The organism is Nocardioides exalbidus, from assembly GCF_900105585.1.
GTDB classification, from domain to species: Bacteria; Actinomycetota; Actinomycetes; order Propionibacteriales; family Nocardioidaceae; genus Nocardioides; species Nocardioides exalbidus.
In genome coordinates this window covers 3,842,756-3,900,215 of record NZ_FNRT01000002.1, presented here as the reverse complement: position 1 = coordinate 3,900,215, position 57,460 = coordinate 3,842,756, and the positions used below count along the sequence as shown (strand labels likewise).

The following is a 57,460-nucleotide window of genomic DNA, read 5'->3' as shown; positions in this document are numbered from 1 at the left end:
GCCGGGGAGGTCGTCGACGGCATCGACGCCGCGCGAGTACGACGACCCGGGAGCTCCGACCGCGACCTCGCGCGAGGCCCTGCGCGGTTGTGCCAGGCGCTCGGAATCGACCTGTCGGCCAACGGCGCCGCGCCGACCCTGGTCGCGGGGGAGTCACCGGCGGACATCTCGACTGGTCCACGGGTCGGTCTGCGGCACGCCGCCGACCGGCCGTGGCGCTTCTGGATCACCGGCGATCCGACGGTCAGCGTCTACCGACCAGCCGCCCCGCGGCCACGCGCAGGTCGCTGACCTGCGGTTTTGTCGAGGAGGCACCCCCGGTTTTGCATGCCCGCCGGGGTGTGGTTAATGTTCTCTCTGTCGCCGCAAGCGGCGCCGCTCCCCGGCCAGAAGGCTGGATGGAACGGAGACCAGCTGCGACCACCACCGAGCGTCAGACTCCGAGTTTGACTCAGGACAACGCGCCCGGTAAGTTTCTGCAGGTTGCCCCGCGACCGGACCAGCACAGCTGGCGAGGATCGGGTGCGTCTGATTTTTGAGAACTCAACAGTGTGTTTGATTAGTCGACGAATTAGTTTGTTATGCCCCGTTGACATCATGTTTGCTCTGGCCTTTTTGGGTTGGGGTGTGGTGTCGCGGTTTCTTTGACAATGATTCTGGCTGATGCCTTGACCTTTTGGTTGGGGTGTCTTTCGCTAGTTTTGTTCAGTCATGGATGTGGCTCTTATTGATAGTCGCCTTGTCTGTTCTGCCTTTTTGGGTGGGTGGGTGGGGTTGATGGTTTTCGATGGAGAGTTTGATCCTGGCTCAGGACGAACGCTGGCGGCGTGCTTAACACATGCAAGTCGAGCGGAAAGGCCACTTCGGTGGTACTCGAGCGGCGAACGGGTGAGTAACACGTGAGTAATCTGCCCCTGGCTTTGGGATAGCCACCGGAAACGGTGATTAATACCGGATATGACCGACTTCCGCATGGTTGTTGGTGGAAAGTTTTTCGGCCAGGGATGTGCTCGCGGCCTATCAGCTTGATGGTGAGGTAATGGCTCACCATGGCTTCGACGGGTAGCCGGCCTGAGAGGGTGACCGGTCACACTGGGACTGAGACACGGCCCAGACTCCTACGGGAGGCAGCAGTGGGGAATATTGGACAATGGGCGGAAGCCTGATCCAGCAACGCCGCGTGAGGGATGACGGCCTTCGGGTTGTAAACCTCTTTCGCCTGTGACGAAGCGCAAGTGACGGTAACAGGTAAAGAAGCACCGGCCAACTACGTGCCAGCAGCCGCGGTAATACGTAGGGTGCGAGCGTTGTCCGGAATTATTGGGCGTAAAGGGCTCGTAGGCGGTTTGTCGCGTCGGGAGTGAAAACGCCGTGCTTAACACGGCGCTTGCTTTCGATACGGGCAGACTAGAGGTATTCAGGGGAGAACGGAATTCCTGGTGTAGCGGTGAAATGCGCAGATATCAGGAGGAACACCGGTGGCGAAGGCGGTTCTCTGGGAATGACCTGACGCTGAGGAGCGAAAGTGTGGGGAGCGAACAGGATTAGATACCCTGGTAGTCCACACCGTAAACGTTGGGCGCTAGGTGTGGGGTCCATTCCACGGATTCCGTGCCGCAGCTAACGCATTAAGCGCCCCGCCTGGGGAGTACGGCCGCAAGGCTAAAACTCAAAGGAATTGACGGGGGCCCGCACAAGCGGCGGAGCATGCGGATTAATTCGATGCAACGCGAAGAACCTTACCTGGGTTTGACATACACCCTGCCGCTCCAGAGATGGGGCTTCTTTTGGGGGTGTACAGGTGGTGCATGGCTGTCGTCAGCTCGTGTCGTGAGATGTTGGGTTAAGTCCCGCAACGAGCGCAACCCTCGTTCTATGTTGCCAGCACGTAATGGTGGGGACTCATAGGAGACTGCCGGGGTCAACTCGGAGGAAGGTGGGGATGACGTCAAGTCATCATGCCCCTTATGTCCAGGGCTTCACGCATGCTACAATGGCCGGTACAAAGGGCTGCGATCCCGTGAGGGGGAGCGAATCCCAAAAAGCCGGTCTCAGTTCGGATTGGGGTCTGCAACTCGACCCCATGAAGTCGGAGTCGCTAGTAATCGCAGATCAGCAACGCTGCGGTGAATACGTTCCCGGGCCTTGTACACACCGCCCGTCACGTCACGAAAGTCGGCAACACCCGAAGCCGGTGGCCCAACCCTTGTGGAGGGAGCCGTCGAAGGTGGGGCTGGCGATTGGGACGAAGTCGTAACAAGGTAGCCGTACCGGAAGGTGCGGCTGGATCACCTCCTTTCTAAGGAGCACACGCCCCGACCATCAGCTAGCTGGCCACAAGGTCCAGTGATGTCTGGTGGCGCATGGTGGTGTCTCACTAGTGGAACGTCGACTGTCAGGTCCTCGATCATGCTGCAGCTCACTGCTGTGGTGTGGTGGTGGTCGCCTGGTCATGGGTCCCACGTTGGTGGGGACGTGGTTGAACACACTGTTGGGTCCTGAAGAATCAGCCGTCATCGGTTGGTGCTTCTGGATGTCCTTCTTCGTCTGAGGGTGCGCGTTGCGTGTCTGAGGGGGTTGGTGGGGTTGTTGTTTGAGATCTGCATAGTGGACGCGAGCATCTTTCGCGATTGACGGTCCTGGCCGGTTTTGGCTGGTCTGGGGCGTGTTGGTCGTGATGTATGTGTGTTGCCACCGGTTCCTCCTTGTCTTGAGGGAGCTGGTGGTGTTGCTGGTCTGCTCCTTGATTGTGGGGTGGGCCGGTTGTTGTCTTTTGTGTTTGTCGACGTGTGCACGGCGCCATGGCGCAGTTTTCTTGTGTTGTGTTGTTGTGACGTTGTTGAGACAAGCTATGAAGGGCACATGGTGGATGCCTTGGCATCAAGAGCCGATGAAGGACGTTGGAGCCTGCGATAAGCCCTGGGGAGTTGGCAACCAAGCTGTGATCCGGGGGTGTCCGAATGGGGAAACCCAGCACGAGTCATGTCGTGTTACCTGCACCTGAACACATAGGGTGTGTGGAGGGAACGTCGGGAAGTGAAACATCTCAGTACCGACAGGAAGAGAAAACAACAGTGATTCCGAGAGTAGTGGCGAGCGAAATCGGATGAGGCTAAACCGTGTCTGTGTGATACCCGGCAGGGGTTGCAGGTACGGGGTCGTGGGACCGCTCGATTGAGTCTGCCGGCTCAGTACAGAGTAAGAAACCAGTGTGGAAGTCGAAGTCGGTTGGAAAGCCGTACCGTAGAGGGTGATAGGCCCGTAGACGTAAGGCACTGGCTCTGGAGCGTGTTCCCAAGTAACACGGAACCCCTGAAATTCCGTGTGAATCTGGCGGGACCACCCGTTAAGCCTAAATACTCCTTGATGACCGATAGCGGACAAGTACCGTGAGGGAAAGGTGAAAAGTACCCCTGGCGGGGAGTGAAATAGTACCTGAAACCGTGTGCCTACAATCCGTCGGAGCTTCTCCTTGTGGGGGGTGACGGCGTGCCTTTTGAAGAATGAGCCTGCGAGTTTGCGGTGTGTTGCGAGGTTAACCCGTGTGGGGTAGCCGTAGCGAAAGCGAGTCCGAATAGGGCGATTCAGTAGCGCGCTCAAGACCCGAAGCGAAGTGATCTATCCATGGGCAGGTTGAAGCGTCGGTAAGACGACGTGGAGGACCGAACCCACTTAGGTTGAAAACTGAGGGGATGACCTGTGGATAGGGGTGAAAGGCCAATCAAACTTCGTGATAGCTGGTTCTCCCCGAAATGCATTTAGGTGCAGCGTTGCGTGTTTCTTGCCGGAGGTAGAGCACTGGATAGCCGATGGGCCCTACAAGGTTACTGACGTTAGCCAAACTCCGAATGCCGGTAAGTGAGAGCGCAGCAGTGAGACTGCGGGGGATAAGCTCCGTAGTCGAGAGGGAAACAGCCCAGACCATCAGCTAAGGCCCCTAAGCGGTGACTAAGTGGAAAAGGATGTGGAGTCGCATTGACAACCAGGAGGTTGGCTTGGAAGCAGCCACCCTTGAAAGAGTGCGTAATAGCTCACTGGTCAAGTGATTCCGCGCCGACAATGTAGCGGGGCTCAAGTCATCCGCCGAAGCTATGGCATTCAAAGAATACGCAAGCCGCCCTTGAGGTTGGTTCAGTGCTTTGGATGGGTAGGGGAGCGTCGTGTGGGCAGTGAAGCGTCGGAGTGATCCAGGCGTGGAGGCCACACGAGTGAGAATGCAGGCATGAGTAGCGAATCACGGGTGAGAAACCCGTGCGCCGAATGATCAAGGGTTCCAGGGTCAAGCTAATCTGCCCTGGGTAAGTCGGGACCTAAGGCGAGGCCGACAGGCGTAGTCGATGGACAACGGGTTGATATTCCCGTACCGGCGAAGTTTCGCCCATGACGAACCTGGTGATGCTAACCACCCGAAACCTATCGGACCGGACCCTTCGGGGCGAGGCTGGTGGGCGGAGCGTGGGACCCGAGCTGGTAGTAGTCAAGCGATGGGGTGACGCAGGAAGGTAGCCCAGCCACAGCGATGGTTGTCTGTGGGCAAGCGTGTAGGGAGTGGTGTAGGCAAATCCGCACCACACATGTCCTGAGACGTGACGCGGAGCCACTTTTGGTGAAGTGGGTGATCCTATGCTGCCGAGAAAAACCTCTAGCGAGAAACTAGCCGCCCGTACCCCAAACCGACTCAGGTGATCAAGTAGAGAATACTAAGGCGATCGAGACAACCATGGTTAAGGAACTCGGCAAAATGCCCCCGTAACTTCGGGAGAAGGGGGGCCGGATCCGTGAACCCACTTGCTGGGGGAAGCGGTGATGGCCGCAGAGACCAGGGGAAAGCGACTGTTTACTAAAAACACAGGTCCGTGCGAAGTTGTAAGACGATGTATACGGACTGACTCCTGCCCGGTGCTGGAAGGTTAAGAGGACCGGTTAGACCCTTCGGGGTCGAAGCTGAGAATTTAAGCCCCAGTAAACGGCGGTGGTAACTATAACCATCCTAAGGTAGCGAAATTCCTTGTCGGGTAAGTTCCGACCTGCACGAATGGAGTAACGACTTTCCCACTGTCTCAACCATGGACTCGGCGAAATTGCACTACGAGTAAAGATGCTCGTTACGCGCGGCAGGACGGAAAGACCCCGGGACCTTTACTATAGTTTGGTATTGGTGTTTGGTACGGCTTGTGTAGGATAGGTGGGAGACTGTGAAACCTCGACGCCAGTTGGGGTGGAGTCAACGTTGAAATACCACTCTGGTCGTACTAGATGTCTAACCTAGGTCCGTTATCCGGATCAGGGACAGTGCCTGATGGGTAGTTTAACTGGGGCGGTTGCCTCCTAAAATGTAACGGAGGCGCTCAAAGGTTCCCTCAGCCTGGTTGGCAATCAGGTGGCGAGTGTAAGTGCACAAGGGAGCTTGACTGTGAGACAGACATGTCGAGCAGGGACGAAAGTCGGAACTAGTGATCTGGCCACGGCATGTGGAAGCGTGGTCACTCAACGGATAAAAGGTACCCCGGGGATAACAGGCTGATCTTCCCCAAGAGTCCATATCGACGGGATGGTTTGGCACCTCGATGTCGGCTCGTCGCATCCTGGGGCTGGAGTAGGTCCCAAGGGTTGGGCTGTTCGCCCATTAAAGCGGCACGCGAGCTGGGTTTAGAACGTCGTGAGACAGTTCGGTCCCTATCCGCCGCGCGCGCAGGAAACTTGAGAAAGGCTGTCCCTAGTACGAGAGGACCGGGATGGACGAACCTCTGGTGTGCCAGTTGTTCCGCCAGGAGCACGGCTGGTTGGCTACGTTCGGAAGTGATAACCGCTGAATGCATCTAAGCGGGAAGCACGTTTCAAGATGAGGTTTCCCACCACGTAAGTGGGTAAGGCCCCCCACAGAACATGGGGTTGATAGGCCGGAGGTGTACAGCAGTAATGCCCAGCCGACCGGTACTAATAGGCCGAGGGCTTGTCCCAACCACGTACACAACACCACAAAACAATCTGTGGCAGACGTACACACGTAAGACACCCGCGCACAAGACGAACACACATGTTCGCGTCCACTAGGCAGTTCCCAACCAACACACCCACACCCACACACATGTGTGGGAGAGGGCGTTGAGTTGAAAGAGTTACGGCGGCCATAGCGAAACGGGAAACACCCGGTCCCATACCGAACCCGGAAGTTAAGCCTTTCAGCGCCGATGGTACTGCAACCGAGAGGTTGTGGGAGAGTAGGACGCCGCCGGACATACATTGTGAAAGTGGAGTCACCTTCGGGTGGCTCCACTTTTGCATTTCCGGACCTTCGCTCCCCCTACGGCTTCGCGTTGGCGGGCCAGATTGCGTCCACAGGCAGTGCTCGAGGCGCGTTCTCCACAGGGTGGCCCCCACTTCCGCCGTTGCTGTCGGTCGCCGGCTGCAGGGTTCGGTCCAGGAGGTGCACAGTGACCAAGGCACGAATGATGGAAGAGAGCGACGCCGAGCTCGTCGCGAACGACGTACGACTGGTGGGCCGGCTGAGTGCCGCACCTGCAGCGGTGGAGCTGCCAAGCGGAGACACGCTGATGACGTTCAGGATCTCGATCGAACGGGGCGCTGCGCCCAGGTCGACATCGGCGAAGGGGAGTGCCCAGCGGGTCGACTCCGTGCCGTGCACGGCGTGGGCGCCGCGGTTGCGTCGCAGCGTCGCGACGTGGCGGCCCGGCGACGTCGTCGAGGTGGAGGGTGCGGTGAGGTGCCGGTTCTACCAGGCAGGGGGTGCAACTCGGTCGCGTGTCGAGGTCGAGGCGTCCTCCGGACGGATCATCCGTCGGTCACCGGTCGCATGAGGACCCCGAGGCTGGGCTTCGGCTGGAACGACGTGGCCTTCTCGGGGAGGAGGCCACCGGCCTCGACGAGCGCCCGTACCTGGTCGAAGTCCGGGCTCGGCAGGAGGACGGCCGGCGAGGTCGTCCCCGCCGCGGCGAGTGCGTCCTCGACGTTGTGGTGGTAGGCGATGGTGCCGGCCGCTGGGGTGAGCCGGGTCAGCACCCGGTCGTGGAGCCACGACACCGCCGCTTCCCGCTCGAGCCCGCGCGGTTCGACCGTGTGCCACGTGCTGCCGTCGGTGAGGACGAGGTGCGTGCTGTCGAGGGCGCTGAGCGCATGACGTCGTCCCTGCTCGACGACGTCGGCGCCGACCTCGCGGGCCGCCTGCGCCAGCGCGGCGAGCGTCGTGCCTGCGAGCGTGCGGTGGATCGCCCCGAGGAACAGCGGGGTGTCGAGCTGGTCGACGAGCATGGCCAGGCCCGTGTCCCACGGGGTGCCGGGGCGGTTCTCCTGCAGTCGGAGGTAGGCGGCGTACCGGTGGTGCCCGTCGGCGATCAGGCAGCGCGCCTCGGAGAGATGGCTCGCGATCTCGGCCAGGACCTCGTCGTCCCGGATCGCCCAGATGCGCTGACGCTGGCCGGTGCGGTCGAGGTAGCGCCAGTCGGGGCGGGAGCGGGCGACCTGGGAGATCAGCTCGCGGAGCGACGCGGCTCCGTGGTGCACGAGCAGGATCGGCGCCGGGTTGAGGTCCATCTGCAGCATGCGGTCGGCGAGCTCACCGGCCTGCTCGGGATGAATGGCCTCGTGCGGCCAGACGGCGCGGTCGGCGAGCGACTCGGCCCGGTGCGAGACGTCGAGCGCCCCGACGAGTCCACGGACGGTGAGGCCGTTCGAGGTGTACTCGTGCAGGTAGATCGCGGGGCCGGTGTCGGTGGAGGCTCGCCGTTGGTCGATCCACCGGGTCAGCCGGGCGGCGACGTCGCGGTAGGGTCGCGCGAGGGCTCGAGCCGATGCCGGGTCTCCGACTCGGCCCGGGGCCAGCATCACTGCGGTGAACGGCAGGAGCGTGAGGGGCTTCGCGACGTACGGCGGCGCTACGACCGTCTCGAAGTCCATCGGAGCATCGTAGGGGGACGACCGTCACTGACCAGTAAGGGGTGGAGCATGCTTGCGGAGTCGACAGCGCCGATCGTGGAGGCGCACGACCTGGTCATGTTCGACCTGGACGGAGTCGTCTACGTCGGATCCGAGGCCATCGAGGGTGTCGCCGGGCGCGTGGAGCGGATCCGGACGTCTGGACGGCACGTGGCCTTCGTGACCAACAACGCCTCGCGGACGCCCGCCCAGGTGGCCGAGAAGCTGGTCGGCGTCGGCGTGTCGGCGACCGAGGCCGACGTGGTGACGTCGGCGCAGGCGGCGGCCCGACTCCTGGCGGAGGCCCACGGGCCGGACGCGAAGATCCTGTTGCTGGGGGGCGAGGGGCTGCGCGTGGCGCTGCTCGAAGCGGGCCTCGAGCCGGTGACCGACCCGGAGGGGGCGGTCGCCGTGGCGAGTGGCTACGGACCCGACGTCCGGTGGCGCGACATCATGCGCGTCTCGACGCTGGTCAGGGACGGCCTGCCCTACGTCGCGAGCAACACCGACATGACGATCCCGACGCCCTACGGACTGGCACCGGGCCACGGCGTGCTGGTGCAGACGATCTCAGGGTTCGCCGGCGTCACGCCGACCGTGGCCGGGAAGCCGGAGAAGCCGCTGATGGAGGAGACCGTGCTGCGCGTCGGCGGTGACCGGCCGATCATGGTCGGGGACCGTCTCGACACCGACATCGAGGGGGCGCACGCGATCGACGTACCGTCCCTGCTCGTCCTCACCGGGGTGACCTGGCTGGAGGACTTGGTGGCGGCGACGCCGGAGCTGAGGCCGTCGTACATCCACCCGACGCTGGAAGGTCTGTTCGAGCCGCATCCCATTCCTCACGTGACGGAACAGCGAGTCGAGCTCGGCGGCTGGGTCGCGACGGTGGAGGACGGCCGGTTGAAGGTCAGCGGAGCGGGTGGTGACGCTGACTGGTGGCGCACCGTGGCGACGGCGTGCTGGCTCCACCTCGACGAGTCCGGGAGCGTCGCAGACATCTCCGACACGGTCCCGCCCGGCCCGGTCCGACGCCTCGGCGCCGAGTAGGCTCGCGGCCATGGATCAGGTTTCCGAGGACACCTCGTCCGACCAGCCTGCTCGCCCTCCGATGGACTACGAGCCCACAGGGGTGGAGGCGGTCGACCGCGTCCTGGAGGACGTCGCGTCGGTCATGGACGCGCCCGTGGGGGACCACGTCGCGGTGTTCGAGCGGGCGCACGAACAGCTGCGCCGGGCCCTCGACGCCCAGCCGGTGCCCGGCGACGACCCACAGAGTTCCTGACGCACCGTGCCACCACGACGACTACGCCTCGACCAGGAGCTCGTGCGGCGCGGCCTCGCCAGGTCGCGCGAGCACGCCAGCGAGCTGGTGGCCGCCGGCCGGGTGACCGTGTCGGGCGCCCCGGCGATGAAGCCAGCGACCGGCGTGACGACTGACGTCGCCATCGTCGTCCGCGAGGACCCGACCTCGGTCGACTACGTGTCCCGCGGGGGACACAAGCTCGCCGGCGCGCTGGCCGCCTTCGCGGACCACGGCTTGGTCGTCGAGGGCAAGCGGTGCCTGGACGCGGGAGCGTCCACCGGCGGGTTCACCGACGTCCTGCTTCGCGCCGGCGCCCGGGAGGTGGTCGCGGTCGACGTCGGCTACGGCCAGCTCGCGTGGTCGCTGCAGAGCGACGACCGGGTCCAGGTCCACGACCGGACCAACATCCGCGAGCTGACCCTCGAGATCGTCGGCGAGCCCGTCGACCTGGTGGTCGGCGACCTGTCGTTCATCTCGCTTGCCCTCGTGCTCGACCCGCTGCTGGCGGTCACGCGCGAGGACGGCGAGCTCGCGCTGATGGTGAAGCCGCAGTTCGAGGTGGGCAAGGAGCGCGTGGGCAAGGGCGGCGTCGTACGTGACCTGGCGCTCCGTGCCGAGGCCGTGACCACCATCGCCGACCTGGCTGCCGCGCGCGGCTGGGGTGCGGTGGCCGTGACGGTCAGCCCGCTCCCCGGTCCGTCGGGCAACGTCGAGTTCTTCCTGCTCCTGCGCCACGGTCCTGCGGAGATCGACGCGGACGACATCGCTGCCGAGGTCGAGCGCGCAGGCTCGATGGGGGTGGCGGGTGAGAGGGTGGATCCGTGACTGACGTGAGGCCCCGCCGCCGCGTGCTCGTGCTGGCCCACACCGGCCGGGCGGATGCGCGCGAGGTCGCGCGCGCCTGCGTCCGGAGCCTCACCGGGCACGACATCGCCGTGCGCCTGCTGTCCGACGAGGCGGCCGACCTGGGCCTCGGGCAGTCCGACGGGCTCGTCGAGACGACCTCGCCCCACGACGTACCCGGGGAGGGGTGCGAGCTCGTCCTGGTGATCGGCGGCGACGGGTCGATCCTTCGTGCCGCCGAGCTGACCCGGGAGACGACCACGCCGCTGCTGGGCGTGAACCTGGGGCACGTCGGGTTCCTCGCCGAGGCCGAGCAGGACGACATCGAGTCCACGATCCGCGCCATCGTCGAGCGGCGCTACACCGCCGAGGACCGCCTGACGCTCGACGTCCGGGTGCTGCTGGGCAAGGACGTGCTGTTCTCCACGTTCGCGCTCAACGAGGCCAGCGTCGAGAAGGCCGCGCGCGAGCGGATGCTCGAGGTCGTCGTCGAGGTCGATGGCCGACCCCTGTCGCGGTGGGGCTGCGACGGCGTCGTGTGTGCGACGCCGACGGGCTCGACCGCCTACAACTTCAGCGCCGGTGGCCCGGTGGTGTGGCCCGAGGTCGAGGCCCTGCTGATGGTGCCGCTGAGCGCACATGCGCTCTTCGCGCGGCCGATGGTCGTGGCGCCGAGCTCGGTCCTGGCCATCGAGGTGCTGTCCACCACCGACGAGCCCGGCGTGCTGTGGTGCGACGGGCGCCGCACGGTCGCGCTGCCGACCGGTGCGCGGATCGAGATCCGCCGAGGAGCCCACCCCGTGCGCCTGGTCCGGCTCCACGAGGCGCCGTTCACCGACCGGCTCGTGGCCAAGTTCGACCTGCCGGTCGAGGGCTGGCGCGGGGCCGCTGAGCGGCGCCGGCGCGAGGGAGGGGACGCCGATGCTTGAGGAGCTGCGGATCAGCCAGCTCGGAGTCATCGATTCCTCGACGCTGGAGCTCGGCCCGGGTCTCACGGTCATCACCGGAGAGACCGGTGCCGGCAAGACGATGGTGGTGACCGCGCTCGGGCTGCTGCTGGGCGGTCGCGCCGACTCGGGCGCCGTCCGGTCCGGTGCCAGGCAGGCACGGGTCGAGGGCGTGGTGGCCACGAAGGCGCTCGACGGCTTCCGCGCCGCCGTCGAGGACGTCGGTGGCGAGGTCGAGGACGACCAGGTCGTGCTCGCCCGCAACGTGGCCGCCCAGGGCCGGTCCCGGGCGTGGGTCGGCGGTGCGTCCGTGCCGGTGACCACGCTGGCCGAGGTCGCCGAGCCGCTCGTCGCGGTGCACGGTCAGTCCGACCAGCACCGACTGCTCCAGGCGAGCGCACAGCGCTCGTCGCTCGACCGGTTCGGTGGCGCGGCGCTGGCGTCGACGGCAGCGTCGTACGCCTCCCTGTGGGCCGAGCTGGCTGCGACCGAGCGGACCCTCGCCGAGGTCGTCGGGTCCGCTCGTCAGCGTGCCCGCGAGGCCGACCAGCTCCGCTTCGGGCTCGGCGAGGTCGAGGAGATCGACCCGAAGCCGGGCGAGGACGCCGAGCTCGCGGCCGAGGAGACGCGGCTCGGCTTCGCAGACACCCTGCGCACGGCCGCCGAGACGGCCCGCGAGGCGTTGTCGAGCGAGGAGGGCGCCACCGACGCGCTCGCGACCACGAGCGCGGCCCGGCAGGCGCTCGCCGGGGTCCGCGACCACGACGCCGAGGCCGGCGAGCTCGCCGACCGGATCGCCGAGGTGAGCCATCTCCTCGTCGACGTGGCAGGCGACGTCGCGTCCTACGCCGCCAGCCTCGAGACCGACCCCGCACGCCTGGCCGCCGTCTCCGAGCGACGGGCGGCGCTGACCGCGTTGACGCGGAAGTACGGCGAGACCATCGACGAGGTGCTCGCGTGGGCCGAGGACGGCGCGAAGCGACTGCTCGACCTCGAGGACACCGACGGACAGATCTCCGAGCTCGAGTCGCGGCGCGACCGGATCCGCGCTGAGCTGGGCGCCTTGGCGGCCAAGCTGACCAAGCAGCGCGTCACGGCGGCGAAGAAGCTGGGCTCGGCGGTGAGTGACGAGCTGACGTCACTGGCGATGCCGCACGCCCAGGTGTCGATCGCGGTCACCCAGAACGAGACCCCGACCCCCGAGACGCCTGCCGGCCCCCAGCTCGAGGTCGGCGGACGGTGGCTGCGCGCCACCTCGCACGGCGTCGACGACGTCGAGTTCCTGCTGGCCGCCAACACGGGCGCCGAGCCCAGGCCACTGCACAAGGGAGCGTCCGGTGGCGAGCTGTCGCGGGTGATGCTCGCGCTCGAGGTGTCGCTGGCCGAGACCGGGTCGGTGCCGACCTTCGTCTTCGACGAGGTGGACGCCGGCGTCGGCGGCAAGGCCGCCATCGAGGTCGGCCGCCGGCTGGCAGCGCTCGCCCGCACGTCGCAGGTCCTGGTGGTGACCCACCTGCCGCAGGTGGCGGCCTACGCGGACCGCCACGTCGTCGTCCACAAGTCGAGCGACGGATCGGTCACCACGTCGGGGCTGGTCTCGCTCAGCGAGGACGACCGCGAGCGTGAGCTCTCGCGGATGCTGGCCGGCGTGGAGGACTCCGACAGCGCCCGTGCCCACGCCCGGGAGCTCCTCGACACCGCCGCGCCCGAGCGGGCGTGCCTCCCCGAAGGGCAGGGTCGCGGCTGACACCATGGCGCGGTCATGAAGTTCGCAGTCCGCACCCGCCCAGCCCCCGCCCTCCCCGGCGTGCACGGCACTGCCCGTGTCCACCGCCGCACGGCCAGCCTCATCGGTCGCCTGACCGAAGGTGACATCGCCGTCCTCGACCACGTCGACATGGATCGCGACACCGCGCAGTCGATCGTCGACGCCGGCGTCGTGGCCGTCGTCAACGCCAGCCCGATGATCTCCGGCCGCTACGCCAACCTCGGTCCCGAGCGCCTCGTCGAGGCCGGTGTGCTCGTCGTCGACGGCGCTGGACCGGAGGTGCTCGACCGGGTCAAGGACGGCACCGTGCTCCGGATCGAGGGGGGAGTGGTGCACGCGGGGGACACGCTCCTCGCCACGGCACGTGAGCTGACGCCCGACGTCGTGCGCACCGAGATGGGCCTGGCCCGCAACGGGCTCACCGCCCAGCTGGAGAGCTTCACCCACAACAGCACCGAGTTCCTCCGCCGCGAGCAGGACCTGCTCCTGCACGGCCGGGGCGTGCCGCGCACGGCGACGGAGATCGCCGGGCGGCCGGTCGTGGTCGCCGTACGCTCCCACGGCTGGGAGGGCGAGCTGGCCGGCATCAAGCCGTTCGTGCGTGAGCAGAAGCCCGTCCTGATCGCCGTGGACCGTGCCGCCGACGCGCTCACCGAGTCCCGCCACAAGCCCGACATCGTGGTGGTGACCGCCGCGAGCGACGACCTGCCGAGTGCTGCCGTACTCCGCAAGGCCACGGACGTGGTCGTCCTGGTGGAGCCGGGCGCACCGCGCAGCGTGACCGAGTCGTTCGAGCGGCTCGGCGTGAGGCCGTTGCGCTTCGAGACCACCGCCACCACCGAGGACGCGGCCCTGCTGCTCGCCTCGGCCCGGGAGGCGTCACTGATCGTCGGGGTCGGCATGCACGCCACGCTCGACGAGTTCCTCGACCGGCGACGCTCCGGGCTCGCGAGCACGTTCCTGACCCGCCTCAAGCTGGGTCCTGACCTCGTCGACGCAGCCGCGCTGCCGAAGCTCTACGACGGTGCCGTGCGGCCACGACACCTCGCCGGCGCCCTCATCGCCGGGCTCGTCGCGGTGGCCGCGGCCATCAGCGTCACCCCGGTGGGCCAGCAGTGGGTCGACGACCTCTCCCCACGCGTCACGAGCGCCACGTCCCACCTGATCGACAACGTAGAGGGAATGCTCCCGTGATCACGCTCCGCCACCACCTGCTCACCATCGTCGCGGTGTTCCTCGCCCTGGCCGCCGGCATCGTCCTCGGCGGCGGTCCGCTGTCGGACGTCGGGCCGACCGTCGCCACGGCCGGCACGGAGGACGCGCCGGCCCCGGCTGCGGACCAGGCGCAAGCCGACTACACCGCGGCCTTCGTCGACTCGCTCGCCGCGCCCGTGGTCGCCGGGCGGCTCGCCGACAGCTCGGTCGCGGTCGTGACGCTGCCCGGCGCCGACGAGCAGCTCGTCACCGCCCTGGCGACCCAGGTGGGCGCGGCCGGCGGCACCATCAGCGGCCGCTACACGGTCGGCAACGACCTCGTGGACCCCGGTCAGAAGTCGCTGGTCGACACCCTCGGCAGCCAGCTGCTCACCCAGCAGGCCGAGGGGTCGGTGGCACCGGAGGCGTCGACGTACGACCGCATCGGCCAGCTCCTCGGGCTCGCCGTGTCGACCAAGGAGGCCGGCGGTGAGGACGCCACCGGCAAGACGCGCGCCATCGCCGACGCGATCAGTGGCGCCGGGCTGCTCACGCTGCCCGAGAAGGCGGGACGGCGGGCACCCCTCGTCCTGCTCGTGCTCGGCACGGACGCCGACGACGAGGGCTCCGACGCGATCCTCGCCGGTCTCGCCCAGGGGCTGGCAGCCCAGGCGACCGGAGTCGTCGTGGCGGGCACGACCGCCGACGGCACCGGACAGCTCGGCCGGCTGCGCGGTGACCCGGCTTCAGCAGCCGTCGCGAGCGTCGACGGCATCGACACGAAGGCCGGTCAGGTCGCGACGGTCTTCACCCTGGGTCGCTCGCTCACCACACCCGGCGGCGCGTTCGGTGCGTCGGGTGCCGACGGACCCGTCCCTCTCGGGTAGGATCGAAGCCCGTGAAGAGCCGCACGCCGACCAAGCACGTATTCGTCACCGGAGGCGTCGCCTCCTCGCTCGGCAAGGGCCTCACGGCTTCGAGCCTCGGGCAGCTGCTGAAGTCGCGTGGCCTCCGCGTGACGATGCAGAAGCTGGACCCGTACCTCAACGTGGACCCGGGCACGATGAACCCGTTCCAGCACGGTGAGGTCTTCGTGACCAACGACGGTGCCGAGACCGACCTCGACATCGGCCACTACGAGCGGTTCCTCGACACCGACCTCAACCAGATCGCCAACGTGACGACCGGGCAGGTCTACTCGACGGTGATCGCCAAGGAGCGTCGAGGGGACTACCTCGGCGACACGGTGCAGGTGATCCCGCACATCACCAACGAGATCAAGGACCGCATCCTGGCGATGGGGGGCTCGGACATCGACGTGGTGATCACCGAGATCGGTGGCACCGTCGGTGACATCGAGTCCCTGCCCTTCCTCGAGGCCGCGCGCCAGACGCGCCACGAGATCGGCCGCGACAACTGCTTCTTCATCCACGTCTCGCTCGTGCCCTACATCGGCCCGTCCGGCGAGCTGAAGACCAAGCCCACCCAGCACTCGGTGGCCGCGCTGCGATCGATCGGCATCCAGCCCGACGCGATCGTCTGCCGCGCCGACCGCGAGCTCCCCGACGGGATCAAGCGCAAGATCGCGCTGATGTGCGACGTCGACGACGACGCCGTCGTCACCGCGGCCGACGCGCCGTCGATCTACGACATCCCGAAGGTGCTGCACCGCGAGGGCCTCGACGCCTACATCGTGCGCCGCCTCGACCTGCCGTTCCGCGACGTCGACTGGACGACGTGGGACGACCTGCTCCGCCGCGTGCACCACCCCGAGGAGGAGGTGACGATCGCGCTGGTCGGCAAGTACATCGACCTGCCCGACGCCTACCTCTCGCCTGCCGAGGCGCTGCGCGCCGGCGGGTTCGCGCACTCGGCCAAGGTCAACATCCGCTGGGTCGCCTCCGACCTGTGCGAGACCGAGGCGGGCGCTGCCAAGCAGCTCTCCGACGTCGACGCCGTGCTCGTGCCCGGTGGCTTCGGGGTGCGCGGTATCGAGGGCAAGCTCGGTGCGCTGAGCTACACCCGCACGCACGGCATCCCGACGCTCGGGCTGTGCCTGGGCCTGCAGTGCATGGTGATCGAGTACGCCCGCAACGTCGCCGGGCTCACCAAGGCCGGGTCGACCGAGTTCGACCCCGACACCGTGGAGCCGGTCATCTCGACCATCGAGGAGCAGAAGAAGTTCGTCGAGGGCGCAGGCGACCTCGGCGGCACCATGCGCCTCGGCCTCCAGAAGGCCGACCTCCTCCCGGGCAGCGTCGTGCGGACGGCGTACGGCAGCGACACGATCGAGGAGCGGCACCGCCACCGCTACGAGTTCAATGACACCTACCGCGAGACGCTGGCCGAGGCCGGACTGGTCTTCTCCGGCATCAACCCCGAGCTCGGCCTCGTCGAGTTCGTCGAGCTGCCGGCAGAGGTGCACCCCTACTACGTCGCCACCCAGGCCCACCCCGAGCTGCGCTCGCGGCCGACGCGTCCGCACCCGCTCTTCGCGGGACTCGTGGGTGCGGCGATCGAGCGGCAGCGCTCGGAGCGGTTCCCGATCGACGAGTCCGGCCTGCGCCGCAAGGACGACGTCGTCGACGACTGACCCGGACGGGGACGGAGTGCCCTGTCACCGTCGGGGACGGGGACGAAGTGCCCGGTCGGCGTCCGGGACGGGGACGAACTGCCCGGTCGGCGTGCGGGACGGGGACGAAGCGCCCGGTCAGAGCTGGCGGGCCTGCAGGATCCGGCCGAGCACGAAGGAGTTCGCGCGAAGCTGGTTGCGGGCGTACGCGAAGAGGTCCGGGTCCTCGGCCGTCGCCTGCGCGGCGGCGAGGAAGGACGCGTCGCCGGCGCCGAGCGGGTACATGGCCCGGACGGTGAGGCCCTGGTTGAGCAGCCCGCCCTTGAGCGTGTGCAGCTCCTCGAGGTAGCGGTGGGTGAAGGGCGCGAGCAGCTCGGCCTGCCCGGGGCGCCAGAAGGTGGAGCCCAGGACGAGGGTGTCGCGGCTGGCCGGGACCGAGTAGTCGACGAAGAACGCGCGCCACACCTCCTCCTTGGCCTCGACGCTCGGGTGGGCGGCGAGGACCGCGAGGCGGCGCATCCCGGCGTCGGGATCGGGGTCGGACTCGAGGAGCCGCGCGACCCGCTCGGCGTCGTAGTCACCGAGCTCGGAGCGGCGCACGGCCATCCGCCAGGCCAGGTCGAGGTCGGTCGCCTGCGCTGCCGCGTCCTCGAGCACCGCCCAGTGGGCGTCGGTCGACGCGGAGGCGGCCAGGGTGCGCAGGGCTGCCTGACGCGCGTCGGGCAGCCCGACCAGCCCGGAGGCGGCGTCGGCGAGCGCGCTCAGGAGCACGGGGGACTCGGCGGCCGGCGCCCAGCGGTCGGCCACCTGCAGGGCCTGGCCGAGGAAGGGCTCGATCAGCGACAGGCTGGTCTCCGTCGAGAGGGCGCGGGACAGCGCGGCTGCGACGTCCCGTGGTGCGACGTCGCCGAGGAGCAGGAGCTGGCCGGCGGTCGCCGCGACGAGGGCGCGGTCGAGCGGGTCGTCGAGCTGCTGGATCCGCTCGAGCATGAGGCCGAGCGACGTGGCGTCGGGCTTGACGGCGGCGAAGGTGAGGTCGCCGGCGTTGACCAGCCGCAGGTCGCCGGCCGGCAGGTCGACGGGCGTCCGCCCACCCGTGATCTCGTGCGACGACCGACCGACGGCGACGAGGTCGTCGCCCGAGGCGTCGAAGACGGCGATGTCGAGTCGGTGGGGGCGCGGGTCCTGGTCGTCCGTGGTCTCGACGACGAGCTCGCCGTCGACGAGGGACACGACATCGGTCCCGGCCTCGTCGAGCCACGCCTTCGTCCACGCCGACAGGTCCCGGCCGGAGGCGCGGGAGTAGCAGTCCATCAGGTCGTCGAGGGTGGTGTTGGAGTAGGCGTAGCGGCTGAAGTAGTCGCGGAGCCCGGCCACGAACGCGTCCTCACCGATGTAGGCGACGAGCTGGTGCAGGACGCTCTGGCCCTTGACGTAGGTGATCGCGTCGAAGTTGGACATCGCCGCGGACACGCTGGGGACCTCGCTGCGGATGGGGTGCCGGGCCGGGCTCATGTCCATCTCGTAGGCGGTGCGCTTGGACGCGGCGAGGAACGTCGCCCACTGCTCGGAGAACTCGCTGGCGCGGGCCATGCCCCAGTTGGCCGCCCAGGACGCGAAGGCCTCGTTGAGCCAGAGGTCGTCCCACCACTGCATGGTCACGAGGTCGCCGAACCACATGTGCGCCATCTCGTGGAAGATGAACTCCGCGCGGACCCCGCGCTGGGCGTGGGTCGGGGGAGTGCGGAAGAGCTGACCGTCGCCGTAGGTCACGCAACCCCAGTTCTCCATCGCCCCACCGAGGTTCGGCACGAAGACCTGGTCGTAGCGCGACTGCGGGAAGGGAAAGGCGAACCGCTCGCCGAAGAACGCGAGGCCCTGGCGGGTCAGCGTGACCAGCTCGTCGAGGTCGCGCTCGAGGATCGGCCGGAGCGACTGGCGGCAGTAGAAGCCGAGGTCGTACCCGTCGTGCTGCTGGCGCACCTCGTGGAACGGGCCGGCGTTGATCACGACGACGTAGGTCGACAGCCGGGGCGTGTCGGGATAGGTCCAGACCCGGGCGTCGACAGCCAGGTCGGGGTCGGCGTCGACGACCGACTCGGGTGCGCCGTTGGAGGTGACGACCCACGACGACGGCGCGGTCACGACGAACCTGTGCGGCGCCTTGAGGTCGGGCTGGTCGAAGCACGCCCAGATCCGGCGGGCCTCGTCGGGCTCGAGGCTGGTCCAGACGTAGACGAGCTTGTCGGTGGGGTCGACGGTGCGGAGGATGCCCTCGCCGGCAGCGGTGTTGGCGGTGCTCGCCTCGACGACGAGGACGTTGTCGGCCGCCAGCGGGGGCAGGGGAAGCCGCCCGTCGGCGGCGGCTGACACGTCGACCGGCTCGCCGTTGAGGGTCGCGGCGTGGACGTCCATCGAGACGTCCACGAAGGTCGTCGCGCCGGGCTCGGCGCACGTGAAGGTGATCGTGCTGACCGACCTCCAGACCTCACCCTCGAGCAGCCCGGTCAGGTCGACCGCGATGTCGTAGCGCTGCACCTCCAGGAGCGCGGAGCGCGCGGCGGCAGCGGATGAGGTGAGCGTCGACAGCGTCATGGAGGCGAACCTACTCATCTCGGCCCGTCGCGCTAGCGTCTGGGCCATGCCTGAGCCCGAGCCGCTGGCCGACCGCCCGACGTCCTGGCCCGTGGTCGCCACCCGCGACCTCCACCGCGACGCCTGGATCGTCGCGCTGCGCGAGGACACCATCACCCGCCCGGGGCACCCGGAGGAGTTCACCCGGATCAGCCTCGAGCACCCCGGCGCGGTCGTCGTGCTGGCCGTGGACGAGGACGAGCAGGCGGTGCTCCTGCGGCAGTACCGCCACACCAGCGGCCACGAGTTCGTCGAGCTCCCCGCAGGACTGCGCGACGCCGGCGACGAGCCGCCTGTCGAGACGGCCAGGCGGGAGCTGCGCGAGGAGGCCGAGCTGGAGGCGTCGGAGTGGCGACTGCTGCTCAGCACCTACGCCAGCGCGGGCATCTCGGACGAGGTCCACGAGATCTTCCTGGCGCGCGGGCTCAGCCACGCTCCGCGCGGCGACTTCGAGATGCGCCACGAGGAGGCGGAGATGGAGCTGTTCCGCGCGCCGGTGTCGGACCTGCTCGAGGCGGTGCTCGACGGCAGGGTCCGGCAGGGTCCGCTGGCGCAGGCCGTGCTGGCGTACACCGTGCTGAAGCAACGCGGGGACCTGGGCGGCGACCTCGGCCCACTGTGAGGGTCGTCCCGGAGTAGTGTCGCTCCCGCTGTGAGGCGGCCCACATCGTGGTGGGTCCTCAGAACCCGAGGAGCAAGGAATGAAGGTCGGCGTACCCAAGGAAGTCAAGAACCGCGAGTACCGCGTGGCATTGACCCCCATCGGCGTGCACGAGCTGGTCCAGCACGGCCACGAGGTCGTCATCGAGAAGTCCGCGGGCCAGGGCTCGCAGATCACCGACGAGGAGTACGTCGCAGCCGGCGCGACGATGCTGGAGTCGGCCGACGACGTGTGGGGCTCGGCCGAGATGATCCTCAAGGTCAAGGAGCCGATCGCGGAGGAGTACGGCCGGATGCGGGAGGGCCAGACCCTCTTCACCTACCTCCACCTCGCCGCCGACAAGCCGCTGACCGAGGAGCTGATGGCCCGCAAGGTCACCGGCATCGCCTACGAGACCGTCCAGCTGCCCTCGGGCGGCCTCCCGCTGCTCTACCCGATGTCGGAGGTCGCGGGCTGCCTCGCGCCCCAGGTCGGGGCGTACTCGCTGATGAAGGCCAACGGCGGTCGCGGGGTCCTGATGGGCGGTGTCGGCGGCGTGGCGAACGCGAAGGTCGTGATCATCGGCGCCGGTGTCTCGGGCCAGAACGCGGCCAACATCGCGCTCGGCATGGGCGCGGACGTGACGCTGCTCGACACCGACCTGGACAAGCTGCGGATGTCGTTCTGGCGCTACGACAACCGGGTCCACGGCCTGGCGTCGTCGAAGCTCGCGATCGAGCAGCAGGTGATGGAGGCCGACATGGTGATCGGCGCGGTGCTGATCCCCGGTGCGGCTGCTCCGAAGCTGGTGACCAACGACCTCGTCTCGCGGATGAAGCCCGGATCGGTGCTCGTCGACATCGCGATCGACCAGGGCGGCTGCTTCGAGGACTCCCACGCCACCACGCACGACGACCCGACCTACGAGGTGCACAACTCGGTCTTCTACTGCGTGGCCAACATGCCCGGTGCGGTGCCGAACACCTCGACCTACGCGCTGACCAACGCGACGCTGCCGTACGCCGTCGCGCTGGCCGACAAGGGCTGGCAGCAGGCGCTGCGCGACGACCGCAGCCTCGCGCTGGGCCTCAACACCCACGCGGGCCAGCTGACCAACGCTCCCGTGGGCGCTGCCGTCGGCATCGAGTCGGCGGCTCTCGATACCGTTCTTGCGTGACGCTGAGCCGGGCCCTCCGCACCTACCTCGACCACCTCGCGGTCGAGCGCGGCCTGGCGGCGAACACGCTCAGCTCCTACACCCGTGACCTGGGCCGCTACGACGAGTTCCTGGCGGCCCAGGGCATCGACGACCTGGACGCGGTCACCGAGGTGACGGTGGCCGCGTTCCTGGTCAGCCTGCGCGAGGGCAGCGAGGCACACCCGCCGCTGAGCGCGACGTCGGCTGCCCGGACGGTGGTGGCGGTGCGCGGCTTCCACAAGTTCGCGGTGTCCGACGGGCTGGCCGTGGCCGATCCTGCCGCCGCGGTGAAGCCGCCGACGCCCGCCAAGCGGCTGCCGAAGGCGCTGCCGCTCTCCGACGTCGAGGCGATCCTCGACGCGGCCGGGGCGCCCGACACCGTGCTGTCGCTGCGCGACCGGGCACTGCTCGAGCTCCTCTACGGCACCGGCGCGCGGATCTCCGAGGCCGTCGGCCTCGACGTCGACGACCTCGACCAGGTCGACGGCACCGTGCTGCTGCGCGGCAAGGGCGGCAAGGAGCGGATCGTCCCGGTCGGCGGCTACGCCCGCGAGGCCGTGGCCGCCTACGTCTCCCGCGCCCGGCCCGACCTGGTCGGCAGCGGTTCCGGCGGCCCGGCGATGTTCCTCAACTCCCGCGGCGGCCGGCTCTCGCGCCAGAGCGCGTGGGCCGTGCTGGTCAAGGCGGCCGAACGGGCCGGGGTCACCGCCTCGGTCTCCCCGCACACCCTGCGGCACTCCTTCGCGACGCACCTCCTCGACGGCGGCGCCGACGTGCGCGTGGTGCAGGAGCTCCTCGGCCACGCCTCGGTGACCACCACGCAGGTCTACACCCTCGTGACGGTCGACAACCTGCGCGAGGTCTTCGCCACGGCGCACCCGCGGGCGCGCGAATGACGATCCGGCTGCGCCTGCTCGGCGCCCCGTCGTGGGACGGCGCGCCCCTCGTGGGCGGGCGCCCGCACGCGCTGCTGGCGGCGCTCGTGCTCGAGCCGCGGGGCCTGACGGTCGCGCAGCTGGTGGACCAGGTCTGGGAGGACGATCCGCCGGCGACACCCGGCAAGGCGCTGCAGGTGCTCGTGTCGCGGGTGCGGTCGAGCACCGCGCCGGGAGTCGTCGACCTCACCGAGAACGGGTACCGGCTCGGGCTGGACTCCGACGAGGTGGACGTGCTCGCGCTCGGGCTCCAGGTCGCCGACGCCCGTGAGGCGCTGCGGGACGGGGACGCGTTGCGGGCCGCGGACCTCGCCGAGGCCGCGCGCTCGTGCCCCGAGCCGGCTGTCGGCGACACGAGCGGGCCCCTCGCGCACCTGCGTGCGCTGGCGACGAGGACCCTCGAGGCGGCCGACGACCTGCTGGGGCGCGCGCTCTCCCGGCAGGGTCGGCACGCCGAGGCGCTGCCCCTGCTGGAAGCGGCTGCCGAGCGATGGGTCGACGACGCCGGGGTGCTGTCCGACCTCCTGCGGAGCATGGCCGCCGTGGGCGGGCCCGCGGTCGCCCTCGGCCGCTACGAGTCCTATCGGGAGGACCTCGCCGACCGGCTCGGGGTGGACCCGGCTCCCGAGCTGCAGCGGCTCCACCGCGAGCTCCTGGCCGCGGACGACCCGGTGCGCACCGGAGTGACCTACGACGACGGCGGCGGCCTGCTCGGCCGCGAGCAGGACCTGGCCCGGCTCCGCAGCGCGATGGCGTCGTCGCGGCTGGTGACGGTGCTCGGTCCGGGAGGCATCGGCAAGACGAGCATCGCCCAGGTGCTGGCTCGCGAGTCGCGGCTGCCGCACGTCCACGTGGTCGAGCTCGTCGGCGTCGGCGCGGGTGACGACGTCGTGGCCGCGGTCGGCGCGGCCCTCGGCGTGCGCGGGTCGATGGCGACCAGGTTGACGCTGTCGCCGGCCCAGCAGGCCGACGTACGCTCCCGGATCGCGCAGGAGCTCGACACCGGCCCGACCCTGCTGGTGCTCGACAACTGCGAGCACGTGCTGGAGCCGGTGGCCTCGCTGGTCGCGTTCCTGCTCGCCACGACCCGTGACCTGCAGGTGCTGGCGACGAGCCGGGCACCGCTGCGGCTGGGCGCCGAGCGCGCCGTGCCCCTGAGCCAGCTGAGCGGCGACGACGCGGTCGAGCTGTTCGTGCGACGGGCGACGGCGACCCGACCCGATGCGGTGCTCGACGCCGAGGCCGTGCGCGGCGTGGTCGAGCGGCTCGACGGCCTGCCGCTCGCGGTCGAGCTGGCGGCGGCACGTGTGCGGACGATGACGGTGGCCGAGGTCGGGGCCGCGCTGGACGACCGGTTCGCCGCGTTGCGCACCCGGGACCGGAGCACGCCCGACCGGCACCGCACGCTCGAGGCGGTGATCGCGTGGTCGTGGGACCTGCTCGCGCCCGACGAGCAGCGAGCGCTGGCGTGGTTGTCGGTCTTCCAGGACGGGTTCGACCGGGCGACCGCGGTCGCGATGCTCGGACCCGACGGCCCGGACCTCGTCGACGTGCTCGTGGAGCAGTCGCTGCTGGTCATGGGGGAGGACGGTGGCCGGACCCGGTTCCGCGCGCTGGAGACCATCCGCGAGTACGCCGCCGCGCAGCTCGACCGGACCGGCGGGCTCGCGGACGCCACCGCGGCCCAGCACGCCTGGGCCCTGTCGCTCGCGGACGCCTACGGCGACCTCGTGGTCGCCGAGGGGCAGGCCGAGGCCGTCGACGACCTGGTCCGCGACCAGAACAACCTCACCGACGTGCTGCGCCACGGCCTGGCGTCGGGAGACCGCCCCCTGGTCGCGCGCATGGTGGCGCTGCTCGGCAGCCTCTGGACCATCACCGGCGACCAGCCCCGGCTGTTCGCGGTCTGCGACGCCGCGACGGAGCTCCTCAACGGATGGGACGTCCCCGACGGGCTGCACGAGGACGCGCAGGCCGCGGCCGGGGTGCTGATGGTGCACCTGAGCTGGATGCCCGGTGTGGACCTGACCGGGCTGCGGGGGCTGCTCGTCCAGGGCCCGGAGCCCCGGGGCACGTGGGGCCTCATCGGACGCACCATCCACGTCGACGCCGAGCCCGTCGAGGCCGCGGACCGGCTGGCCGCGGTCGCGGCGGCGTCCGCCGGCGACCGGCCGGCCGTGGCGGGCGGCCTCCTGCTGTGGGCGGCCCTGGTCGCGGAGAACATCGGTGACGTCGCGGTGGCCTACGCGTACGCCGAGCAGGCCCTCGCGCTCGGCCCGCTGCCGCCCTACATCGCGGCCTCCCTGCACGCCGAGCTGAGCCAGCTCGCGATGTCGGTGGGCGACCACCACGCTGCGGCGCGCCATGCCGCGGCCGCGTGGCCGCTGCTGGAGCGGGTGCACTCCCTGACCGACGCCTACAGCCTGAAGGTCGCCACGGCGATCGCGCCGCTCATGGACGGGCGGGTCGACGAGGCCGAGGCGATGCTGGAGGCCTTCGGGATGCCCGACGGCGACACCGCGCAGATGGGGGCGCGGCTCACCTGGCAGGCCGCCCAGGCCGAGCTGGCCATCGCCCGCGGACAGCACGAGCTGGCGATCCAGCGCTACGACGAGATCGTCGACATGGTGATCGACGCCGACCCGGGCGGCGGGATCAACCCGTGGCTGATGCTGGCGGCGTCCGCGGCGCTGGTGAGCCGCGTCCGCTACGGCGACGGCACCGACGGCGAGCGCGCTGCCCAGCTCCGCGACCTCCTCGTCGGAGCGGGACCGGGACTCACGGCGGAGCGGCTGTGGTTCACCGACCTGCCGCTCAACGGGGTGCTCCTGGTCTCGCTGGCCGCGTGGGTGCTGCGCTACGGCGGGGCCGAGCAGCGTGCGGACGGCGTCCTCCTCCTCGCCGTCGCGCACCGCTGGTCCTACAACCGCAGCGTCCCCGTCATGGCCTGGGAGCCGATGGCGGAGCTGGCGGAGACGCTCGAGCCGGGGCTGGTCGGCCGGCTCGTCTCTGAGCTGGCCGACCGCCCCGGGCCGGAGCTGCTGCCCGAGGCAGCTGCGGTGCTGGACCGCGTGCGGCGCGGCTGGGTCACATCTTCCGGTTGAACGCCCGCACCGAGAGCGGCGCGAAGATCGCGATGACCACGGCGCAGCCCACGAAGGCCCAGCCGACGTTGGCGGTGACCGCCCCGTCGTTGGCGAGGTCGCGGATCGCGCTGATCACCAGGGAGACCGGGTTGACGTCGGCGAAGGCGCGCAGGGGAGCGGGCATCGTCTCGGTCGGGACGAAGGCGTTCGACAGGAACGTCAGCGGGAACATCACGAGCAGCGAGATGCCCTGCACGCCCTGGGCGTTGCGGCCGAGGATCCCGAAGAGCGTGAAGATCCAGGCGAGCGACCAGCCGGCGACCATCGCGAGGAGCACCGCGCCGGCGACACCGAGGACGCCGCCGCCGGGGCGGTAGCCGATGGCGATGCCGACGGTGAAGGTGAGCACCGAGGCGATGAAGTAGCGCAGCAGGTCGGCCACCATCGGCCCGGCGAGCGGTGCGATGCGCGAGATCGGCAGCACCTTGAAGCGGTCGAAGACGCCGGTGTCCATGTCGGTGCGGAGCTGGACGCCGGTGGCGACGCACGCGGTGAGCACCGTCTGGCCGATCAGGCCGGGGATGATCAGCGGCAGGTAGCTGCCGACGTCGCCCGAGATCGCGCCGCCGAAGATGTAGGCGAACATCGCGGTGAAGATCAGCGGCTGGATGGTGACGTCGAACATCACCTCGAGGCTGCGGCGCATCTTCATGGTGGCGCGCCACGCCAGGGTCATGGTCTGGCTCAGCGTGTCGGCGAGGCTGACGTGCTCGCCCGCCGCGGCGATCTCGGCGGGGTCGGTGACGGTGATGGCGCTCATCGGGCGGCCTCCATCTGGTGGTCGGTCTGCTGGTCGGGGTGGTCGGGGTGATCGGGGTGGTCGGGGTGGTCGGGGTCGGCGGCACCCTGGGTGGTGTCGCCATCGGTCGTGTCGTGGCCGGTCAGGGCGAGGAACACCTCGTCGAGCGAGGGCTTCTGGACCGTCACCGACTCGATCGTGATGCCGCGGTCGCGGAGCGCCACGAGGATGTCGACGGCCTGGTCGGTGCGGGTCAGCGGGACGTTGACGCGGCGGGCCTCGGGGGTGAGGACGGCCTCCTCACGGACGAGGCGGCGCGCCTCGTCGGCCACGACCGCGAGGTCGGCCGGGTCGGCGAGCTGGAGCTGGAGCGTGGACTGCCCGACCGACGACTTGAGCTCGTCGGCGGTGCCCTCGGCGACCTTCACGCCGCGGTCGATCACGGCGATCCGGTCGGCGAGCTGGTCGGCCTCGTCGAGGTACTGGGTGGTGAGCAGCACGGTGCAGCCGGTGCGGACCAGGTCGCGGATGGTGTCCCACATCTGCCCGCGGGTGCGGGGGTCGAGGCCGGTGGTCGGCTCGTCGAGGAAGATGAGCGGCGGACGGGTGAGCAGGCTGGCGGCGAGGTCGAGGCGCCTGCGCATGCCTCCGGAGAACGCGGAGATCGGCTTCTTCGCCGCCTCGGTCAGGTCGAACTGCTCCAGCAGCTCGGCGCCGCGGGTGCGGGCCTCGGTGCGGCCGACACCCTGGAGCCGGGCGAAGAGCCACAGGTTCTCGGTGGCCGTGAGGTTCTCGTCGACGGAGGCGTACTGGCCGGTGACGCCGAGGAGGCGACGTACGGCGTGGGGCTCGGTGCGGACGTCGCGGCCGAAGATCGTGGCCTCGCCCTCGTCGATGTGGAGGAGGGTGGCGAGCATCCGGAGCATGGTGGTCTTGCCGGCGCCGTTGGGGCCGAGCACGCCGAAGACCTCGCCCTGGTGGACCTCGAGGTCGATGCCGTCGACGGCGCGCTGGTCGCCGAACTTCTTCACGAGTCCCGCGGCGCGCACCGCGAGGTCAGGAGTGGTCGTTGTCATGCCGGGAAGCCTGCGCCCTCGCGGTTTCACGGCGGTTGCACGGCGACTCCATGGGGGTGGTGGGGGCGAAACCGCGGGGTGGAAGGATTGCGGCATGCCGGACCCTGCGCGCCTCGACACCCGCGTGCCGACCGGCGCCGACCCTGATGCGGTCTACGACTCCTTCACCGGCTGGGCGGACGACCGTGGGCTCGGTCTCTACCCGCACCAGGACGAGGCCGTGATCGAGCTGCTCGGCGGCAACCACGTCATCCTCGCCACGCCCACCGGCTCCGGGAAGTCCCTCGTCGCGATCGGCGCCCACCTCGCGGCGCTCGCGCGCGACGAGGTGAGCTTCTACACCGCGCCGATCAAGGCGCTGGTGAGCGAGAAGTTCTTCGCCCTGATCGAGGTGTTCGGGGCGGACAACGTCGGGATGCTGACCGGCGACGCCGCGGTGAACCCCGACGCGCCGATCATCTGCTGCACCGCCGAGGTGCTCGCCAACATCGCCCTGCGCGAGGGCCGCGGCGCCGATGTCGGGCTCGTGGTGATGGACGAGTTCCACTTCTACGCCGAGCACGACCGCGGGTGGGCGTGGCAGGTGCCGCTGCTCGAGCTCGTCGACGCCCAGTTCCTGCTGATGTCGGCGACCCTGGGCGACGTCTCCTTCTTCGTCGATGACCTGAAGAGGCGCACGGGTCGTGACACCGCGGTGGTCGACGACGCCGAACGGCCCGTGCCGCTCAGCTTCCGCTGGTCGATGGAGCCGCTCGACGACACCCTCGAGGAGCTCGTCTCGACCGGCCAGGACCCGGTGTACGTCGTCCACTTCACGCAGGCGGCAGCGGTCGAGCACGCCACGAACCTGCTCCGTCACCCACCGAAGAAGGTCGACAAGGACGCGATCGCCGCACGGATCGGCGCCTTCCGCTTCGGCGCGGGCTTCGGCAAGACCCTGTCGCGGCTCGTCCGCAACGGGATCGGCGTGCACCACGCGGGCATGCTGCCGAAGTACCGCCGGCTGGTGGAGACGCTGGCGCAGGACGGGCTGCTGCGGATCATCTGCGGCACCGACACCCTCGGGGTCGGGATCAACGTGCCGATCCGGACGGTGCTGTTCACGGGCCTGGCGAAGTTCGACGGCAACCGGCAGCGGGTGCTCCGGACACGGGAGTTCCAGCAGATCGCCGGCCGCGCCGGCCGCGCCGGCTACGACACGGCCGGTTACGTGGTCGTCCAGGCCCCGGAGCACGTGATCGAGAACGAGCAGGCGAAGGCGAAGATCGCCGCGCGGGTGGCCGCCGGCAAGAAGAAGTCGAAGGCGCAGCTCAAGAAGGCGCCCGAGGGCACGGTGGTGTGGACCGAGCAGACCTTCGACAAGCTGGTCGCCGGCGTGCCGGAGAAGCTGACCAGCCGGATGAAGGTCGACAACGCGATGCTGGTCAACGTCGTCTCCCGCGAGGAGGACGCGTTCGGCGTGCTGAGACGGCTGCTGACCGACAACCACGAGGAGCGGCGCGCGCAGCTCCGTCTCGCGCGTCGTGCGCTGCGGCTGTCGCGGTCGCTGCTGCGCACCGGGATCGTCACCCGCTTGGCTGAGTTGGACACCTTCGGCCGCCGCTACGTGATCAGCGCGGGCGTACCCGACGACTTCGCGCTCAACCAGCCGCTCGCGCACTTCGCGCTGGCCGCCTTCGACGTGCTCGACCCGGAGTCGGAGACCTACAGCCTCGACGTGATCTCGATCGTCGAGGCGGTGCTGGAGGCGCCGCGGCAGATCCTGACGGCCCAGCAGCACGCGGCCCGCGGTGAGGCGATCGGCGAGATGAAGGCCGACGGCCTGGAGTACGACGAGCGGATGGCCCTGCTCGAGGAGATCACCTGGCCACAGCCGCTGCGCGAGCTCCTCGAGGCCCTCTTCGAGACCTACCGCCAGACCCATCCCTGGCTCCCCGACGAGGCGCTCGGCCCGAAGTCGGTCGTGCGGGAGATGTGGGAGAACGGGATGGGGTTCACCGACTTCGTCGGGCGCTACCAGCTCGCCCGGTCCGAGGGCCTCGTCCTTCGCTACCTCACCGATGCCTACCGCACCCTGCGTCAGACCGTCCCGGAGACGCACCGGGCCCCGGAGGTGGAGGACGTCATCGAGTGGCTGGGGGAGACGGTGCGACAGACAGACTCCTCGCTGCTCGACGAGTGGGAGGCGCTCTCGGACCCGGACCATGCCTCGTCCTCGGTGTCGCACCACGAGCCGCCGCCCCCGCCGCGACCGCTCTCGAAGCAGGAGCGGCCGTTCCGCGTGATGCTCCGCAACGCCATGTGGGCACGCGTCGACGCGGTGTCGCGCGACGACCTCGACACGCTGGTGCGCCTCGAGCGCAACGCCGCCGACCGGACCGAGCCGCCGCGCCAGGTCGTCGTCGGCCGGTCCGTGTGGGACGGCGCGCTGGAGGACTACTACGACGAGCACGACTCGGTCCTGACCGACGGTGACGCCCGCGGGCCGGACCTGCTGGTGGTCGGCCCCGAGCGCGCGGGTGAGCCGGTCGGCGCCGAGGAGGGTACGACGTCGCGCGTGCGCGACGTGCGCCAGACCATCCACGACCCCGAGGGCCACCACGACTGGGTGATCGAGGCGGTCGTGGACTGCGACGCGACCGACGAGGCCGGCGAGCTGGTGCTCGCGACGGTCGCGATGCGGCGCCTCTGAGCCGGTGGTCCGGGGAGTGCACAGCTTGTCCACAGGCGGTCCTCGCCTGTGCAGCTGACCGGGGGTCCGTGCACAGATTCCGTCCGGTGCCTGTGGGACCGGGGGTCGGTGTTGTCGGCCGTTCGGGTCGGGTCCTACAGTCGCGCGACACCGTTTGCGGAACTGTCGACGTGTCGACAAAATCCGGGGCGCTCGTCGTGGTCCAATCGAAGCCTCAACCGATGCGTGAAGGAGCCGGCATGAGTGGTGCGGGATATTCCGGTCCGACTGGCAGCAGTGCCTCCGAGATGCCGCCGATGGTCCGACCACCGCAGCCCCCCGCCGCAGACTCCCCGCTGACCTTCCCCCGAGACGAGCAGACCGTGACCGAGCCGATCCCCTTCGAACGACCCGTCGAGAGCGCACCCGTCGGTGCCGCTCCCGCCACCGGGGAGCTCGGCCCGACGGGACGACCGATGCCCGTCTTCCCCGAGCCGACGCCCCTCACGCACCACGGCGGCGCGCGGGTCATCTCGATGTGCAACCAGAAGGGCGGCGTCGGCAAGACGACGACCACGATCAACCTGGGCGCCTCCCTCGCCGAGTTCGGCCGCAAGGTGCTCCTCGTCGACTTCGACCCGCAGGGCTCGCTGTCGGTCGGCCTCGGGCTCAACCCGCACGAGATGGACGCCAGCATCTACAACCTGCTGATGGACCGGGAGACCACGCTCGACGAGGTCGTGGTCCCGACCGGCGTCGAGGGCATGGACCTGCTGCCGTCCAACATCGACCTGTCGGCCGCCGAGGTGCAGCTCGTCCACGAGGTCGCCCGCGAGCAGACCCTGCAGCGCGTGCTCGCGCCGGCGCTCGAGAAGTACGACGTCATCCTCATCGACTGCCAGCCGTCGCTCGGCCTGCTGACGGTCAACGCGCTCACCGCCTCGGACGGCGTGATCGTCCCGCTCGAGTGCGAGTACTTCGCGCTCCGCGGCGTCGCGCTGCTCAAGACGACCATCGACAAGGTGCGCGAGCGGCTCAACCCCAAGCTCGAGATCGACGGCGTGCTCGGCACGATGTTCGACGGGCGCACGCTCCACAGCCGCGAGGTGATGGAGCGGCTGGTCTCCGCGTGGGGCGACACCGTCTTCCACACGGTCATCCGCCGCACGGTGAAGTTCTCCGACGCCACGGTCGCCGGCGAGCCGATCACGTCCTACGCCTCGTCGTCGGGCGGCGCCGACGCCTACCGCTCCCTCGCGAAGGAGGTGCTCACCCGGTGGCCCGCCGAGTGAGCATGCCGGCCGCGGACGACCTGTTCCGGCCGACCTCCGACACCGCCCCGGCCGAGCCCGCCGACGGCCAGCGGCCGCGCCGGGTGCGTGCCGTCGCCGACGAGGACGCCGAGGCGTCCGGCCCGAGGCGTCCCAGCGGCCGGGTGCGCCACGACGAGAAGATGACGGTCTACGTCACCTCCGACGAGCTGCTCGACATCGAGCACGCCCGGCTGACGCTGCGCCGTGAGCACGGCCTGGCCGTCGACCGCGGGCGCCTGGTGCGCGAGGCGCTCGCCCTCGTGCTCGCCGACCTCGAGGCGCAGGGGGCCGACAGCCCGCTGGTCCAGCGGTTGCTCGACGAGTGAGCACCACCTCCCAGGCCGGCCCGGACACCACGACCGGCGTCACGCTCGAGCCGGGCAGCGAGGCGCCCGCGTTCGCCGTACGCCTCGACAACTTCGAAGGCCCCTTCGACCTGCTGCTCGGCCTGATCTCCAAGCACAAGCTCGACATCACCGAGGTCGCCCTCTCGCAGGTCACCGACGAGTTCATCGCGCACGTGAAGAACCTCGGCGACGCGTGGGACCTCGAGCAGACGACCTCGTTCCTGGTGGTCGCGGCGACGCTGCTCGACCTCAAGGCCGCCCGGCTGCTCCCGCAGGGCGACGTCGAGGACGAGGAGGACCTCGCACTGCTCGAGGCACGCGACCTGCTCTTCGCGCGCCTCATGCAGTACCGCGCCTTCAAGCAGGTGGCCTCGGTGCTCGAGGAGCGCCTCGCCTCGGAGTCGCTGAGCCGTCCGCGCTCCGTGGGGCTCGAGGAGCGCTTCGCCACGCTCCTGCCGGAGGTGCTGATCGGCATCGGCCTCGACCAGTTCGCCCAGCTCGCGGCCAAGGCGCTGGAGCCCAAGCCGGTGCTCGAGCTCTCGCTCCAGCACATCCATGCGGCGAAGGTGAGCGTCCGCGAGCAGGCCCAGGTCGTCGTCGACCGCCTGCGCCGCAGCGGGACCATGACCTTCCGTGCGCTGTGCGGCGACTCGCCCGACCGGCTCACGACCGTCGCCCGGTTCCTGTCGCTGCTCGAGCTCTTCCGCGAGGGCGCCGTGTCCTTCGACCAGGTCACCCCGCTCGGCGAGCTGACGGTCCGCTGGACGGGCGACGAGAAGGGCGACGTGGAGATCACCGACGAGTTCGACGGTGCACCGCCCGAGGACGAAGATGGCAACGTGCCGTTGGCTGCCGCCGACGAGCCCGAGGAGGATGCGTGACCCAGCAGCCCGAGACCCCCACCAGCGCCGGAGCGGACTCGTCCGCGGACGCCGGGGACGTCGACACGCTCGCCGTGGCGGTGGCCGAGCTGCGGCCGGCGCTGGAGGCGATCCTGATGGTCTCCGACGAGCCGCTCTCCACCGTGCGCCTCGCCTCCGTCGTCGGGCACCCCGTCGACGAGGTCGAGGGCGCGCTGGGTGCCCTCGCCGCCGAGTACGCCGAGCAGGGGAGGGGCTTCGACCTGAGGTCCGTCGCCGGCGGCTGGCGCTTCTACTCGCGCCCCGAGTTCGCAGGGGTCGTCGAGTCGTTCGTCCTCGACGGCCAGCAGGCGCGGCTCACGCAGGCGGCGCTCGAGACACTGTCGGTCGTCGCCTACAAGCAGCCCGTCTCGCGTGCCCGGGTCTCCGCGATCCGCGGCGTCAACGTCGACGGCGTGATGCGCACGCTCCTCACCCGCGGCCTCGTGGAGGAGGCCGGCCAGGACGAGCAGAGCGGCGCCAACCTCTACCGGACGTCGTCGTACTTCCTCGAGCGCATCGGCATCACCTCGCTCGAGGAGCTGCCCGAGCTGGCGCCGTACCTCCCCGACATGGACGACCTCGAGGACGAGCTCGCCAGCGTCGCGAGCCTCGACACGCCCGCTGCGGAGGCTGCCCCGACCGTGCCCGACGCTCCACACCACTCTGCGCACCACTCCCCGCACAGTGGCTCCGGCACCGAGCCCGACGGGGGTACAGAGGTCTCATGAAGCCCCACGACGCCCCCGACAACGACCAGCCCGCCTCGCAGCGCCCGGAGACCGACGACGACGGGATGATCCGGCTCCAGAAGCTGCTCGCCCAGTCGGGCGTGGCCAGCCGTCGCAAGTGCGAGGAGCTGATGCTCGACGGCCTCGTGGAGGTCGACGGCGAGGTCGTCACCCGCCTCGGCACCAAGGTCGACCCGCGCACGGCCGTGATCCGGGTCGACGGCAAGCGCCTGCCGCCGATCAGCGACAAGGTCTACCTGGTGCTCAACAAGCCACGTGGCGTCGTGTCGACCATGAGCGACCCCGAGGGACGTCGCACCCTCGGCGACCTGGTCGCGGACCGGCCCGAGCGGCTGTTCCACGTCGGCCGCCTCGACACCGACACCGAGGGCCTGATCATCCTCACCAACGACGGTGACTTCGCCCAGCTGCTCGCGCACCCCTCGCACGAGGTCGACAAGACCTACGTCGCGGAGGTGGACGGTGAGGTGCACGTCCGCACGATCCGCCAGCTCCTGGCCGGCGTGACGCTCGACGACGGTCCGGTCACCGTGAGCCAGGCCCGGGTGGTCGGGGGAGACCCGCGACGCGAGGGCAGCAACCGCTCGATCGTCGAGCTGACGATCCACGAGGGGCGCAACCGCATCGTGCGCCGGCTGCTCGACCACGTCGGACACCCGGTGCGCCGGCTGACCCGCACCGTGATCGGGCCCGTCACGCTCGCGAAGCTGCCTACCGGTGCGATGCGCGAGCTCACCGTGGCCGAGCTCGGCGAGCTGCTGGACGACGCCGAGCTCTGACCTGCCGTCGGACGTGCGGCGTACGGTGAGCGCATGGCCGCCGTGCACCCCGCGCTGGCGCCCTGGGTCCGCTCGATCGTGGCCTACGACGTCGCGTTCGCCGGCCCGGGCGTCCACATCGGGATGCCGTCGACCGACCTCACGTTCGTGCTCCCGCTGGACGAGCCGCTGGCGGTGTCGTGGGACGGCGATCCCGGCTCGCGGACCGTCGGCTGGTCGTCGGTCTCCGGGCTGCACACGACCGCCGCCGCGATCCACCACGGCGGCCACCAGCGCGGCCTTCAGCTCAGCCTGACCACCGCCGGTGCGCGGGCGCTGTGGGGCGTGCCGGCCGGCGCGATGGCGGGGCAGCTGCTCGGCCTCGCCGACGTCGACCCCCGCCTGGCCGACCTGCCCGAGCGACTGGCGCACGAGGACTCGTGGGAGGCCCGTCTCGCGGTCCTCGAGCACGCCCTCCTCGACGCCGTACGACGTCGACCGCCTCCGCAGCCGCGACCCGAGGTCGGCCGGGCGATGGCCCTCCTCACCCGTGGCGTGCCGGTCGCCGCGGCCGCCGACGACGTGGGCTACAGCCGTCGGCGGCTGACGACGCTCGTGCACGACGAGGTGGGCGTGTCGCCGAAGACCTACCAGCGGCTCGCGCGCTTCTCCGGCGCCCACGCCCGGATGCGCGCTGCGGCGCTGGCCGGGGAGCTGTCGGTGGCGAGGGTGGCGGCGGACAGCGGCTACGCCGACCAGGCGCACCTCGCGCGGGAGTGGACGGACTTCGCCGGGTGCAGCCCGACCGAGTGGGTGCGGCGGGAGTTCCCAATCGTCCAAGCCACCGGCGGCCAGGAGGCGACAGCCTGAGGGGGAGCGGTCGCACCGGGCGGCCAGACCGAGCTCCCGCACCAGGAGGAACCATGACCGACGTCTCCCGCACCACCCTGTGGCACACGTTCTCCGTCCGCGACGCCGGGCTGATGACCACCTGGCTCGCCGCCATCGGGTTCACCGAGCACGCGACCTACCGCGACGAGCACGATGCGTCGGTCGTCGTGCATGCCGAGTGGGCCTGGCCGGGCGGCGGCGGGATCATGTTCGGCTCCGAGCGGCCCGGCGGGGTGGTGAGCGGCACCGGTCCGGCGGCGGCGTACCTCGTCGCCCCCGATCCCGACGCCGTCTTCGACGCGGCCGTCGCCGCCGGTGCCACCGTGGTGCAGGCGATGGTCGACCAGGACTACGGGGGGCGGGGTGGCAGCGTGCTCGACCCCGAGGGCAACCACTGGTCGTTCGGGGACTACCAGCCCTCCTGACCCCGGCAGGCGAGACGGCCGCGGGAGGCGCCGGCGGGCTGGCCTAGGGTTCTCCCGTGGCAGTCAGGGCAGTGCGTGGGGCGACCCAGCTCGAGGAGGACACCCGCGAGCACATGTTGGACCGGGTGGCCGAGCTGGTCACCGACGTGATGGAGGCCAACGGGCTCGACGTCGACGACTTCATCTCGATCATCTTCACCGCGACGAGCGACCTGACCAGCGAGTTCCCCGCCTATGCCGCGCGCCAGCTGGGCTTCTCCGACGTGCCGCTGGTCTGCGCGCGCGAGCTGGAGATCGAGGGCTCGATGCCGCGTGTGGTGCGGCTGATGGCGCACGTCGAGACCGACGTGCCGCGCTCCGACGTCACGCACGTCTACCTCCACGGGGCGGCCAACCTGCGCCGCGACCTGGCGAGGACCACCAGCCATGACTGACGACGACTCCCTGCCGGCCCTCATCGGTCCGGTCGAGGTCGTCGGGGCCGGCCTGATCGGGACGTCGATCGCCCTGGTGTGCCGTCGGCTCGGGATCGACGTGGTGCTGCGCGACACCTCGGAGGAGAACCTCCGCACCGCGCACGGGCTCGGCGCCGGCCGGGCGGTGACCGTCGCGGACCGACCTCAGCTCGTCGTGGTCGCAGTGCCTCCGGCCGCCATCGCCGAGGCGATCGCCGACGCCCTGCGGCGCACCGACGCGGTGGTGACCGACGTCGGCAGCGTGAAGTCGGCACCGCTGGACGCGGTCGCCCGTCTCGTCGGGCCCGACGACCTGCGCCGCTACGTCGGCTCGCACCCGATGGCCGGCAGCGAGCGCTCGGGTCCGCTGGCCGCGAGCGCCGCGCTCTTCGACGGCCGTCCGTGGGCGATCACCCCGCACCCCGGCGCCGCCCCGGAGGCCGTCGGCCTCGTCGAGGCGCTGGTCCTCGAGTGCGGCGCCTCGCCGCGGGTGATGGAGCCGGCGGAGCACGACCGCGCGGTCGCGCGGATCTCCCACCTGCCCCACCTCGCAGCCGTCCTGGTCGCCGGGCGCCTGGCGTCCGCGCCCGAGGAGCACCTCGCCCTGTCCGGCCAGGGCGTGCGAGACGTCACCCGCGTCGCCGCGAGCGACCCGGCCCTGTGGCGCCAGATCCTCGAGGCCAACTCGGGCGCCGTGCTCGACCTGCTCGCCGAGGTCCGGTCCGACCTCGACGCGCTCATGGTCGCGGTGGCGGCCGACTCCGGTGGTGACCTCGTCGAGATCCTCGCGCGCGGCAACGCCGGCACCCGGGCGATCCCCGGCAAGCACGGAGGACCTGCACGTCCGACCCGCTCGGTCTTCGTCGCCGTCCCCGACCACCCGGGCGAGCTCGCACGGCTGTTCGGCGACGCCGGCGAGATCGGCGTGAACATCGAGGACGTCCACATCGACCACGACCCCGGCCGGCCGGTCGGCCTCACCGAGCTCGTCGTCGACCGCGGCAGCGCCGACCACCTGCTGGCGGCTCTCGAATCCCGCGGCTGGACCACGCACCGGTAATCTTCTCCGCCGTGAACAGCGTCGACAGCACCCCGGTTCCCGCCTCCCTCGTGATCGCCGTCGACGGCACGTCCGGCTCCGGGAAGTCGAGCGCCTCCCGGGGCGTGGCCGACCGGCTGGGCCTGCGCTACCTCGACACCGGTGCCATGTTCCGTGCGATGACGTGGTGGCTGCTGCGGGAGGGAGTCGACGTACGCGACGCGGCGGCCGTGGCTGCCCTCGCCGGCCGGCCGCGCATCGATTCCGGCACCGACCCCCTCGCGCCGACGATCACGGTCGACGGGACCGACGTCTCCGTCGAGATCCGCAGCGACGCGGTGAACGCCGCGGTCAGCCCGGTCAGCGCCGTCCCCGAGGTGCGCACCCGCCTGCTGGAGCTCCAGCGCGAGGCCATCGGCGACGGCGGCATCGTCGTCGAGGGCCGCGACATCGGCTCGGTCGTGTGGCCGCAGGCCGAGCTCAAGGTCTACCTCAGCGCCGACCCCGCGGCGCGCGCCCGGCGTCGTACGGCCGAGCAGGGCGGCACCGACGTGGCCAGCACCGAGCAGTCGCTGCTCGAGCGCGATCGCATCGATTCGGGCCGGGCCACCGCGCCGCTGGTGATGGCTGACGGGGCGGTGCACGTCGACAGCACCCACCTCACGCTGGAGCAGGTCATCGACCGCCTGGTCGAGCTCGCGCACGGCGCGGGGGCCCGCTCAGGCGTGTGACGCCCGTCCCGAACGGCGCCCGGCGGGAACAGCGCGACGCCGCGACGACGTTGCACCACTCGCGCCGATCCGTGCGCGGGACCCAACCTGCGCGACAATGCGTGGACGACCCCGGGACCGGGCTCGTCGAGAACGCCAGAGAGCTGTGAGCACATGAGTGAGTACGACGCCGCCAGCGTCGAGTCCGCCGACCTCGGGACCGACGAGCAGAACGGGCCGACGCCCGTGCTCGCCGTCGTCGGCCGCCCCAACGTGGGCAAGTCGACCCTGGTCAACCGGATCATCGGACGCCGCGAGGCCGTCGTGGAGGACCGTCCCGGCGTGACCCGCGACCGCGTCTCCTACGACGCCAACTGGAACGGTCGCGCCTTCACCGTGGTCGACACCGGCGGCTGGGACCCCGACGCCCGCGGACTCGCCGAGCGCATCGCTGCCCAGGCCGAGATCGCCGTCTCCCTCGCCGACGCCGTCCTCTTCGTCGTCGACGCGACGGTCGGCATCACCGACGCCGACGAGGCGGTCGTGCGGATCCTGCGCAAGTCCGGCAAGCCCGTCGTGCTCGCCGCCAACAAGGTCGACGACCAGCGCACCGAGGCCGAGGCCTACGGGCTGTGGAACCTCGGGCTGGGGGAGCCGTTCGGCGTCTCGGCGCTCCACGGCCGCGGCTCGGGCGACATGCTCGACGCGATCCTGGCGGCCCTCCCGGAGACGCCGGCCGAGTCGTTCGAGGAGGTCGGCGGACCGCGGCGCATCGCGATCGTCGGCAAGCCCAACGTCGGCAAGTCGTCGCTGCTCAACATGCTGGCCAAGGAGGACCGGGTCGTCGTGGACGACGCCTCCGGCACCACGGTCGACCCGGTCGACGAGCTGATCCAGCTGGGCGACCGCACGTGGCGCTTCATCGACACCGCCGGCATCCGCAAGCGGGTCAACCAGGCGTCCGGCCACGAGTACTACGCGTCCCTGCGCACCACGACCGCGATCGACCGTGCCGAGGTCGCCGTCCTGGTGCTCGACGCCAGCCAGTCGGTCTCCGAGCAGGACATGCGGATCATCCAGACGGTCCGCGACGCCGGTCGCGCGATGATCATCGCCTTCAACAAGTGGGACCTCGTCGACGACGAGCGCCGCTACTACCTCGAGCGCGAGATCGAGCGCGACCTCGTCCAGCTGCAGTGGGCGCCGCGGATCAACTTCACCGCCCGCACGGGGTGGCACGTCGACCGGCTCGTCCCCGCGATCGACAAGGCGCTCGAGGGCTGGGAGACGCGCGTCGGCACCGGCGCGCTCAACACCTTCCTAGGCCGCCTCGTCTCCGAGCACCCGCACCCGGTGCGCAGCGGCAAACAGCCGAAGATCCTCTTCGCGACCCAGCCGTCCGTGGCACCGCCGACGTTCGTGCTGTTCACCAGCGGCAAGCTCGACGCAGCCTACGAGCGTTTTGTGGAGCGCCGGCTGCGTGAGGAGTTCGGCTTCGTGGGCACGCCGATCGTCATCCAGCAGAAGCCGCGCGAGAAGCGCAAGCGCTGACCGGGCCGGCAGCTGCGCCGGTCCCGCTGGCTGGTGCGTGCGTCAGCGGCGTACGTCGACGTGGACGGGCGTGTCGGGCTGCCCGGCGTCGGCACGTGGCGCAGCGATGCTGAGCCCGACGGCAGTGGCCAGCACGGCCAGCAGCAGGCCGCCGCGGCGAACGAGTCGTGTCATGGATGGAACCCCCAGGTCGATGCTCCATGGTGTGGCAACGACGGAGCGCCTGCCCCGGTAACAACGGGGAATGACCCAGATTGGCTACGCCGGGTGGCTGAGCCGGGGGCCTCGACGGGGACGCGGACCACACGGGTGGGTCGATTCCTCGTGGCCGCAGGTGCTGCGGTAGTGTTCCCCTCGCTCCACAGGCTTCGGCCGGGGGCATTCGGGCTGTAGCGCAGCTTGGTAGCGCACCTGACTGGGGGTCAGGGGGTCGCAGGTTCAAATCCTGTCAGCCCGACCGAAATGAAGCCCCTGACCTGCGGAAACGCAAGTCAGGGGCTTCGTTGGATTTGAACCATTTGCCGCCTATGGACCGTTTATGGACCGTAAACGCTTCGCGGCCGTCACAGCGCATCAGGTTGAGTCAAGATCGCGATGGCTCCCGCTTCGTGAGGGGAGCAGCATCTGCGCAGGCCATAGCCCCGTGTGGCAAATCGTCACGATCCTTCGCGCAGAGGCGATCTGACCTGGCGACGCCCCGGGGTCGTAGGTTCAAGTCTTCTCGGTCCGGCTGAGTAGATAGCTCCTGACCTGCGGAAACGCGGGGCGAGCACCTCGGTCGATTTGAAGCGCAAAGCCTCCTACCGGCGTTGGTGTCCCGAGGGACGACGTTGGCGCTTTCGGGCAACACAATGCGGGGGAGAGGCGCATTCGGCCTGCGGCTATTCACCTACATCGGCTCAGTCGCCCGGTCTGTGGAGGGGCGTTCGGGGAAACTCGGGGGAAAGCCAGCCGGCTGATCGTGACAGCCTGTCAGCGATCTGTCCCGGCAGGAGCGGTGGCGACGTCCCGTGCGCCGACGATCTCCTCGTCAGGGACCGCGTCCGCCAGTTCGCGGAGCACGTGCTCGTCCAGCACCAAGTCCGCCGCGGCGGCGTTCTCGGCCAGCCTCTCGGGTCGGCGAGTGCCGGGGATCGGGACGACGCCCTCGCTCAGCAACCAGGCCAGGGCCACCTGAGCGGTGGTGGCGCCCAACCGGGCAGCGATCTCCTCGACCCGACGGACGAGCGCCAGGTTGGCGGCGAAGGCGTCGGGCTGGAATCGAGGGAGGCCCCTCCTGGCGTCGTCCGCCACCAGGTCGTCGAGCGAGCGGATGCCATCGGTGAGCGTGCCCCGGCCCAGCGGAGAGAAGGCGACGAAGCCGATCCCGAGCTCACGCACGGTCGCAAGCTCCCCGTTGCGCATGACATCGGGGGAGAACAACGACATCTCCGACTGCACGGCTGCGAGGGGGTGCACGGCGTGGGCGCGACGGATGGTCGCAGCCGACGCCTCGGACAGGCCGATGTGGCGCACCTTGCCTTCGTGCACGAGCTCGCTCATGGCACCGACGGACTCCTCGATGGGAACGTCGGGGTCGACGCGGTGCAGGTAGTAGAGGTCGATGACGTCGGTCTCGAGGTGGCGCAGGGAGCGCTCGGCAGCGCGCCTGATGTAGGCAGGCGTGCCGTTGCGGCCGTGGACGGTGCCGTCGTCGTCGGTCTCGGCCGATGCCTTGGTGGCGAGCACGATCTCGTTACGTCGGTCCTTGAGGGCACGGGCGATGAGCTTCTCGTTCTCGAAGGGGCCGTAGGCCTCGGCGGTGTCGATGAACGTGACGCCGAGATCGATCGCTCCGCGGAGCGTCGCTATCGACGTGTTCTCGTCGCTGGCGCCGTAGTAGGCGCTCATGCCCATCGCGCCGAGCCCGATGGCCGAGACGGTGAGCCCGTCTCCCAGTGAGGTGGTCTTCATGAGTGGGGTGTGTCCTTTCGGTGGGCGAGCACGTCGCGGTAGCTCGCGATCTTTCGTTCGATGTGGGCCAGGTGCGACTGGGTTCGTGCCAGGTCGGCGAGGACGCGGCGGCGGTGTGCCTCGAGGTGGACCAGACGTTCGGCTTCGGTGCCGGCTGTGCGGCTGAGGTCGGCGATCACCCGGATGTCGGCGATCGGCATGCCGGTCTCCCGCAGCATCACCAGTCCAGCGATCCAGCGCAGGTCGGCTTCGTGGAACCGGCGCCTGCCTCCGGGATCGCGGGGCGTCGCGTCGAGCATCAGGCCCTCGCGCTCGTAGTAGCGCAGTGCCTCGATCCCGACTCCAGACAGCTCGGACGCGCGTCCGATGGGAACGCCCTCGGCGGGGACTTCGTAGTCGAGGTCCGGGATGAGCGAGTCGCGATCGGAGTCGGTTGCTGAGGTGGTCACGTCATCCATGGAACAACCTGTAGCGCGCTACAGGTCAAACCCGCTCGAAACAGGTCGCCCGACCACGTCACACTACAAAGATCTACCCGGTCGAATGAGCATGACCATCCAGATGACAGTTCCCAGCTCCCTCGAGATCACGGTTGCCAGCTCCTTCCTTCCCGAGCCCGGTTGCCCCGCTTCGGTCGTCATCGATCGGGACGCCGGCGCCATGCTCGAGCGCGCGATCCTCGCTGACCACCTGCTGCTCGAGTCCGCGGAGCTCGGCTACCTCGAGGCCCAGGCCATCAACCTGATCGCGGCGGCGCGGACGACGTGCTCCGTCCGACGCGCCTGACCCGGGCCTTCACATCGTCGAGCATCAGCAGGAGCCCAAGCACACCCGTGCTCGCCACGGAGACGATCTGAGCGGCCACATCGACCGGTCCCAGCCCGTCCAAGTGCTGCAGGTGGTACGCCAGGTGCGGGACCGAGAAGACGACCCAGGCGATGCCGACCGTCCGGCTCGCCGCCAGCGCAGCATCCCCGCGCAGGAACGCAGCAAAGATCGTCGCCGCCGCAAGCCCGAGGTTCAACGTGCCGACATCACGGATCAGGTGCTCGTTGTAGGCGCCGTCGATCGAGATCCAGATGAACCCGAGACCGGGGAATGAGTCGTAGAAGCTCTGGGGTGCGAATGCCGACCACCCGCCGACGTAGAGCCCCAGGAACGCTGTGACCGCGAGCAGCGTGCGTCGAAGCGGGGGCGTCATCGGATCACGCCCACGGCGATGAAGATGGGCGACAACGAGAAGCCGCCGGCAACCACCACCGCCAGTGCGGCGCCCGTGGCGCGTGCAGCGAATCGCCGCCGTGGTGTTCCCGTCAGGCCGAGGGTCTGGGCCGATGACCACGTGCCGTGCCAGAGGTGGAGGGCCAGGGTCGCCATGGCGACGAGGTAGATCGCAGTCATCCACCAGGTCTGGAACGTGTCGACCAAGAGGTCGTACGGGTCGTTGGTCGGTCCGCCGGTGACGTTGACCCTGCCGATGCTGAAGTTCGCCAGGTGCCACACGAGGAACACGAAGATCGTGAGGCCGCCCCACCGCATGGTCCGCGACGCGAAGGTCGAGGTGCGCCGGAGGCTGGCCACGTACGGCGTGGTCCTGGCACTGGCAGCTCGTCGCCACAGCACGACGGCTGCCGTCACGTGCACCACCAGCGCGGCGATGAGGCCGACGCGCATCAGCCAGAGCAGTCCCGTACGCGGGAACAGTGGCTCGCCGAGCACCCGCAGGTGCTCGGCGTAGGCGTTGTACGCGTCGTGCCCCTCGAAGGCCTTGAGGTTGCCGTACATGTGGCCCAGCACGAAGGCGATGAACGCCAGCCCGCTGATCGCCATGGTGATCTTCAGCCCGACGGTCGAGGTGAGCGCCGTTCGACGTCGAGACGATGGTGGACGGGGGGTGGACAGAGTGGATGCCATGCTCGCGAGCCTGACGTGCGCACGGCCTGCTGCCGCGGGTCATTCGACCTGCCGACGTCCGGGTCGATCGACCGGGGCGTCGGGAACCCCGGCGCACCGATGGTGGAGCGGTGGAGAACAACGAATGGGCCCCGACCAAGGTGGTCATCTCGCGTCGGCTCCGCCTGAGGCCGTGGACGGAGGGCGACGCCGCGTCCGCGCTGGTGATCTTCACCGCCCCAGCCGTGGTGTCGTGGCTCGCTCCGGGTTTCACGCCCCCGGCATCCGTGAGAGAGATGGGTGCGGAGCTCGAGCGATGGGGCGAGGAGACGCGCACCGCTCGGGGGTGCCTCGGCAGGTGGGCCATCACCGACCGCACCAGCGGAGTGGTGGTCGGATCCGCCAGCCTGCAGAACAACCCGCACGGTGGACCGGACCTGGTGCTCGGCTGGGCTCTGACTCCTGAAGCCTGGGGCATGGGCTACGCCGCGGAGGCAGGTGATGCCCTCATTCGATGGGCGTTCCACGAAGAGGGTGCACCTCAGGTGTTCGCCATCGTGCAGTCACGCAACAGGCGAGCGACTGCGACCGCAGAGCGCATCGGCATGGAGTGGGTGTCGGACCTCGGACGGTCCCCGGATCACGCCTACCGCGTGTACCGGATCCGTCATGCCGACCTGCGGGTGGAGGAGGAAGTTCATGAGCACGCTTGAGCACGTGGTCGTCGTCGGAGGTGGCGCGGCGGCAGGCAACGCCGTTGTCTCGCTCAGGGAGGCCGGCTGGGACGGGCACCTGACGGTACTTGCGGCCGAGCCACACCCACCGTACGAGCGACCGTCGTTGTCCAAGGGTGTCCTCGTGTCCGGCGAGGATCCCGACTCTGGACTCGTGAAGCCCGCCAGCTTCTACCGCGACCACGACGTCGACCTGCGCACCGGGGCAGCAGCGCTGGCTCTCGACGTCGGTGCCCGCACCGTGAGCACCCGTGACGGCGAAGTCCGTTACGACAGCCTGCTCCTCGCCACTGGGGCTCAGCCAAGGAGACTGTCACCCGATCTCTTCCGGCCCGACCCGAGCGACGGCGCTGCCGTCGCCTACCTGCGCACCAGCGAGGACAGCCTGCGGATCCGGGCCGCCCTCGAAGGGGGTCATCGCATCACCGTCATCGGTGGCGGGTGGATCGGCCTCGAGGTCGCGGCTGCCGCACGAGTCCACGGGTGCGAGACCACCGTGCTCGAGCGTGGAGCCCTGCCTCTCGCAGGCGTGCTCGGAGCCACCGTGGCGCAGCGCTTCGCAGAGGTTCATCGCGCTCATGGAACGGACCTGCGCACTGGAACGGTCGTCGACTCCGTCGACGCAGGCACGCTAGGGGCGACCGTGCACCTCACCGACGGCTCCGCCATCGAGTCTGACCTCGTCGTGGTCGGCATCGGAGCAATCCCCGACGTCAGCCTTGCCGAGCACGCACGGCTGACCACCAGCGACGGCATCGTGACGAACGCGCGGCTCCAGACCTCGGCACCCGACGTGTACGCGGCGGGCGACGTGGCGTCCGCACTCCATCCCACCTACCGGCGCCACCTTCGCGTGGAGCACTGGGACAACGCAGTACGCCAGGGCCGACACGCCGCAGCCAACATCCTCGGAGCCCATCAGGACTACACGCGCACCCCGTTCTTCTACACCGACCAGCACGAGCTGAGCATGGAGTACGTCGGGCTCGTCGGTCCGGGATCGGTCGACGACGTCGTGATTCGCGGAGACATCAGCTCGACCACGTGGTCGGCGTTCTGGATGGACCACGACACGGTCGTGGCGGCCATGCACGTCAACGACTGGGACACGCTCGAGCCCATCAGGGACCTGGTCGAGACCCGGCGACGTGGTGTCAGCCGCCAGCGTCTGGCGGACCCAGGACGTTCCCTCGACGACGTCTGGCTCTGACCGACCTCACACCGAAGCCGGTTACCCGGTCATCATCGAGGACGTTGCACCGACCGGAGGATGGGAACATGGACGCAGACGAGACCGTCGCGGGACTGCTCGAGGAGCGCACGCGCCTGCTGGCCATCGGCTACCGCATGCTGGGCAGCCGCGCGGAGGCCGAGGACGCCGTGCAGGACACCTACATCCGCTGGTACCGGATGACCGACGCCGAGCGGAACGCCGTGCGCGTGCCCGCCGCGTGGCTGACCACGGCCATGACGCGCGTGTGTCTCAACGTCCTCGCCTCGGCGAGGCACCGACGTGAGAGCTACGTGGGGGAGTGGCTCCCCGAACCGGTTCGCCCGCATTCGTCCCTGGGCGAGACGGCCGCCCTCGTGGATCCGGTCGAGCAGGCGATGCGCGCCGACGAGCTCACGATGGCCCTGATGGTCATGCTCGAGGCGCTGACGCCCGGTGAACGCGTGGTGTTTGTCCTGCACGACGTGTTCGGCTACTCCTTCGACGACGTCGCCGGCATCGTTGGGCGCACCTCCCAGGCGTGCCGCAAACTGGCCTCGACCGCGAGACGACACATCGAGGAGGAACGTCGCCGGGGCGCCACGGTCGAGCAGCACCGCCTCGTGGTGGAGTCGTTCATCTCGGCGTGCATGACCGGCGACGTGGCGGCCCTGGTGGCGCGGCTCGACCCGGACGCGGTGGCGACGAGCGACGGCGGCGGCCACGTGCGCGCAGCGTTGCGACCGATCGTCGGTGCGGACCGGGTCGCCCGCTTCCTGCTCGGTGGCCTCAACAAGTCCGCAGACCTGAAAGCCACGCTGGAGGAAGACGCCGGCGAGACGCGACTCGTGCTGCGCCGCGGCGACGAGGTGGTCGGTGTGGCGTCCTTCGAGGTCGTGGGAGATCGGATCACCCAGGTCTGGCTCATGTTGAACCCGACCAAGCTCGCCACGTGGCAGAAGGACGTGGACGAGGCACGTCACACATCGGCGCCCGATCCGGTCGAAGGTGCATGAACACCACATCGAACCGCTCCCCGCACCTGACGATCGCCGTGGCAGGCGGCACCGGCACGGTCGGTGCGTACGTCGTCGACTACGCCCGCGCCAAGGGCCACGACGTGGTCGTGCTCAGCCGCAGTACCGGGGTAGACCTCATCGAGGGCACTGGACTCGCCCGGGCACTGCGGGGTGTCGACGTGGTCATCGACGTCTCGTCCACCCAGACGCAGAAGGCTGACGAGTCACGCAACTTCTTCGGCACGGTGACGCGTCATCTCCTGGCCGTCGAGAAGGAGCTGGGAGTCTCGCACCACGTGGCGCTCTCGATCGTCGGGGTCGACGACGCGCCGGAGGGCTACTACGCGGGCAAGGTCTTGCAGGAGGAGCTCGTGATGGCGGGCGAGGTCCCGTGGACGATCCTGCGCGCGACCCAGTTCCACGAGTTCGCCGAGCAGATCTTCGGCGCCGTCCGCCTCGGCCCACTGGTCGTCGTGCCGAAGATGGTCTCGCGACCGGTCGCCGCGCGAGAGGTCGCCGCCCGGCTGGTCGAGCTCGCCGAGTCGGGGCCGTCTGGACGTACCCGTGACCTGCGGGGGCCCCGCTCGGAGTCGATGACGTCGATGGTGCGCGGCTACGCGCGAGCGGCGGGACTGCGGGGCAGCGTCGTCGCGCTGCCGCTCCCGGGCGTCCTCGGAAAGGCGATGCGCGACGGCACCCTCACGGGCAGCGACTCTGCCGAGTCCGCAACTGAGACGTTCGACGACTGGCTGGCGGGCATTCGTCCCTCCTGACGGCGCGAGCCGTTCGACCCGGCACCCGAGGGCGTCGAACGACTCGGGCGCCGAGGGGCTGCTCGAAGAAGTATCGCGGGGGTGACCTCGAAAGTCTCGGCGAGAGCCGGAACCGCGCTGCACGACACGCCCTTCGTGAAGCGGCTGGAACGAGCCAGGCTCACTCGTGCAGTGCGGATGGCCGACCTCAGGCTCACCTACCTGCTCGGGGCGATCAGCATCGGGTGCTTCACAGTTCTGGTCGTGACCGGCGGGCTGCTGATGACCTGGTTCGATGCGTCCAGCGAGCCGGTGGCGTACGACGGCAGCTACGCGCCCATGCGGGGTGTCGAGGTCTCCGAGGCCTACGCGAGCGTCCTGCACATCTCCTTCGACGTACGTGCCGGACTCGTCATCCGCCAGGCCCACCACTGGGCCGCGCTCCTCCTCCCCGCGTCACTGATGCTCCAGCTCACCGCGACGTACTTCCACGGAGGGTTCCGGCGTCCCCGGCGGGCCGCGTGGGTCTTGCTGTGCACGGCCTTCCTGGCGGCGCTCGGAGCAGGGTGGAGCGGCTATGGACTACCGGACGACCAGCTGTCCGGAACCGGCCTCCGTATCTTCGAGGGCATTCTGCGCGGGCTACCCGTCGTCGGGTCGTACGCCTCGTTCGTCGTCTTCGGAGGTGAGTTCCCCGGCCGGATCATCGAGAACCTGTATCCGCTGCACGTCGTCGTGTTTCCTGTCCTCGCCGCCATCTCGCTGGGTCTCCGGGGCTTGCTCCTGCGGCGCACGCCTGACCACGTGCGCACGGGTGCCGTCCGCGAAAGGCCGGTCCCGGTGGCCGTCGCCCGGCTGGTCGCGCTCGGGATCGGCTTCCTGGCGACCGGATGGATCGTCCTGATGGCGGGGCTGTTCGCCGTCAACCCGGTGTGGCGCTACGGACCGGCGTCGGGGAGCCGGGCATCCGCCGGGAGCCAGCCGGACTGGTACACCGGGTTCCTCGACGGCGCGCTGCGCCTCGCGCCCAGCAACTGGGACGCAATGATCGCCGGCTGGACCGTCCCGCTGGGCGTCCTGGTCCCGCAGGCAGTGGCAGGCGGTCTGGTTGCGGCCATCTTCCTGTGGCCGTTCCTCGAGCCGCGGCTCGTACGGTCCGGCTCCACGCCCGAGACGTCGGACAGGCCACGCGACCACCCGACTCGCACCGCATTCGGGGTCGCCGGCCTCACCCTCTTCACAACGCTGCTCGTAGCCGGTGCCTCCGACTGGATCGCCATCCAGTTGCACATCGCCTTCGAGATCCAGGTGTACGTCCTGAGGGTTGCCGTACTGGCGGGGCCATTTGCTGCCTTCGTGGTCGCCAAGCTCGTCTGCCGCGGCCTCGTCGCCCACGAATGTGAGGTGAGAGCTCACGGAGCTGGGCCACACGCCTTGGTGCGCGATCCCGCGGGAGGGTACGCCGACGTCCCCGTCAGCGGCACGGAAGACCGGACGGGGACGGGTGACGACGACGGCACCGTTGCCCGGCGCCACGTGGGCTAGTTGGTGCCCAACGGCTCGAGTCCGACGACGAAGAAGAACATCAGACCGAGGGTCACGATGCCGATCGCAAGACCGAGAGCGTACGCGCGTCGCTCCACGCAGATCACCTCCTCTCCTGGCGGGTCCCAGCTGGTGCCGGGGTTTGCCGGCTCACGCCGCGAACAGCGCGACTGCCGGCGGTGAGATCCGCTGACGGTCGTGCACGACCACGTCGAGCAACTCACCGCCCGGTCGCCGGCAACGACCTGCCAGGCGGAGCCGAGCACTGAATCCCACAGGATCCAGGTGCAAGTGCTCCACCCGGCACGTGAGGTCGAGAACGACCGCGCGCAGCTCACCGATGACCCGCTCCGCCTCAGAGTGGGACCGGGGACAGTGCCGCGCGTCGAGGAGCTCGACGGCACCGGTGTCCCACACCGTGTACAACGTCCGGGCCACGTGCAGGTGCCACCGAGCCCGGTGTCGTGGCAGTCCGGCGCTGATCGTCAAGCGATGCGGGAGGACCAGCACAGGCGCATGGCGCGTGGTGAGCATGGCACCGACCTTGGACCGTCTCCTCCCGCCCGGTCCCAGTCGAACGACCCAGCGTCGAGCCAGTCGTTCGACGCGGGTCTCGGGTGCGATCCCCAGCGGAGCATCGGCGTTCAGAGCCCATCAAGCCCAAGGAGCAACGATGCCCACGCACGCACGAATTGTCCTCGAACCGGCAGCCCAAGAGCTCGCCGATGCGACCGCCAACCCGCCCTACCTGTACGAGCTGGGTCCCGCCGGCGCACGCAAGGTCCTCGACGACCTCCAGGCCGCACCGATCGAGAAGCTGCCGGTCGACGAGGAGTGGTTCACCGTCCCGGTCGCCTACGACGGGGCGAACGACGTGCAGGTCCGCATGGTCACGCCGGTCGGGCACGGCGACGGCACGGCTCTGCCGGCGGTGCTCTACATGCACGGTGGAGGCTGGGTTCTCGGCAACGCCATGACCCACGACAGGCTCGTCCGTGAGCTCGCGGTCGGCGCGGGCGCGGCAATCGTCTTCGTCGAGTACGCGCGCTCACCCGAAGCGGCGTACCCGATCGCCATCGAGCAGGGGTACGCCGTCGCGCAGTGGATCACCCAGCACGGTCACGAGAACGGCCTCGACCCGCACCGACTGGCAGTCGCCGGCGACTCCGTCGGCGGAAACATGACCGCAGCCCTGACCCTGCTGGCCAAGCAGCGCGGCGACGTCTCGTTCCTTCACCAGTCGCTGTACTACCCCGTCACGGACGCCGCCATGGACACGCCCTCCTACACCGAGTTCGCAGACGGTCCGTTCCTGCGCGCCGACTCGATGGCGTGGTTCTGGGACAGCTACACCACAGACCCCGCGGAGCGCGCCCACCCCACCGCGTCCCCGCTGCGCGCCTCGCTCGAGGACCTCGAGGGCCTGCCGCCCGCCTACGTCTGCGTGGACGAGGCCGACGTGCTCCGCGACGAGGGCGAACGGTACGCCGCGCGCCTGCGCCAGGCAGGCGTTCCCGTCGTCGCCGTCCGCTACGACGGCATCCACCACGACTTCATGATGCTCAACCCGCTCAGCGAGACCAACGCGGCGCGAGCCGCGATCGACCAGGCGATCCACGTCTTGCGCATGGCACTCGGCAAGGCCTGACGTCCGCCCTCACCCAGCAGCTCAACCACCGTCCATCAACCAGACAGGAAGTGACATGCGCGTAGCAGTAGTAGGAGGGGCCGGATTCGTCGGCACCCGGGTGTGCAAGCGGCTCGAGGCACGCGGGCACGAGGCCGTCGTCGTCGACCTGACCACGGGCGCCAACACCATCACCGGCGAAGGACTCGACGAGGCGCTCCTCGGAGCGGAGGCCGTCATCGACGTCACCAACTCGCCGTCCATGGAGGCCGACGCCGCCGCGACCTTCTTCACCACCTCCGCCACCAACATCCTCCAGGCGGAGAAGTCACTGGGGATCAAGCACCACGTGCTGCTTTCCATCGTGGGGGCCGAGCGGGTTCCCCAGAGCGGCTACCTGCGGGCCAAGGCCGCCCAAGAGGCGGTCGTCGCCGAGTCGGGGGTGCCCTACTGCACCGTCCGCTCGACGCAGTTCTTCCCCTTCATCGGGCAGCTCGTCGAGTCCCACCGCGCGGGCTCGACCGTACGCGTGCCGCGCACACGGTTCCAGCCCGTCGACGTCGACGACGCGGCCGACTACCTCGTCGACATGGCCACCCACGCCCCGATGAACCGGCCGACCGAGATCGCCGGGCCCGAACAGGGATGGTTCGAGGACTATGTTCGCCGGCACCTGGCCGGACGCGGAGATGCCGCTGAGGTCGTCGTGGACAGCGATGCGCCCTTCTTCGACTCTCCCGTGGGGGAGCACGACCTGATCCCCCACGACAGCGACATGAGGGGCGCCACGACGTACACCGACTGGGCTGCTTCAGACTCCCGCGTGTGAAGCAGCGTGAGCCCGACCCGGTCCACGGACTCGGTCGGGCTCACCCACGCGAGGAGAGACGCACGGTCAGCACGCCCGCTCGCGGGTTCAGGAAGCCGAGCGTGTGCGTCCGTCGTGGCTGCGGTTGAGCGCGTCGCGCAAACCAGCGCGGGAGCGCACTCCCAGCTTGGGAAAGATGTTGTAGAGGTGACCGCCAACGGTGCGAGGAGACAGGAACAGGCGCTCGCCGATCTGCTTGTTGGACAGCCCCGCAGCGGCAAGCATCGCAACCTTGGCCTCCTGCTCGGTCAGCGGGACGTCGACGAGGGGAAGCTCGAGGTCGCCCATCTCCGAGCCCTCTACGCCGTCACGTCGAGCGTCAACCGCGGATCGGTACCGCTGCGCGACCGCAGCCCAGCCAGGGGTGCCGAGAGCGTCGAACATGGTGGCCGCTGTGGTGAGCACCTGGCTCGACTCGGACAGCTCGCCGGCGTCGAGGAGCAGTCGTCCGTATCCGAGCCTCACCCGGGCCGATTCGAACCGGTGCGTACTTCCCCGGGTGCTGGCGACGAGCTTGCGCAGGGCGATCAGTCGTCCGTGATCCTGCCCCATGGCCCGCAAGTAGTCGAACGAGATGCGCTCACCGGGGTCTCGGCGCCGCACTGCGGGCGAGATGAGCTGATGACGGGCTGTACGAAGATCCTGCGGCACCTCGGGGTGTTCCAGGCCGTCTGCCAGGTCGAGCATCCACACCGCGGGACAGGCACCCCCGTCGAACGCACGATTGTCGGACTCGGTCACCGCAGCGAGCACGGCGTCGGCGTCGTCGATCTGCAAGGCGGCGTGGAGGAGCGCGTGCCGCGCGCTGACGGCGATGCGCTCACATCGTCCGGTCACGGGGTCCGACAGGACGTCCAGGGCCGAGGCGCGCGCCTGCTGCACGTCTCCGGAGAGCGCAAGGCCCATGGCGCCGATCGCCTGAGCACCGAGCACGATCGACCGCGCGCCGCCTGTGCGTGCGACCTGACCTGCTCGACCCGTCATTTCGAGGGCCTCGACCCATCGAGAGGCGCGGAGGAGCTGGCCTGCGTGTACGCAGTCGGTCACTGCGCTCGCGAGACGGTTGCCGGGACGACGTGCGATGACCGGGGCGACGGTCGCCCATGAGTGTTCGGGCAACACCGCGCCGAGGAGCGCCTGCGTCAGGTCGTCGATGACCGTCCGCGCTGCGGTCGGCCGCTCGAGGTCGACAGTCGCGAGCTCTTCCGAACCGACCATTGCCGCCGCCACGGCGGTCGCCACCCGATGAACTCTCGATGATGTGGAGTTCGAGGCGAGCTGGTGCCAGCGCCTCCACGCCTCGACGTCGTGGGCGAGGACATTGATCACCGCGAGCGCGATGAGTGCTCGCTCGGTCGACACATCGTCGGCGGTCACCGCCAGGGCTCTGAGCGCCAGGCTGCGCGCACCCTGCAGGTCGCCGTGCACGAGGGCGCGTGCGATCGCGGCACCGACCATCGCCTCCGGATCATGTCGCAGGTCGGTCCGCTCGTCGGTGATGAGCTGCTCGGCGAGGATGAGGTCACCTGCGAGCGCTGCCGTCGACAACGCACGCCCGTGCCGGCTCCCGGACTCCTCCTGGTCGCCGTGCGCACAGAGGTTCGCACTGGTGAGATGAGCATGGACGACCTCGCCCGTAGAGGCGTAGGTCGCCCCCCATGCCCACTGAGCGAGTGCCGCTCCATGGTCATCCTGCGCCCGCGCGCGGTGAGCGGGCCGGTGCTCGTCGGCAGTGGCCGCGTCGTCGGCCGCGAGCGTGTGCGCACGGCTCAGGAGGCCCGCGTCGCACCCTTCGAGAACGGCTACCCGGTGAACGGGGGAGCGGAACCGGAGGCGACCACCGCCCACGGGTCTCATCATCACCTGAACGAGGTCGTCCATCTCGTCGAGGGCGAGGTCACCTCGACGGACCGCCGCAGCGGCCAGGACGTGCTGCGTGACCGCGGTCGCTCCGCGGAAGCGAGCCGTCAGAGCGGAGTACTGCTCTGGCAACCGGACACGCGGCAAGACGCCGGCGGCCGTGTCGCCGCCATCTCGGAGGTCGTGCGCGCCCTGCACCAGCAGCGCCAGGTTGCCCTCCGCCAGTTCGACGACACGGTCCACGGAGGTCGGGGCGGCCCAAGGAGCCCGGGAGGACACGAACGCGAAGGCGGTCGCGTCCGAGACAGGATCGACGTCGATGACCGCAGCGACGCTCGCCAGGGCCGGTTCGTCAGTCGCGAACGCCACGCGTACGTACGGGGTGGACGACGCCGCGACGGCCCATCGCAGTGCCGTGGGGCCGTCCATGTGCGGCTTCGTGCGTGGCGGGAGCACACCGTCGTCATAGACGTACAGCGTTGGGCTGCACACCTCCGACAGTTCGCCTTCCGTGCGGGCATCGAGACTCAACGAGGGAAGGTGGCGGACGTGGAAGCCCTCGCTGCGCGCGGAGCCGACGAGCCGGCTCAGGAGCACCGTGCGTCCCGAGCCCAGGTCGCCGCGCAGCAACAGGACCTCAGCCTGCCCTCCTCCGAACAGGTGCTGTCGCGCCGACTCCAACTCGAGCGAGCGCACCGCCGAGAGCGCTCCCGCCGGCCCCAATCCGGGTCCTGTGCTGTGCTCCCCACTGATGATCACACCGGGACCATGACAGGCAAGCGGATCAGTCCGCATCGCATGCTGGTCATGTCCAGTAGTTACCCGCGGTTCCACGCCATCCGAGGCACAGTCGGCTTCTCGTCCGACAGGCTCGGGCACGACGAGCCTGGCTGGAGCGTCGGGTGGCCGAGTCAAACGACTCGGGCGTTGCGGCGTGACGTCGGGCATGATGCGCCCGGAGGTGACATGCGTGTGAAGCCGCTACCCGAATCAGACGTGGTACGCCGGGTCGAAGGCGCGATGCTGCAGGCACGCGACGGCCGTGGCCAGGTGATCCGCGTTGCCTCGAGACGTGGCCTCGACGACGGCCGTCGGACGGCCGCGCGCCTGCGTGCTGAGGTGATCGACGTTCAGGCACGTCCCGGCTTGAGGTCCATTGCCTGTGGCGCACTCGTCGAGGCGCTGTCCACCCGATCACGTGACACACCTGGTGGTGGAATGCGTGAGCCGGCGTTGTCCGTCACAGCACCGCGCCGCTCGCTCGATCGTCTGGTTCGCAGCCTCGGTGCCGTGCTCACCGAACTCTCGTCATCGGCGCCCGTGGTGGTCGTTGTCCACGACGAGGCGTTGCTTGACCCGTGGTCGAGGCGCTGGCTCGCCGATGTCGACGCCAGCGCATCGAGCGGGGTCGTGTGGATCCTCGTCGAGAGCGCGGAGGTCGAGACCGGCAGCGACGATGGTGCGCAGATCGGGACCGAGGTGGCTCCCGCCGATGTGCTCTCCGGGGACGGGCTGCGAGTCGCACGGGTACTCGCTGCTGCGTACGTCGGCCTCGAGGCCGAGGAGCTGCAGGCCGTCACCGGCCTCGACCGCGAGAGTGCGGGCACGGCGATCGTCGCGCTGCAGGATGCGGGGCTGGTCGCCACACTCCAGCGACAGCACGTGCTCGTGGGCGAAGACGTGCGAACCGCCGTGCTTGGCCACCTCCCCACCGCGCTGGTGCTGGGCATCAAACGAGAGGTGGTCTCGTTCAAGGCGAAGCAGGCAGGGCTGGCTCCCTTTCTCGCGGACGCGGCCCTCGAACTGGTGCACCTCGGAGACCGGGAGATCATCGACCTTCTAGCGGATGCGATGGCTGCGACCGCGCTCTCCGATCCGGAGGCAGCAGCCGACTACGGACTGGCTGCCATCGAGCACGTCGACTCGTCCAGCGACCGTCTCGGGGCACTCGTGTGGGACCTTCTGCCACTGCTGTGGCGGACGGCGAGAAGAGAAGAGGCGCGTCGACTTGTCTCCCGAATCTTCATCGAGCGCGGGCAGGCCGAAGCGGAAGCGCGTGTCCTGATGTGGCTCGCGCGTCTCGAGCCGTCTCCTGCGGAAGCGCTCGAGCACACGCGTGCTGGTCTTGCTCTGCGAGACGTCAGCGATCTGACCCGGTCTCGCCTCCTGAGCGTGCAGCTGAGATGTCTGTCCACTCTGGGGCGCGCGGCCGAGGTCGACGAGCAGCTTCCGGCTGCGCTGGAGCTCGCCATCGCCTCGGGAGATCCTGACTCGATCTCACGACTTCGGACCTGTGACGCGATCCGGCACTTCTACCGCGGCGCGTTCACGACGGCGGCGCACCTGACCGAGACCGCAGAGTCGGAGTGGCGAGCCTCTGGGGCAAGGCAGGAGAATCGCGTTCCGGAGATGATCTGGGCACCGCATCTCGCTGCGGTGTTCGGGCAACCGGAGGTCGCGCTCAGGCGTGTGACCGGCCTGCTCGAGCAGGTGCACCTCGGTCGAGAGGCACTGGCGTCGCCGCTGCTCCACGCAGAACGCAGTCAGGTCATGCTCGCCTTGGGTCGCATCGAGGATGCCCGTGATGAGGCTGTCGTCGCGGCGGGGCAGTGGGAGCGAGTGTGGGGGACTGAAGTAGGTGTCAGCGACCGCCTCGCCGCGATCTTGTTGGCGGTGAGGGTGAAGGTCGCGTGGCACAGAGGCGAGAGGGTGGACCTGGCCGAGGTGAAGCAGGTACTGGCCCGGTCCACGCCGGCAGCTGGAACGGAGTCGGCGAAGCGACTGGACTGGTACCGCTTCCTCGTCGACGACGTCGACGGGTTCGTGGGAAGGGACCGCCTGGTGGACCCCGAGAACCTGCAGGTGGTGCCGTGGCTGGACCCCAGCGACGAAGTCATGATCGTGCGCGCCCTGCTCATGCAGGGATTCCGCTGGACTGCGGAGCAACAGGTGCAGAGAGCCCGCGAACGAGCGGCACGTGATGGCGGCGACCACCTCTTCGCCAGGACGATCGATGCGCACCTGCGAGGCATGTTCGAGTGGCGCCGGGACCTCCTGGAGAAGGCCGTCGTCGGCTGGCAGGAGCTGGCCCGCCCACTTCTGGTCCAGCACGCGCGATCCGACCTCGGATCCAAGCTCCTCGAAGATGGCCAACCGGGCGGGCTCGAGATGATGCTCGCGGCACAGACAGAGTTGGCCGCTCTGGGTGCGCACAGGGACGCATGGCGCATCCGTCAGTACCTGAGGTTGCGGGGCTTTCAGGTCGACCAGGCCGGAGCCGAAGCCCTGACGCCGATGGAGGCGCGGGTGGCGCAGACGGCTGTGCTGACCGGTCACACCGTCAGCCGCATGGCACACGATCTGGGGTTGTCTCCCCACACCGTGAGCACGCACCTGCGTCACATCTACCTCAAGCTGGGCATCACCTCGCGGGCGGAACTTTCTGCGTGGGCCGACGACGTCTGATGAGGCTGTCGTGCCCGCTACCGGGTCGCGTCCGCAAGGGTCCCTGACTGGCCACAGCTGCGCGAGCCGACCTCAGCTCGTCGTACGCGGACGCGACCCGGGGTGATCTCACGTGCGGTTCTTGGCAGGCACCAGGAGCGGGACGCCGAAGCGGTTGAACGCGTTGATCAGTGCCGTCTGCACGACCAGAGCGCCCAGCTCCTCGTCGTTGAACGCGTCGCGGACGCCGGCCCAGATCTCGTCGCTGACGCCGTGCTCGCTCAGGATCGTCGTAGCCTCGGCGTACTCGAGGGCGGCGCGCTCAGCGGCCGAGAACAAGGCGGACTCACGCCACGCGACGAGCTGGTAGATGCGGTCTGGTGCTTCTCCCGCGTCGAGTGCGTCGTGCGTGTGCAGGTCGATGCAGTGCACGCACCGGTTGATCTGGGACACCCGAAGCTTGACCAGCTCCAGGATGCTGTCGTCCAGCGGCGACTCGTGGAGTGCCTGGTCTGCCGCGTAGAGGGCTTTGGCCGCCTTGGGTGCTGCGGTCGCCAGATTCAGGCGGGGCTGTCGGGTGGTCATCATTCTCCTCGGTTCGATGGCGGAGCGCGAATGCGCTCCGTGAGGTCGACCGGGTAACTGATTCGGATGTGAGGGTGATGCGTGTCACTCTCGCTAGCGATCCGCGCGCTCGAGCGACTGCACCAGTTCGATCAGGGCACCACGACTGGCCACGCCGAACCGCGCGTAGATCCTCGAAAGGTGCACAGCCACCGTGTTCCTCGAGATCTGGAGGGCCTCGGCGATGTCGGCATTGCTGCGTCCTGCCTGCAGCTCACGAACCACGCGTTCCTCCGCAGCGGTCAGGTCCAGGGCCCGTCTGGTGTCGACTGCTGGTGCAGACCTGCTCCCGAGGCTGCGGAGGTACCTGTCCATGCGCGCAGCTTCGCGAGTGGCGCCCACGCTCTGCCACGTGCGTCGCGCCTCCTCGAGCGCTGCGATCGAGCCGGCTCGATCCTGCGCCAGATAGCCGAGGTCTTCGAGAGCCTGGGCCTGCAGGAGCGGCCGATGCAGATCCCGGTAGACGGTCATGGCGGCAGCAACGCCTTCAGCCTCTCCGCTGGCCAGCCCCACCGCGTGACTGGCGAGGGCGCTGGGGAACGACAGACCTGTCGTGCGTGCCACCGCCGTCAGCATGGCGAGGCCTCCGCTCTGATCTCCTTGGTTGAGCAAGGAGCTGCGCAAGGTGGCCAGCACGTCGTGGAGCGCGAGAAGGATCGAGTAGCCGGTCGAGCCGCTCTCCGGCTGGTCCATCGCTTCGGGTGGCGCAGTAGCCGTGGTGTCGTGGGGAGCCCGGGACGGTGCGCTCGCCCACCTTGGTGTCCACTCTGCCGGCAAGAGGTCGTTTGCAAGCGTCAATCCGGTCGCCACGGCGTCCAGTCGGGTGCGCTCGTCCTCGAGGTGGTTCTCCAGTGTCGCACCGAGCCGCACGAGCTCGGCCGTGTCGCCCCTCATGCGGGCCAGCTGGATCAGGCGGCTCAGGATGTTCGCTTCGGAGAACTCGGTGAGTCCGATCGCCAGACCAATGTGTCGCGCGGCGAGGAGCCCGTGGGCGGCGTCGATCAGCCGCCCTTGTTCCATGGCGAAGACTGCGCGAGACATGATCACGTGCGGAAGTGCGGCGACCTGTCCGCGTCGCTCGACGTAGTCGGCGCAGGAGTCGATGACGTGTTCGGACTCGGCGATGCGACCCAGGTCGACCAACGTCTTGGCGCGAAAGGTCCCTGAGAGCCACCCCATCGGTCCCAGGG

At 69.5% G+C, this 57,460-nt stretch carries 48 protein-coding genes, 1 tRNA gene and 3 rRNA genes (2 of these 52 cut by a window edge); 39 read left to right on the top strand and 13 right to left on the bottom strand.

Translation table 11 applies throughout. The annotated features are described in order from the left end of the window. From BLV76_RS18905 to BLV76_RS18885, 5 genes are all read left to right on the top strand, one after another. Positions 1 to 291, top strand: partial view of a DNA-3-methyladenine glycosylase gene (locus tag BLV76_RS18905; protein ID WP_090971134.1) — the 3' portion only. It extends 276 nt beyond the left edge of the window; the window shows 291 of its 567 coding nt (coding positions 277-567); the start codon falls outside the window, past its left edge; it ends in the stop codon at positions 289 to 291. A gap of 493 nt (positions 292 to 784) precedes the next feature. Beyond that, positions 785 to 2,299, top strand: a 16S ribosomal RNA gene (locus BLV76_RS18900). 543 nt (positions 2,300 to 2,842) lie between these two features. After that, positions 2,843 to 5,961: ribosomal RNA gene (locus tag BLV76_RS18895) — 23S ribosomal RNA — on the top strand. A 159-nt stretch (positions 5,962 to 6,120) separates the two neighbouring features. Next, positions 6,121 to 6,238 (top strand): 5S ribosomal RNA (gene rrf / locus BLV76_RS18890). Together the 16S, 23S and 5S rRNA genes form the textbook arrangement of a ribosomal RNA operon. Positions 6,239 to 6,449: 211 nt before the next feature. Beyond that, on the top strand, positions 6,450 to 6,818 hold the full coding sequence (locus BLV76_RS18885; protein WP_090971132.1) for a single-stranded DNA-binding protein: 369 nt from the start codon (positions 6,450 to 6,452) through the stop codon (positions 6,816 to 6,818). Here the strand turns inward: BLV76_RS18885 and BLV76_RS18880 are convergent. Next, positions 6,793 to 7,914 (bottom strand): DUF1015 family protein, encoded by a 1,122-nt coding sequence (locus tag BLV76_RS18880; protein WP_090971131.1) that lies wholly within the window; start codon positions 7,912 to 7,914, stop codon positions 6,793 to 6,795. The two genes, BLV76_RS18885 and BLV76_RS18880, sit on opposite strands and share 26 nt — an antisense overlap. Positions 7,915 to 7,962: 48 nt before the next feature. Between BLV76_RS18880 and BLV76_RS18875 the strand changes: the two genes are divergently transcribed. The 8 genes from BLV76_RS18875 to BLV76_RS18845 are packed head-to-tail and all read left to right on the top strand — an operon-like array spanning position 7,963 to position 16,583. Beyond that, positions 7,963 to 8,982: an HAD-IIA family hydrolase gene (locus tag BLV76_RS18875; RefSeq protein ID WP_090971128.1), complete on the top strand. Its 1,020-nt coding sequence runs from the start codon at positions 7,963 to 7,965 to the stop codon at positions 8,980 to 8,982. A gap of 10 nt (positions 8,983 to 8,992) precedes the next feature. Then, positions 8,993 to 9,217, top strand: coding sequence for a hypothetical protein (locus BLV76_RS22250; protein ID WP_139306632.1), 225 nt, complete (start codon positions 8,993 to 8,995; stop codon positions 9,215 to 9,217). A 6-nt stretch (positions 9,218 to 9,223) separates the two neighbouring features. After that, a complete protein-coding gene (locus tag BLV76_RS18870; protein WP_090971126.1) occupies positions 9,224 to 10,063 on the top strand; it encodes a TlyA family RNA methyltransferase in 840 nt (279 codons plus the stop codon). A gap of 5 nt (positions 10,064 to 10,068) precedes the next feature. After that, the gene (locus BLV76_RS18865) at positions 10,069 to 11,010 is read left to right on the top strand and encodes an NAD kinase (protein ID WP_217630512.1); all 942 of its coding nucleotides are present in this window, start codon (positions 10,069 to 10,071) and stop codon (positions 11,008 to 11,010) included. Beyond that, a complete protein-coding gene (gene recN, locus BLV76_RS18860; protein WP_090971122.1) occupies positions 11,003 to 12,775 on the top strand; it encodes a DNA repair protein RecN in 1,773 nt (590 codons plus the stop codon). Before BLV76_RS18865 ends, recN begins: the two co-directional genes overlap by 8 nt. Before the next feature lie 15 nt (positions 12,776 to 12,790). Continuing rightward, positions 12,791 to 13,990 (top strand): putative cytokinetic ring protein SteA, encoded by a 1,200-nt coding sequence (gene steA / locus BLV76_RS18855; protein WP_090971120.1) that lies wholly within the window; start codon positions 12,791 to 12,793, stop codon positions 13,988 to 13,990. Continuing rightward, positions 13,987 to 14,877 (top strand): copper transporter, encoded by an 891-nt coding sequence (locus BLV76_RS18850; RefSeq protein WP_175539752.1) that lies wholly within the window; start codon positions 13,987 to 13,989, stop codon positions 14,875 to 14,877. Before steA ends, BLV76_RS18850 begins: the two co-directional genes overlap by 4 nt. 11 nt (positions 14,878 to 14,888) lie before the next feature. Then, a complete protein-coding gene (locus tag BLV76_RS18845; protein ID WP_090971116.1) occupies positions 14,889 to 16,583 on the top strand; it encodes a CTP synthase in 1,695 nt (564 codons plus the stop codon). A 117-nt stretch (positions 16,584 to 16,700) separates the two neighbouring features. Here the strand turns inward: BLV76_RS18845 and pepN are convergent, their stop codons facing one another. Further along, positions 16,701 to 19,157, bottom strand: coding sequence for an aminopeptidase N (gene pepN, locus BLV76_RS18840; protein ID WP_175539751.1), 2,457 nt, complete (start codon positions 19,155 to 19,157; stop codon positions 16,701 to 16,703). A gap of 46 nt (positions 19,158 to 19,203) precedes the next feature. Here pepN and BLV76_RS18835 point away from each other — a divergent pair, with 46 nt between their 5' ends. The 4 genes from BLV76_RS18835 to BLV76_RS18820 all read left to right on the top strand — a co-directional run bounded on the left by BLV76_RS18835 (position 19,204) and on the right by BLV76_RS18820 (position 25,073). After that, positions 19,204 to 19,818: an NUDIX domain-containing protein gene (locus BLV76_RS18835; RefSeq protein ID WP_090971112.1), complete on the top strand. Its 615-nt coding sequence runs from the start codon at positions 19,204 to 19,206 to the stop codon at positions 19,816 to 19,818. Positions 19,819 to 19,897: 79 nt separating this feature from the next. Beyond that, positions 19,898 to 21,013, top strand: coding sequence for an alanine dehydrogenase (gene ald / locus BLV76_RS18830; protein WP_090971110.1), 1,116 nt, complete (start codon positions 19,898 to 19,900; stop codon positions 21,011 to 21,013). Further along, positions 21,010 to 21,930: a site-specific tyrosine recombinase XerD gene (gene xerD, locus BLV76_RS18825; RefSeq protein WP_090971108.1), complete on the top strand. Its 921-nt coding sequence runs from the start codon at positions 21,010 to 21,012 to the stop codon at positions 21,928 to 21,930. The genes ald and xerD overlap by 4 nt, the downstream gene beginning before the upstream one ends. Beyond that, complete coding sequence (locus BLV76_RS18820; protein WP_090971107.1) at positions 21,927 to 25,073, top strand: ATP-binding protein; 3,147 nt, start codon at positions 21,927 to 21,929, stop codon at positions 25,071 to 25,073. Before xerD ends, BLV76_RS18820 begins: the two co-directional genes overlap by 4 nt. Here the strand turns inward: BLV76_RS18820 and BLV76_RS18815 are convergent. Together BLV76_RS18815 and BLV76_RS18810 are read right to left on the bottom strand one after the other, a co-directional pair. Further along, the gene (locus tag BLV76_RS18815) at positions 25,057 to 25,875 is read right to left on the bottom strand and encodes an ABC transporter permease (RefSeq protein WP_090971105.1); all 819 of its coding nucleotides are present in this window, start codon (positions 25,873 to 25,875) and stop codon (positions 25,057 to 25,059) included. The two genes, BLV76_RS18820 and BLV76_RS18815, sit on opposite strands and share 17 nt — an antisense overlap. Then, positions 25,872 to 26,930 carry an ATP-binding cassette domain-containing protein gene (locus BLV76_RS18810; protein ID WP_090971103.1) on the bottom strand — a complete coding sequence of 353 codons (1,059 nt, stop codon included), beginning with the start codon at positions 26,928 to 26,930 and terminating at the stop codon, positions 25,872 to 25,874. The genes BLV76_RS18815 and BLV76_RS18810 overlap by 4 nt, the downstream gene beginning before the upstream one ends. Positions 26,931 to 27,024: 94 nt before the next feature. On the opposite strand from BLV76_RS18810, the gene BLV76_RS18805 reads away from it, so the two are divergent. The 12 genes from BLV76_RS18805 to der all read left to right on the top strand — a co-directional run bounded on the left by BLV76_RS18805 (position 27,025) and on the right by der (position 38,741). Beyond that, the gene (locus BLV76_RS18805; RefSeq protein WP_090971101.1) at positions 27,025 to 29,622 is read left to right on the top strand and encodes a DEAD/DEAH box helicase; all 2,598 of its coding nucleotides are present in this window, start codon (positions 27,025 to 27,027) and stop codon (positions 29,620 to 29,622) included. A gap of 239 nt (positions 29,623 to 29,861) precedes the next feature. Next, positions 29,862 to 30,893, top strand: coding sequence for a ParA family protein (locus BLV76_RS18800; RefSeq protein ID WP_425433744.1), 1,032 nt, complete (start codon positions 29,862 to 29,864; stop codon positions 30,891 to 30,893). Next, complete coding sequence (locus BLV76_RS18795; protein WP_175539750.1) at positions 30,878 to 31,240, top strand: hypothetical protein; 363 nt, start codon at positions 30,878 to 30,880, stop codon at positions 31,238 to 31,240. The genes BLV76_RS18800 and BLV76_RS18795 overlap by 16 nt, the downstream gene beginning before the upstream one ends. Continuing rightward, positions 31,237 to 32,142: a segregation and condensation protein A gene (locus tag BLV76_RS18790; RefSeq protein ID WP_090971097.1), complete on the top strand. Its 906-nt coding sequence runs from the start codon at positions 31,237 to 31,239 to the stop codon at positions 32,140 to 32,142. The genes BLV76_RS18795 and BLV76_RS18790 overlap by 4 nt, the downstream gene beginning before the upstream one ends. Beyond that, the gene (gene scpB, locus BLV76_RS18785; protein ID WP_245734757.1) at positions 32,139 to 32,891 is read left to right on the top strand and encodes an SMC-Scp complex subunit ScpB; all 753 of its coding nucleotides are present in this window, start codon (positions 32,139 to 32,141) and stop codon (positions 32,889 to 32,891) included. Before BLV76_RS18790 ends, scpB begins: the two co-directional genes overlap by 4 nt. Continuing rightward, positions 32,888 to 33,691 carry a pseudouridine synthase gene (locus tag BLV76_RS18780; protein WP_090971095.1) on the top strand — a complete coding sequence of 268 codons (804 nt, stop codon included), beginning with the start codon at positions 32,888 to 32,890 and terminating at the stop codon, positions 33,689 to 33,691. The genes scpB and BLV76_RS18780 overlap by 4 nt, the downstream gene beginning before the upstream one ends. Positions 33,692 to 33,724: 33 nt before the next feature. Next, positions 33,725 to 34,540, top strand: a complete 816-nt coding sequence (locus BLV76_RS18775) for a helix-turn-helix domain-containing protein (RefSeq protein ID WP_090971093.1) — start codon at positions 33,725 to 33,727, stop codon at positions 34,538 to 34,540. A 53-nt stretch (positions 34,541 to 34,593) separates the two neighbouring features. Further along, complete coding sequence (locus BLV76_RS18770; protein WP_090971091.1) at positions 34,594 to 34,986, top strand: VOC family protein; 393 nt, start codon at positions 34,594 to 34,596, stop codon at positions 34,984 to 34,986. A gap of 56 nt (positions 34,987 to 35,042) precedes the next feature. Then, positions 35,043 to 35,420 (top strand): chorismate mutase, encoded by a 378-nt coding sequence (aroH, locus tag BLV76_RS18765; RefSeq protein ID WP_090971089.1) that lies wholly within the window; start codon positions 35,043 to 35,045, stop codon positions 35,418 to 35,420. After that, positions 35,413 to 36,501: a prephenate dehydrogenase gene (locus BLV76_RS18760; protein ID WP_090971088.1), complete on the top strand. Its 1,089-nt coding sequence runs from the start codon at positions 35,413 to 35,415 to the stop codon at positions 36,499 to 36,501. Before aroH ends, BLV76_RS18760 begins: the two co-directional genes overlap by 8 nt. An 11-nt stretch (positions 36,502 to 36,512) precedes the next feature. Further along, a complete protein-coding gene (gene cmk / locus BLV76_RS18755; RefSeq protein ID WP_090971086.1) occupies positions 36,513 to 37,211 on the top strand; it encodes a (d)CMP kinase in 699 nt (232 codons plus the stop codon). A gap of 153 nt (positions 37,212 to 37,364) precedes the next feature. After that, a complete protein-coding gene (der, locus tag BLV76_RS18750; RefSeq protein WP_090971084.1) occupies positions 37,365 to 38,741 on the top strand; it encodes a ribosome biogenesis GTPase Der in 1,377 nt (458 codons plus the stop codon). A gap of 42 nt (positions 38,742 to 38,783) precedes the next feature. On the opposite strand, the gene BLV76_RS23385 is transcribed toward der, so the two are convergent. Beyond that, on the bottom strand, positions 38,784 to 38,915 hold the full coding sequence (locus BLV76_RS23385) for a hypothetical protein (RefSeq protein WP_281246172.1): 132 nt from the start codon (positions 38,913 to 38,915) through the stop codon (positions 38,784 to 38,786). Positions 38,916 to 39,124: 209 nt separating this feature from the next. On the opposite strand from BLV76_RS23385, the gene BLV76_RS18745 reads away from it, so the two are divergent. Next, a tRNA-Pro gene (locus tag BLV76_RS18745) sits at positions 39,125 to 39,198 on the top strand. 515 nt (positions 39,199 to 39,713) lie between these two features. Here the strand turns inward: BLV76_RS18745 and BLV76_RS18740 are convergent. Then, positions 39,714 to 40,694 carry an aldo/keto reductase gene (locus tag BLV76_RS18740; RefSeq protein WP_090971082.1) on the bottom strand — a complete coding sequence of 327 codons (981 nt, stop codon included), beginning with the start codon at positions 40,692 to 40,694 and terminating at the stop codon, positions 39,714 to 39,716. Then, positions 40,691 to 41,152, bottom strand: a complete 462-nt coding sequence (locus BLV76_RS18735; RefSeq protein WP_090971081.1) for a MerR family transcriptional regulator — start codon at positions 41,150 to 41,152, stop codon at positions 40,691 to 40,693. Before BLV76_RS18735 ends, BLV76_RS18740 begins: the two co-directional genes overlap by 4 nt. 91 nt (positions 41,153 to 41,243) lie before the next feature. On the opposite strand from BLV76_RS18735, the gene BLV76_RS18730 reads away from it, so the two are divergent. Beyond that, positions 41,244 to 41,480, top strand: a complete 237-nt coding sequence (locus BLV76_RS18730) for a hypothetical protein (RefSeq protein ID WP_175539749.1) — start codon at positions 41,244 to 41,246, stop codon at positions 41,478 to 41,480. On the opposite strand, the gene BLV76_RS18725 is transcribed toward BLV76_RS18730, so the two are convergent. Together BLV76_RS18725 and BLV76_RS18720 are read right to left on the bottom strand one after the other, a co-directional pair. After that, a complete protein-coding gene (locus BLV76_RS18725) occupies positions 41,431 to 41,895 on the bottom strand; it encodes a hypothetical protein (RefSeq protein WP_175539748.1) in 465 nt (154 codons plus the stop codon). The two genes, BLV76_RS18730 and BLV76_RS18725, sit on opposite strands and share 50 nt — an antisense overlap. Further along, positions 41,892 to 42,608 (bottom strand): succinate dehydrogenase cytochrome b subunit, encoded by a 717-nt coding sequence (locus BLV76_RS18720; RefSeq protein WP_090971077.1) that lies wholly within the window; start codon positions 42,606 to 42,608, stop codon positions 41,892 to 41,894. Before BLV76_RS18720 ends, BLV76_RS18725 begins: the two co-directional genes overlap by 4 nt. A gap of 110 nt (positions 42,609 to 42,718) precedes the next feature. Between BLV76_RS18720 and BLV76_RS18715 the strand changes: the two genes are divergently transcribed. From BLV76_RS18715 to BLV76_RS18695, 5 genes are all read left to right on the top strand, one after another. After that, entirely contained in the window at positions 42,719 to 43,300 is a 582-nt protein-coding gene (locus BLV76_RS18715; protein WP_175539747.1) for a GNAT family N-acetyltransferase, read from the top strand. Continuing rightward, positions 43,287 to 44,531 (top strand): NAD(P)/FAD-dependent oxidoreductase, encoded by a 1,245-nt coding sequence (locus BLV76_RS18710; RefSeq protein ID WP_090971075.1) that lies wholly within the window; start codon positions 43,287 to 43,289, stop codon positions 44,529 to 44,531. The genes BLV76_RS18715 and BLV76_RS18710 overlap by 14 nt, the downstream gene beginning before the upstream one ends. Positions 44,532 to 44,599: 68 nt before the next feature. After that, a complete protein-coding gene (sigJ, locus tag BLV76_RS18705) occupies positions 44,600 to 45,547 on the top strand; it encodes an RNA polymerase sigma factor SigJ (protein ID WP_090971073.1) in 948 nt (315 codons plus the stop codon). After that, positions 45,544 to 46,323: an SDR family oxidoreductase gene (locus tag BLV76_RS18700; RefSeq protein ID WP_090971071.1), complete on the top strand. Its 780-nt coding sequence runs from the start codon at positions 45,544 to 45,546 to the stop codon at positions 46,321 to 46,323. The genes sigJ and BLV76_RS18700 overlap by 4 nt, the downstream gene beginning before the upstream one ends. A 177-nt stretch (positions 46,324 to 46,500) precedes the next feature. Beyond that, on the top strand, positions 46,501 to 47,847 hold the full coding sequence (locus BLV76_RS18695; RefSeq protein WP_090971069.1) for a cytochrome b: 1,347 nt from the start codon (positions 46,501 to 46,503) through the stop codon (positions 47,845 to 47,847). A gap of 150 nt (positions 47,848 to 47,997) precedes the next feature. Here BLV76_RS18695 and BLV76_RS18690 read toward each other — a convergent pair whose 3' ends face one another. After that, complete coding sequence (locus tag BLV76_RS18690) at positions 47,998 to 48,381, bottom strand: hypothetical protein (RefSeq protein WP_090971067.1); 384 nt, start codon at positions 48,379 to 48,381, stop codon at positions 47,998 to 48,000. A gap of 139 nt (positions 48,382 to 48,520) precedes the next feature. Here BLV76_RS18690 and BLV76_RS18685 point away from each other — a divergent pair, with 139 nt between their 5' ends. Both BLV76_RS18685 and BLV76_RS18680 read left to right on the top strand, forming a co-directional pair. Further along, entirely contained in the window at positions 48,521 to 49,495 is a 975-nt protein-coding gene (locus tag BLV76_RS18685) for an alpha/beta hydrolase (RefSeq protein WP_090971065.1), read from the top strand. Between the two features lie 55 nt (positions 49,496 to 49,550). Further along, complete coding sequence (locus tag BLV76_RS18680) at positions 49,551 to 50,303, top strand: SDR family oxidoreductase (RefSeq protein ID WP_090971063.1); 753 nt, start codon at positions 49,551 to 49,553, stop codon at positions 50,301 to 50,303. 87 nt (positions 50,304 to 50,390) lie between these two features. Here the strand turns inward: BLV76_RS18680 and BLV76_RS18675 are convergent, their stop codons facing one another. Beyond that, a complete protein-coding gene (locus BLV76_RS18675) occupies positions 50,391 to 52,898 on the bottom strand; it encodes a helix-turn-helix domain-containing protein (RefSeq protein ID WP_175539746.1) in 2,508 nt (835 codons plus the stop codon). A 270-nt stretch (positions 52,899 to 53,168) separates the two neighbouring features. Between BLV76_RS18675 and BLV76_RS22695 the strand changes: the two genes are divergently transcribed. Further along, positions 53,169 to 55,667: a helix-turn-helix domain-containing protein gene (locus BLV76_RS22695; RefSeq protein ID WP_175539745.1), complete on the top strand. Its 2,499-nt coding sequence runs from the start codon at positions 53,169 to 53,171 to the stop codon at positions 55,665 to 55,667. A 108-nt stretch (positions 55,668 to 55,775) separates the two neighbouring features. Here the strand turns inward: BLV76_RS22695 and BLV76_RS18665 are convergent, their stop codons facing one another. Together BLV76_RS18665 and BLV76_RS18660 are read right to left on the bottom strand one after the other, a co-directional pair. Beyond that, complete coding sequence (locus tag BLV76_RS18665; RefSeq protein WP_217630393.1) at positions 55,776 to 56,231, bottom strand: carboxymuconolactone decarboxylase family protein; 456 nt, start codon at positions 56,229 to 56,231, stop codon at positions 55,776 to 55,778. Between the two features lie 93 nt (positions 56,232 to 56,324). After that, on the bottom strand, positions 56,325 to 57,460 hold the end of the coding sequence (locus BLV76_RS18660) for a helix-turn-helix domain-containing protein (RefSeq protein ID WP_175539744.1). The gene runs 1,264 nt beyond the window's last position; the window shows 1,136 of its 2,400 coding nt (coding positions 1,265-2,400); the start codon falls outside the window, past its right edge — the gene reads right to left on this strand; the stop codon is at positions 56,325 to 56,327.

Coding starts and splice junctions, on each gene's coding strand:
- BLV76_RS18885 (WP_090971132.1), top strand. CDS start 6,450: ATGATGGAAGAGAGCGACGCCGAGCTCGTCGCGAACGACGTACGACTG.
- BLV76_RS18880 (WP_090971131.1), bottom strand. CDS start 7,914: ATGGACTTCGAGACGGTCGTAGCGCCGCCGTACGTCGCGAAGCCCCTC.
- BLV76_RS18875 (WP_090971128.1), top strand. CDS start 7,963: ATGCTTGCGGAGTCGACAGCGCCGATCGTGGAGGCGCACGACCTGGTC.
- BLV76_RS22250 (WP_139306632.1), top strand. CDS start 8,993: ATGGATCAGGTTTCCGAGGACACCTCGTCCGACCAGCCTGCTCGCCCT.
- recN (WP_090971122.1), top strand. CDS start 11,003: ATGCTTGAGGAGCTGCGGATCAGCCAGCTCGGAGTCATCGATTCCTCG.
- steA (WP_090971120.1), top strand. CDS start 12,791: ATGAAGTTCGCAGTCCGCACCCGCCCAGCCCCCGCCCTCCCCGGCGTG.
- pepN (WP_175539751.1), bottom strand. CDS start 19,157: ATGACGCTGTCGACGCTCACCTCATCCGCTGCCGCCGCGCGCTCCGCG.
- BLV76_RS18835 (WP_090971112.1), top strand. CDS start 19,204: ATGCCTGAGCCCGAGCCGCTGGCCGACCGCCCGACGTCCTGGCCCGTG.
- ald (WP_090971110.1), top strand. CDS start 19,898: ATGAAGGTCGGCGTACCCAAGGAAGTCAAGAACCGCGAGTACCGCGTG.
- BLV76_RS18820 (WP_090971107.1), top strand. CDS start 21,927: ATGACGATCCGGCTGCGCCTGCTCGGCGCCCCGTCGTGGGACGGCGCG.
- BLV76_RS18815 (WP_090971105.1), bottom strand. CDS start 25,875: ATGAGCGCCATCACCGTCACCGACCCCGCCGAGATCGCCGCGGCGGGC.
- BLV76_RS18810 (WP_090971103.1), bottom strand. CDS start 26,930: ATGACAACGACCACTCCTGACCTCGCGGTGCGCGCCGCGGGACTCGTG.
- BLV76_RS18805 (WP_090971101.1), top strand. CDS start 27,025: ATGCCGGACCCTGCGCGCCTCGACACCCGCGTGCCGACCGGCGCCGAC.
- BLV76_RS18800 (WP_425433744.1), top strand. CDS start 29,862: ATGAGTGGTGCGGGATATTCCGGTCCGACTGGCAGCAGTGCCTCCGAG.
- BLV76_RS18780 (WP_090971095.1), top strand. CDS start 32,888: ATGAAGCCCCACGACGCCCCCGACAACGACCAGCCCGCCTCGCAGCGC.
- BLV76_RS18775 (WP_090971093.1), top strand. CDS start 33,725: ATGGCCGCCGTGCACCCCGCGCTGGCGCCCTGGGTCCGCTCGATCGTG.
- BLV76_RS18770 (WP_090971091.1), top strand. CDS start 34,594: ATGACCGACGTCTCCCGCACCACCCTGTGGCACACGTTCTCCGTCCGC.
- BLV76_RS18760 (WP_090971088.1), top strand. CDS start 35,413: ATGACTGACGACGACTCCCTGCCGGCCCTCATCGGTCCGGTCGAGGTC.
- der (WP_090971084.1), top strand. CDS start 37,365: ATGAGTGAGTACGACGCCGCCAGCGTCGAGTCCGCCGACCTCGGGACC.
- BLV76_RS23385 (WP_281246172.1), bottom strand. CDS start 38,915: ATGACACGACTCGTTCGCCGCGGCGGCCTGCTGCTGGCCGTGCTGGCC.
- BLV76_RS18740 (WP_090971082.1), bottom strand. CDS start 40,694: ATGAAGACCACCTCACTGGGAGACGGGCTCACCGTCTCGGCCATCGGG.
- BLV76_RS18735 (WP_090971081.1), bottom strand. CDS start 41,152: ATGGATGACGTGACCACCTCAGCAACCGACTCCGATCGCGACTCGCTC.
- BLV76_RS18730 (WP_175539749.1), top strand. CDS start 41,244: ATGACCATCCAGATGACAGTTCCCAGCTCCCTCGAGATCACGGTTGCC.
- BLV76_RS18725 (WP_175539748.1), bottom strand. CDS start 41,895: ATGACGCCCCCGCTTCGACGCACGCTGCTCGCGGTCACAGCGTTCCTG.
- BLV76_RS18720 (WP_090971077.1), bottom strand. CDS start 42,608: ATGGCATCCACTCTGTCCACCCCCCGTCCACCATCGTCTCGACGTCGA.
- BLV76_RS18710 (WP_090971075.1), top strand. CDS start 43,287: ATGAGCACGCTTGAGCACGTGGTCGTCGTCGGAGGTGGCGCGGCGGCA.
- sigJ (WP_090971073.1), top strand. CDS start 44,600: ATGGACGCAGACGAGACCGTCGCGGGACTGCTCGAGGAGCGCACGCGC.
- BLV76_RS18700 (WP_090971071.1), top strand. CDS start 45,544: ATGAACACCACATCGAACCGCTCCCCGCACCTGACGATCGCCGTGGCA.
- BLV76_RS18695 (WP_090971069.1), top strand. CDS start 46,501: ATGGCCGACCTCAGGCTCACCTACCTGCTCGGGGCGATCAGCATCGGG.
- BLV76_RS18690 (WP_090971067.1), bottom strand. CDS start 48,381: ATGCTCACCACGCGCCATGCGCCTGTGCTGGTCCTCCCGCATCGCTTG.
- BLV76_RS18685 (WP_090971065.1), top strand. CDS start 48,521: ATGCCCACGCACGCACGAATTGTCCTCGAACCGGCAGCCCAAGAGCTC.
- BLV76_RS18680 (WP_090971063.1), top strand. CDS start 49,551: ATGCGCGTAGCAGTAGTAGGAGGGGCCGGATTCGTCGGCACCCGGGTG.
- BLV76_RS22695 (WP_175539745.1), top strand. CDS start 53,169: ATGCGTGTGAAGCCGCTACCCGAATCAGACGTGGTACGCCGGGTCGAA.
- BLV76_RS18665 (WP_217630393.1), bottom strand. CDS start 56,231: ATGACCACCCGACAGCCCCGCCTGAATCTGGCGACCGCAGCACCCAAG.